At 66.6% G+C, this 48,414-nt stretch carries 41 protein-coding genes; 29 read left to right on the top strand and 12 right to left on the bottom strand.

The window, feature by feature from the left end:
• Window positions 1–407: 407 nt before the first annotated feature.
• The 3 genes from HNR76_RS14520 to HNR76_RS15790 all read left to right on the top strand — a co-directional run bounded on the left by HNR76_RS14520 (window position 408) and on the right by HNR76_RS15790 (window position 5,991).
• Window positions 408–4,847: a DEAD/DEAH box helicase gene (locus tag HNR76_RS14520; RefSeq protein WP_221301509.1), complete on the top strand. Its 4,440-nt coding sequence runs from the start codon at window positions 408–410 to the stop codon at window positions 4,845–4,847.
• Window positions 4,844–5,563, top strand: coding sequence for a type ISP restriction/modification enzyme (locus tag HNR76_RS15625; protein WP_162312183.1), 720 nt, complete (start codon window positions 4,844–4,846; stop codon window positions 5,561–5,563). The genes HNR76_RS14520 and HNR76_RS15625 overlap by 4 nt, the downstream gene beginning before the upstream one ends.
• 113 nt (window positions 5,564–5,676) lie before the next feature.
• A complete protein-coding gene (locus HNR76_RS15790) occupies window positions 5,677–5,991 on the top strand; it encodes a HipA family kinase (protein ID WP_425501834.1) in 315 nt (104 codons plus the stop codon).
• Window positions 5,992–6,153: 162 nt separating this feature from the next.
• Here the strand turns inward: HNR76_RS15790 and HNR76_RS14505 are convergent, their stop codons facing one another.
• On the bottom strand, window positions 6,154–6,369 hold the full coding sequence (locus tag HNR76_RS14505; protein WP_183982321.1) for a hypothetical protein: 216 nt from the start codon (window positions 6,367–6,369) through the stop codon (window positions 6,154–6,156).
• Between the two features lie 184 nt (window positions 6,370–6,553).
• On the opposite strand from HNR76_RS14505, the gene dusA reads away from it, so the two are divergent.
• The 4 genes from dusA (at window position 6,554) to HNR76_RS14485 (ending at window position 10,347) form a co-directional block, all read left to right on the top strand.
• Entirely contained in the window at window positions 6,554–7,561 is a 1,008-nt protein-coding gene (dusA, locus tag HNR76_RS14500) for a tRNA dihydrouridine(20/20a) synthase DusA (protein ID WP_162312184.1), read from the top strand.
• 173 nt (window positions 7,562–7,734) lie between these two features.
• On the top strand, window positions 7,735–8,130 hold the full coding sequence (locus HNR76_RS15785) for a hypothetical protein (protein WP_425501835.1): 396 nt from the start codon (window positions 7,735–7,737) through the stop codon (window positions 8,128–8,130).
• 62 nt (window positions 8,131–8,192) lie between these two features.
• Entirely contained in the window at window positions 8,193–8,876 is a 684-nt protein-coding gene (locus tag HNR76_RS14490; protein ID WP_162312185.1) for a response regulator transcription factor, read from the top strand.
• A gap of 28 nt (window positions 8,877–8,904) precedes the next feature.
• On the top strand, window positions 8,905–10,347 hold the full coding sequence (locus HNR76_RS14485) for an ATP-binding protein (RefSeq protein ID WP_162312206.1): 1,443 nt from the start codon (window positions 8,905–8,907) through the stop codon (window positions 10,345–10,347).
• A 49-nt stretch (window positions 10,348–10,396) separates the two neighbouring features.
• Here HNR76_RS14485 and pdxA read toward each other — a convergent pair whose 3' ends face one another.
• The 6 genes from pdxA to HNR76_RS14455 all read right to left on the bottom strand — a co-directional run bounded on the left by pdxA (window position 10,397) and on the right by HNR76_RS14455 (window position 18,274).
• A complete protein-coding gene (gene pdxA, locus HNR76_RS14480) occupies window positions 10,397–11,386 on the bottom strand; it encodes a 4-hydroxythreonine-4-phosphate dehydrogenase PdxA (protein WP_162312186.1) in 990 nt (329 codons plus the stop codon).
• Window positions 11,387–11,388: 2 nt separating this feature from the next.
• Window positions 11,389–12,726: a peptidylprolyl isomerase gene (locus HNR76_RS14475; RefSeq protein WP_162312187.1), complete on the bottom strand. Its 1,338-nt coding sequence runs from the start codon at window positions 12,724–12,726 to the stop codon at window positions 11,389–11,391.
• 4 nt (window positions 12,727–12,730) lie between these two features.
• On the bottom strand, window positions 12,731–15,031 hold the full coding sequence (gene lptD, locus HNR76_RS14470) for an LPS assembly protein LptD (protein WP_249065718.1): 2,301 nt from the start codon (window positions 15,029–15,031) through the stop codon (window positions 12,731–12,733).
• Window positions 15,032–15,122: 91 nt separating this feature from the next.
• Entirely contained in the window at window positions 15,123–16,031 is a 909-nt protein-coding gene (locus tag HNR76_RS14465; RefSeq protein WP_162312188.1) for a histone deacetylase family protein, read from the bottom strand.
• A 109-nt stretch (window positions 16,032–16,140) separates the two neighbouring features.
• The gene (locus tag HNR76_RS14460) at window positions 16,141–17,004 is read right to left on the bottom strand and encodes a prepilin peptidase (protein ID WP_162312189.1); all 864 of its coding nucleotides are present in this window, start codon (window positions 17,002–17,004) and stop codon (window positions 16,141–16,143) included.
• A gap of 4 nt (window positions 17,005–17,008) precedes the next feature.
• Entirely contained in the window at window positions 17,009–18,274 is a 1,266-nt protein-coding gene (locus tag HNR76_RS14455; RefSeq protein ID WP_162312190.1) for a type II secretion system F family protein, read from the bottom strand.
• Between the two features lie 515 nt (window positions 18,275–18,789).
• Here HNR76_RS14455 and HNR76_RS14450 point away from each other — a divergent pair.
• The 5 genes from HNR76_RS14450 (at window position 18,790) to HNR76_RS14430 (ending at window position 23,897) form a co-directional block, all read left to right on the top strand.
• Window positions 18,790–19,206, top strand: a complete 417-nt coding sequence (locus tag HNR76_RS14450; RefSeq protein WP_162312191.1) for a pilin — start codon at window positions 18,790–18,792, stop codon at window positions 19,204–19,206.
• A gap of 126 nt (window positions 19,207–19,332) precedes the next feature.
• Entirely contained in the window at window positions 19,333–21,087 is a 1,755-nt protein-coding gene (locus HNR76_RS14445; RefSeq protein ID WP_162312192.1) for a tetratricopeptide repeat protein, read from the top strand.
• Between the two features lie 217 nt (window positions 21,088–21,304).
• Window positions 21,305–22,726 carry a hypothetical protein gene (locus HNR76_RS14440; protein WP_162312193.1) on the top strand — a complete coding sequence of 474 codons (1,422 nt, stop codon included), beginning with the start codon at window positions 21,305–21,307 and terminating at the stop codon, window positions 22,724–22,726.
• A gap of 96 nt (window positions 22,727–22,822) precedes the next feature.
• Complete coding sequence (locus tag HNR76_RS14435; protein ID WP_162312194.1) at window positions 22,823–23,524, top strand: class I SAM-dependent methyltransferase; 702 nt, start codon at window positions 22,823–22,825, stop codon at window positions 23,522–23,524.
• 25 nt (window positions 23,525–23,549) lie between these two features.
• On the top strand, window positions 23,550–23,897 hold the full coding sequence (locus HNR76_RS14430) for a GtrA family protein (RefSeq protein ID WP_162312195.1): 348 nt from the start codon (window positions 23,550–23,552) through the stop codon (window positions 23,895–23,897).
• 15 nt (window positions 23,898–23,912) lie between these two features.
• Here HNR76_RS14430 and HNR76_RS14425 read toward each other — a convergent pair whose 3' ends face one another.
• From HNR76_RS14425 to galE, 4 genes are all read right to left on the bottom strand, one after another.
• Window positions 23,913–24,842: a class I SAM-dependent methyltransferase gene (locus HNR76_RS14425; RefSeq protein WP_162312196.1), complete on the bottom strand. Its 930-nt coding sequence runs from the start codon at window positions 24,840–24,842 to the stop codon at window positions 23,913–23,915.
• Window positions 24,832–25,863 carry a fatty acid desaturase gene (locus tag HNR76_RS14420; protein WP_162312197.1) on the bottom strand — a complete coding sequence of 344 codons (1,032 nt, stop codon included), beginning with the start codon at window positions 25,861–25,863 and terminating at the stop codon, window positions 24,832–24,834. Before HNR76_RS14420 ends, HNR76_RS14425 begins: the two co-directional genes overlap by 11 nt.
• A 33-nt stretch (window positions 25,864–25,896) precedes the next feature.
• A complete protein-coding gene (locus HNR76_RS14415) occupies window positions 25,897–26,910 on the bottom strand; it encodes a glycosyltransferase family 2 protein (RefSeq protein ID WP_162312198.1) in 1,014 nt (337 codons plus the stop codon).
• Window positions 26,911–27,011: 101 nt separating this feature from the next.
• Window positions 27,012–27,986, bottom strand: coding sequence for a UDP-glucose 4-epimerase GalE (galE, locus tag HNR76_RS14410; RefSeq protein ID WP_162312199.1), 975 nt, complete (start codon window positions 27,984–27,986; stop codon window positions 27,012–27,014).
• Between the two features lie 379 nt (window positions 27,987–28,365).
• Between galE and HNR76_RS14405 the strand changes: the two genes are divergently transcribed.
• The 4 genes from HNR76_RS14405 (at window position 28,366) to HNR76_RS14390 (ending at window position 32,659) form a co-directional block, all read left to right on the top strand.
• The gene (locus HNR76_RS14405; protein WP_162312208.1) at window positions 28,366–29,763 is read left to right on the top strand and encodes a UbiA family prenyltransferase; all 1,398 of its coding nucleotides are present in this window, start codon (window positions 28,366–28,368) and stop codon (window positions 29,761–29,763) included.
• A gap of 274 nt (window positions 29,764–30,037) precedes the next feature.
• The gene (locus HNR76_RS14400; RefSeq protein WP_162312200.1) at window positions 30,038–31,345 is read left to right on the top strand and encodes an FAD-binding oxidoreductase; all 1,308 of its coding nucleotides are present in this window, start codon (window positions 30,038–30,040) and stop codon (window positions 31,343–31,345) included.
• Between the two features lie 163 nt (window positions 31,346–31,508).
• On the top strand, window positions 31,509–32,249 hold the full coding sequence (locus HNR76_RS14395) for an SDR family oxidoreductase (protein ID WP_162312201.1): 741 nt from the start codon (window positions 31,509–31,511) through the stop codon (window positions 32,247–32,249).
• Window positions 32,246–32,659: a GtrA family protein gene (locus HNR76_RS14390; protein ID WP_162312202.1), complete on the top strand. Its 414-nt coding sequence runs from the start codon at window positions 32,246–32,248 to the stop codon at window positions 32,657–32,659. The genes HNR76_RS14395 and HNR76_RS14390 overlap by 4 nt, the downstream gene beginning before the upstream one ends.
• A gap of 86 nt (window positions 32,660–32,745) precedes the next feature.
• Here the strand turns inward: HNR76_RS14390 and HNR76_RS14385 are convergent, their stop codons facing one another.
• Entirely contained in the window at window positions 32,746–33,435 is a 690-nt protein-coding gene (locus HNR76_RS14385) for a type IV pilin accessory protein (protein ID WP_162312203.1), read from the bottom strand.
• A 259-nt stretch (window positions 33,436–33,694) separates the two neighbouring features.
• Here HNR76_RS14385 and HNR76_RS14380 point away from each other — a divergent pair, with 259 nt between their 5' ends.
• The 13 genes from HNR76_RS14380 (at window position 33,695) to pal (ending at window position 48,178) form a co-directional block, all read left to right on the top strand.
• Window positions 33,695–34,399, top strand: coding sequence for a hypothetical protein (locus HNR76_RS14380; RefSeq protein ID WP_162312204.1), 705 nt, complete (start codon window positions 33,695–33,697; stop codon window positions 34,397–34,399).
• 272 nt (window positions 34,400–34,671) lie between these two features.
• Window positions 34,672–35,658 carry a diaminopimelate dehydrogenase gene (locus tag HNR76_RS14375; protein WP_162312018.1) on the top strand — a complete coding sequence of 329 codons (987 nt, stop codon included), beginning with the start codon at window positions 34,672–34,674 and terminating at the stop codon, window positions 35,656–35,658.
• Window positions 35,659–35,786: 128 nt separating this feature from the next.
• On the top strand, window positions 35,787–36,098 hold the full coding sequence (locus tag HNR76_RS15330; protein ID WP_211373191.1) for a HipA N-terminal domain-containing protein: 312 nt from the start codon (window positions 35,787–35,789) through the stop codon (window positions 36,096–36,098).
• A gap of 124 nt (window positions 36,099–36,222) precedes the next feature.
• Window positions 36,223–36,630, top strand: a complete 408-nt coding sequence (locus HNR76_RS15325) for a HipA domain-containing protein (protein WP_211373192.1) — start codon at window positions 36,223–36,225, stop codon at window positions 36,628–36,630.
• A gap of 275 nt (window positions 36,631–36,905) precedes the next feature.
• Window positions 36,906–39,107, top strand: a complete 2,202-nt coding sequence (locus HNR76_RS14365; protein ID WP_162312019.1) for an EAL domain-containing protein — start codon at window positions 36,906–36,908, stop codon at window positions 39,105–39,107.
• A gap of 2 nt (window positions 39,108–39,109) precedes the next feature.
• The gene (locus HNR76_RS14360) at window positions 39,110–41,041 is read left to right on the top strand and encodes a sensor histidine kinase (RefSeq protein ID WP_162312020.1); all 1,932 of its coding nucleotides are present in this window, start codon (window positions 39,110–39,112) and stop codon (window positions 41,039–41,041) included.
• A gap of 271 nt (window positions 41,042–41,312) precedes the next feature.
• A complete protein-coding gene (gene pilB, locus HNR76_RS14355) occupies window positions 41,313–43,043 on the top strand; it encodes a type IV-A pilus assembly ATPase PilB (protein WP_162312021.1) in 1,731 nt (576 codons plus the stop codon).
• Window positions 43,044–43,271: 228 nt separating this feature from the next.
• Entirely contained in the window at window positions 43,272–43,682 is a 411-nt protein-coding gene (gene ybgC, locus HNR76_RS14350; protein ID WP_162312022.1) for a tol-pal system-associated acyl-CoA thioesterase, read from the top strand.
• Between the two features lie 97 nt (window positions 43,683–43,779).
• Window positions 43,780–44,559 carry a protein TolQ gene (tolQ, locus tag HNR76_RS14345; protein ID WP_162312023.1) on the top strand — a complete coding sequence of 260 codons (780 nt, stop codon included), beginning with the start codon at window positions 43,780–43,782 and terminating at the stop codon, window positions 44,557–44,559.
• 40 nt (window positions 44,560–44,599) lie between these two features.
• Entirely contained in the window at window positions 44,600–45,034 is a 435-nt protein-coding gene (gene tolR, locus HNR76_RS14340; RefSeq protein ID WP_162312024.1) for a protein TolR, read from the top strand.
• Between the two features lie 3 nt (window positions 45,035–45,037).
• A complete protein-coding gene (locus tag HNR76_RS14335; protein WP_162312025.1) occupies window positions 45,038–46,024 on the top strand; it encodes a cell envelope integrity TolA family protein in 987 nt (328 codons plus the stop codon).
• Window positions 46,025–46,277: 253 nt separating this feature from the next.
• Window positions 46,278–47,597: a Tol-Pal system beta propeller repeat protein TolB gene (gene tolB, locus HNR76_RS14330; RefSeq protein WP_162312026.1), complete on the top strand. Its 1,320-nt coding sequence runs from the start codon at window positions 46,278–46,280 to the stop codon at window positions 47,595–47,597.
• Window positions 47,598–47,665: 68 nt separating this feature from the next.
• Window positions 47,666–48,178: a peptidoglycan-associated lipoprotein Pal gene (gene pal / locus HNR76_RS14325; RefSeq protein ID WP_162312027.1), complete on the top strand. Its 513-nt coding sequence runs from the start codon at window positions 47,666–47,668 to the stop codon at window positions 48,176–48,178.
• Window positions 48,179–48,414: the final 236 nt, after the last annotated feature.

The raw sequence follows: 48,414 nt of genomic DNA, 5'->3' as shown, positions 1-48,414 counted from the left end.
GTGCCTGGATCCGGGAGTGCCTGTTGCCGTCGGCGGCTCGCAGCTCAGGTGCGCGCGTCGCAATGGCCTGCTGAAGCGGATACTTCAGGGGTGACGAAATACGATGAAAAAATATTGCCGCTGCGCCGATGATGGACTGGGCCGACAATTAGATAAAGTGGTTTTAATTCAATTATTTGCGGATTGTGTTGGCTCGCGTATTATTCCCACGCTGCCGGTGCACCTCGCTGTCATGCGTGTCAGCGCCTAGAATCGTGGAGGGGGCGTCCTGGTGCGATCTATGCCTTGAAGTACAGGGGCTTACTGGCCGGCTGGACGCCTCCGACCGCTCGTAAGCCTTTGCATTCAGGACCTCTTCCTCTGTGGCAGCCCTTTCCCAACTCCTCGACACCCTCCGCCAGTCCTCAATGACCGAGCGCGAAAAGGGCACCTACTTCGAAGAACTGATCCTCGCCTACCTGCGCAACGAAGCCACCTACCGCGACCTCTACAGCCAGGTCTGGACCTGGGCCGAGTGGGCGCCCGCCCATGGCTTCAGCGCCCGCGACGACGGCATCGACCTGGTCGCCGAGGAAGCCGACACCGGCGCCATCCACGCCATCCAGTGCAAGTTCTACGCCCCCGGCCACCGGCTGCAGAAGAAGGACATCGACAGCTTCTTCACCGCCTCCGGCCGCAAGCCCTTCGCCCACCGCGTCATCGTCAGCAGCACCGATCACTGGTCCGGGCACGCCGAAAACGCCCTCGTCGACCAGCAGCCCCCGGTCAGTAGGATCACCCTGCACGACCTCGAAACCAGCCAGATCGACTGGGCGAAGTACCGGCCCAGCGCCACAATCGCGCTGAAGGCGAAGAAATCGCTCCGCCCACACCAAGAATCCGCCCTCAAAGCCGTCACCGCCGGCCTCAAGGACACCGATCGCGGCAAGCTGATCATGGCCTGCGGCACCGGCAAGACCTTCACCAGCCTCAAGATCGCCGAAGCCATGGTCGGCAAGGGCGGCCGCGTGCTGTTCCTCGCGCCCAGCCTGTCCCTGCTGCAGCAGACCCTCACCGAATGGACGCAGGAAAGCGCCATCCCCCTGCACAGCTTCGCTGTGTGCTCGGATAGCGACGTGGGCAAGAAGAAGGGCCGCAAGGAAGACGACGCCGTCCAGACCCTGGCCCACGAGCTGCGCTACCCCGCCACCACCGATGCGAAAGCGCTGGCGAAGGGCGTCATTTCCCGCCACGGCGCCAGCCACATGACCGTCGTCTTCAGCACCTACCACTCCATCGAGGTCCTGCACGACACACAGCACTCACACGGGCTGGACGACTTCGACCTCATCGTCTGCGACGAAGCCCACCGCACCACCGGCGCCACCTTCGAGGGCGACGACGAGAGCGCCTTCGTCCGCGTCCACGACGCCGCCTACCTGCGCGCAGGCAAGCGCCTGTACATGACCGCCACCCCGCGCATCTACGCGGACAGCGCCAAGGCCGTGGCCGAGCGCGACAACGTCGCCCTGTACTCGATGGACAACGAAGCTTGGTACGGCAGGCAACTGTTCGTTATCACCTTCTCCGAGGCGGTCAAGCGCGGCCTGCTAGTGGACTATAAGGTCATCGTGCTGGCGGTGGAGGAAGGCCACATCAATCGCCGCCTGCAGGCCCTACTCAAGGACGAGAACAACAGCCTACGCGTGGATGACGCAGCCAAGATCGTCGGCTGCTGGAAGGCTCTGGCCAAGCTGGGCATGCATGAGGACGGCGGCGAACGCCCCGCGCCGATGCAGCGCGCCGTCGCCTTCTGCCAGGTCATCGAGCCGGGCAAAGGCGGCAAGACCCACAAGACCAGCTCCAAGGAAATCGCCGGCATGTTCCAAGCGGTAGTCGAGGCGTACCAGGACGCCGAAGACATCGAGGACGCCGCCCGCCTCACCTGTCAGGCCGAGCACATCGACGGCAGCATGAACGCCGGCCAGAAGGAGGCCAAGCTCAACTGGCTCAAGGCTCCCACCCCGCCCGACACCTGCCGCGTGCTGTCCAACGTGCGCTGCCTGTCCGAAGGCGTGGACGTACCCGCGCTTGATGCTGTGCTCTTCCTCACCCCGCGCAACTCGCAGGTGGACGTGGTGCAGTCGGTCGGCCGCGTCATGCGAAACGCGCCAGGCAAGAAGCGCGGTTACGTGGTCCTGCCCGTCGTCATCCCCGCCGGCGTCGAGCCGCACGAAGCGCTCAACGACAACCGCACCTACGCCGTCGTCTGGCAGGTGCTGCAGGCGCTGCGCTCGCACGACGACCGCTTCGACGCCATGGTTAACAAGCTCGACCTCGTCGGCCCCGACCGCAGCCGCATGGAAGTCATCGCCATCGCCGACACCGTCCAGCGCAAGGCCGCGCGCCTGATGGACGGTAATGCCCGCAAGGCCGCTAGGGCCAAGAGCAGCTTCGGCATCGGCGAGGCACAGTCTGGCTACGAGGCGGAAGTGCAGGGCGAGTTCGAATTCGAGATCGGTGAAGTCGAGCGTGCCCTGTACGCGAAGGTGGTGGAGAAGTGTGGCAACCGCCATCACTGGGAAGATTGGGCCAATGACATCGCCCGCATCGCCCAGACCCACATCGACCGCATCCGCGCCCTACTCGAAGACCCATCGCAAGCCCGCACCCGCGAAGCCTTCGACGCCTTTGCCGCCGAACTGCGCGACGACCTCAACGACAAGGTCTCCAACGCCGAGATCGTCGAGATGCTGGCCCAGCACCTGATCACCAGGCCGGTGTTCGACGCCTTGTTCGCCGACTACAGTTTCGCCAGCCACAACCCCATGTCCAGGGCCATGCAGGCCGTGCTGGACGTGCTCGACGAACTGCATCTTGAAAAGGAAGCAGACACCCTGCAGGAGTTCTACGACAGCGTGAAGCTTCGCGCCGAAGACATCGACAGCGCGGCGGGCAAGCAGAAGATCGTGGTCGAGCTGTACGACAAGTTCTTCCGCAACGCCTTTCCGAAGATGACCGAGCGGCTAGGCATCGTCTATACCCCGGTCGAAGTGGTGGACTTCATCCTGCACAGCGTCGACCACCTGCTACGGCAGGAATTCGGGCAGACCCTCGGCAGCAAGGGCGTACACATCCTCGACCCCTTCACCGGTACCGGCACCTTCATCACCCGGCTGCTGCAATCGGGCCTGATCAAGCCTGAGGAGCTGGAGCACAAGTATCGGCATGAAATCCACGCCAACGAGCTGGTGCTGCTGGCCTACTACATCGCCGCCATCAACATCGAGGCGACCTACCACGGCATCGTTGGTGGTGATTACGTGCCCTTTGAAGGTATCTGCCTGACCGATACCTTCCAGATGTACGAGAAGGAGGATTTGGTTGACCAACTTCTGGTGGACAACAGCAAGCGGCGCAGGCGGCAGAAGAAGCTGGACATTCGCGTGATCGTCGGGAATCCACCATATTCAGTTGGACAGAAAAGTGAGAACGACAATAACGACAACGTCGAGTATCTCGCCCTCGATGCGCGTATTCGTTCCACCTATGCAGCGCGCTCCAATGCCACTTTGTCCAAGGGGTTATACGACAGCTACATCCGTGCCATCCGCTGGGCCAGCGACCGTGTTGGAAATGCGGGGGTTGTGGGCTTTGTCACCAATGCCGGCTGGCTGGAAGCCAACACTGCGGATGGTCTGCGCAAGTGTCTCGCTGAGGAATTTTCCAACGTCTACGTCTTTCACCTGCGTGGGAATCAACGTACTTCCGGAGAGCTTTCTCGCAAGGAAGGAGGGAAGATTTTCGGCAGTGGAAGCCGGGCGCCCATCGCTATCTCGCTGCTGGTCAAGAACCCGGACGTGAGTCAGCACGGGAAGATTCAATTTCGCGACATCGGTGACTACCTCAGTCGTGAAGACAAGTTGGAAAAAATTACCAAATACGCAAGTGTGGCTGGCATCCCTGATTGGCAAGCCATCACGCCGGATGAGCATGGTGATTGGCTGAGGCAGCGCGAGGACAGCTTCGGCAAGTTCATTGCCTTGGGCGACAAGAAGGGCGGTGGCGTGAAGTTGTTCGACAACTTCTCACAGGGTGTACTGACGGCGCGAGATGCCTGGGCCTACAACGCCAGCTTCGACAGATTAGGCGAAAGCATCTCCAGCATGATTGGGTTCTATAACGCAGAAGTAATGCGCTTCGATCAGGAATTTTATGGCCAGTCGAAGATAACCCGCGATCAATCGGTGGACGGATTCATCGATACGGATGCCACGCGGATCAGTTGGACTGCGAACCTCAAACAGGAGCTGGGGAAAGGCCGTACATTCGAGTACGAAACGGCTTGTCGGGCGCCTAGCCTCTACCGGCCTTTCACTAAGCAGTGGGTGTATTTCAGTCGGCGTTTCAACGAAAGAGTCTATCAGATGCCGAAAGTGTTCCCTGTCACGGGTGAACACAATCTGGCGATCTGTGCCATGGGTAGCGGTAGCAAGAAGGACTTTACCGTCCTGATGGCAGATGCCTTGCCGAATTATGATGCGATGGAGAAGGGACAGTGTTTCCCACAATCGCTGTATGAGGACGGAAATGCAGCAATAGCAGCGAGCAGCGAGCAGCGAGCAGCGAGCAGCGAGCAGCGAGCAGCGAGCAGCGAGCAGCGAGCAGCGAGCAGCGAGCAGCGAGCAGCGAGCATACCGGATGGCGGCCTGAAAGCGAAGCCGCGGAATCTAGCTATATGCCTGACGCTCAGCGGCACCAAGGGCTTCTCAGTGCTAATGACAGATATGTTGCCGGACAATCACATGGTGGGCGACACGCAGTGCTTCCCGATGTTCCTCTACGAGGAGCAGGAGGACGAGACATGAGCGGCGCAGCACAGTCTGACATGTTCGTCGCCGACAAATCCGAGAACGGGAAGCTTGTCCGCCGCGATGCCATCACCGACGCCGGCCTCGCCCACTTCCAGTCTGCCTACCCGAGTGAGACGATCACCAAGGAAGACCTCTTCTACTATGTCTACGGCCTCCTGCATTCGCCCGACTACCGCGAGCGCTACGCCGACAACCTGAGCAAGGAGCTGCCGCGCATCCCGCGCGTGCGCAAGCCGGAAGACTTCCGCGCCTTCAGCCAGGCTGGCCGCAACCTCGCCGCCCTGCATCTGAACTACGAGACGGTGGACAAGTACCCGCTCGCCATCGAGGCCAGGGGGCAACTTACCGACGCCGACTACCGCGTCGAGAAGATGAAGTTCGCCAAGAAGAAGGACCCGGACACCGGCAAGTCGGTCAACGACCGCGGTACCGTGATCTACAACAGCAAGATCACCCTCACCGGCATTCCCGAAGCCGCGTGGGACTACGTGGTCAACGGCAAGGCCGCGCTGGACTGGGTGATGGAGCGCCAGGCCGTGCGCGTGGACAAGACCAGCGGCATCGTCAACGACGCCAACGACTGGGCCATTGAAACCATGGGCAACCCGAAGTATCCGCTTGAACTGTTCCAGCGGGTCGTGACCGTCAGCCTGGAAACCCAGAAGATCGTCGCCAGCCTGCCGCACCTGGATATCAGGGAAGATGGTTGAGTGATTGACGACGACGAGTTCCACGCTACAGCGGGCAGGGCTTCGTGCGCGCGCACCGATCAGTCTTGCTTGACTTCTACCGAAAACTTGAGACAAGTCGTTAGAGTACGACAATGTCCGATCCCCTTCCTATTGTTGAAATCCTTGAGCGCAGCGAACAGGGGCGGACGCGGCCGTTCCTGTGTCGTTGCGGCGATGACCGGCTCTACTTTTTGATGGGCGGGGTGCCGGCCAACGCAGTCTCTTGTGCGAATGGCTGGCCGGGCATTTGGCGCGGGCGTTCGGGCTACCCGTGTAGTACCACGTCGGGCGGCTCTGTCGGACTACCTCGCAGGCTCGGCGCACGCCAATGCGGGCGAAGCGCACGATGCGGCCCATCGGGATGCTCAGGCGGCGGTTGCCGTCGAAGTGGTCGAGCAGGCGCTTGATCTCGTCCGCGGTCGGGCGCCGGTCGCGCTGGCGTGACTTGCCGATCAGGCCCGGGCGCTTGAGGGCGACGCGTGCCAGATCCACGGGCTCGACCTTGACGTCGATGCCGTGCACGGTGGCGGTGTGCGTGAGGACCAGCTTGAGGTAGCCGAAGTCCGCGCTCAGCGTGACGGGCCGGCGCCTTCCTTCGCCCGATCCTTGCCGAACTGGATCAGTCGCTCGCGGGTCAGGTCCTTGAGCTTGAGCTTGCCGAGCTTGTCCTTGAGTGCGTTGAGGGTGAACTGCTTGGAGCGGCGGGGCGCCTTGCCGACCTCGCACATGTCATTGACGTGCAGGTCGACCAAGTGGGCGAAGGTCGTCGAGCGTGGATTCGCCAAGATCGATCCGGCGTAAGGTCTGGCTGACATACGATTGTTTGCGTCGGACCTGGACCCGCCAGTGGCCCGACCGCAGCCGGATGATCGTCGCCATGTTTCGTGTGCGCTATGTGTGCACTGAGCCGTCGTAGAGGGGCGAACCGGGGCGAAATCCAGTGCACACGGGAGTGCACACGCCCGATTTATGCACATGATTTTATTGGATAAGCAATTGAATTACAATGGAAAAATGATTGCCGTGGCCCCGATGATGGACTGGACCGACCGCCACTGCCGGTTCTTCCATCGGCTGCTGGCGCCGCATGCGCGGCTGTATACCGAAATGGTCCATGCCAACGCCGTGGTCCTGGGCGACCGCGAACGCCTGCTCGGCTTCGATCCGGTCGAGCACCCCGTCGCGCTGCAACTGGGCGGCAGCGAGCCGGCACTGCTGGCGCGGGCGGCGCGGATCGGGGCGGAGTGGGGCTACGACGAGATCAACCTCAACTGCGGCTGCCCTTCCGACCGCGTGCAGGCTGGCCGGTTCGGCGCCTGCCTGATGAAGGAACCCGCGCTGGTGGCCGATTGCGTGGCGGCGATGGCTGCGGCGGTGCGCGTGCCGGTCACGGTGAAGTGCCGCCTGGGCGTGGACGAGGAGCACGACTACGATCGCTTCCGCACCTTCGTCGACACCGTGGCCGCGGCCGGCTGCGGCAGCTTCGTCGTCCATGCGCGCAACGCCTGGCTGCAAGGGCTGTCGCCGAAGGAGAACCGCGAGGTTCCGCCGCTGCGCTACGAGTGGGCCTGGCGATTGAAGTCCGAGCGCCCGGACCTGCAGGTGCTGGTCAACGGCGGCATCGCCAGCCTCGAGCAGGTGCAGGCGCAACTGGCGCGGGTGGACGGGGCGATGCTCGGCCGTGCGGCGTATCACGATCCCTACCTGCTGCACCGGCTGGACGTGGCGCTGTACGGTGGCGAGCTGCGCGAACGCGCGCAACTGCTGCAAGCGCTGCGTCCCTACGCGGAGGCGCGCATGGCCGAGGGCGGCGCGTTGAAGCACATCGTCCGCCACGTGCTGGGTCTGTTCCATGGCCAGCCCGGCGGACGTGCGTTCCGGCAGGTGCTGAGCGAAGGCGCGCACCGGCCCGATGCCGGGTGGGCGCTGGTGGAGCGGGCTTTGCAAGCGGCCACCGGGCAGCGCCGCGCTGCGTGACCGCGGGCCTTGCCGCGACGGCCGTCCGTCCGTCTCTGAACCGCCACAAGCCGCATGTGGATAAGTTCAGACCGGATTCACCGCTTCATAACGAACATCCCCTGCATCCAATGCCCGTGTCCCGGCCTGCGCACCTTGCCGGGAGGCACCGCCAATCCGTTAGGATGTGATCGATGTCCCGTTCGCTTTGCCGTCTCGTCGTCGTCGTGTTGTCGCTCGTGCTGCCCGTCGTGGCGGGCGCGCAGTCGCCTGCCCGCAACGCGATGCCGGCCCAGCCGCCCGTCGCCGAGCCGCCGCCGGCGCCCCGCCCGGCGCCCTCGTTCCGCAATCCCCCGGCCGAGGCGCGAGCGATGGAATCGCGGCCGCAGCAGCCTCGCTCGATGTCCGAGGCGGTGCGCCGGGTGCAGCGAAGCACGGGCGGCCAGATCCTGGGTGCCGAGCAGGTCCCGTTCGAGGGCCGCAGCATCACCCGCATCAAATACATGGACGATCACGGCCGGGTCCGCTATATGGACGATCCAGGCCCCGTGCGCGCCGCCCCGCGACGCGGCGATCACGGCGATCCGTAGACGATGGTCCGCCGGCTCGGCCGGGCCCGGGTTCCCCAACCACCGCAACTCAGGGAGAGTGCATGCGTATCCTTCTGGTCGAAGACGAAGCGCCATTGCGCGAGACGCTCGCTGCGCGGCTGAAGCGCGAAGGCTTCGCGGTCGATGCTGCGCAGGATGGCGAGGAGGGCCTGTACATGGGCCGCGAGGTGCCGTTCGACGTGGCCATCATCGACCTGGGCCTGCCGAAGATGTCGGGCATGGAACTGGTCAAGGCGCTGCGCGACGAGGGCAAGAACTTCCCGGTGCTCATCCTCACCGCGCGCTCGAGCTGGCAGGACAAGGTCGAGGGCCTCAAGCAGGGCGCCGACGACTACCTGGTCAAGCCATTCCACGTCGAGGAGCTGCTGGCGCGTTTGAACGCGCTGGTGCGCCGTGCCGCCGGCTGGAGCAAGCCGGTGCTCGAATGCGGCCCGGTGGCGCTGGACCTGGCCGCGCAGACGGTCAGCGTCAACGGCAGCAACGTCGACCTCACCAGCTACGAGTACAAGGTGCTGGAGTACCTGATGATGCATGCCGGCGAACTGGTCTCCAAGGCCGACCTGACCGAGCACATCTACCAGCAGGACTTCGACCGCGACTCCAACGTGCTGGAGGTCTTCATCGGCCGCCTGCGCAAGAAGCTGGACCCGGAAGGCGAGTTGAAGCCGATCGAGACCGTGCGCGGCCGCGGCTACCGCTTCGCGATTCCGCGCACCGACGGCTGAGCCGGCGGCAGCACGGAGCCGCCGCATGATGGACAAGGTGGCAGGGGAAGGCAGCGGATTCAGGCCGTGGCGGCCGCGTTCGCTCAAGGCGCGGCAACTCATGGCCGCCAGCCTCGGGCTGATCGCGTTCCTGATGCTGGCCGGCTACGCCCTGGACCGCGCCTTCGCCGAGACCGCCCAGAACAACCTGCGCCAGCGGCTGAAGAGCTACGCCATGGCGTACGCGGACAACATCGACTTCGGCCGCGACGGCTCGCTGTACACGCCCGAGCTGGGCCCCGACCCGCGCTTCCACCGGCCCGGCAGCGGCCTGTACGCCGAGGTGGTGCTGCCCAACGGGCACTGGGCGTCGCTGTCGGCCGAGGGGCCGCTGCTGCCGGAGGTGAGCGGGGTGCTGCCGGCGCGCGAGGAACGTTTCGAAGGCCCGCTGGCGATCACCCAGATCGACGGCAGCCAGGGCGAGGTCTACCGCTACGGCATCGGCCTGATCTGGGCCGAGCGCGAGCCGGAAGCCGAGTTCCCCTACACCATCTACGTGATGGAGGACGCGCAGACGCTGGCCGCGCAGGTGCGCGTGTTCCGCGGCGCGCTGTGGATCTACCTGGGCGGCGCCGGCCTGATCCTGCTGCTGCTGCAGACGGTGATCCTGCAGTGGAGCCTGCGCCCGCTCAAGCGGGTGATCGCGGAACTGACCCGCGTCCAGCGCGGCCAGTTGCAGCGCATGAGCGCGCGCCACCCGCGCGAGCTGGAGCCGCTGACCGAAAGCATCAACGCGCTGATCGACAGCGAGCGCGAGCACCTGGAGCGCCAGCGCAACACCCTGGCCGACCTGGCCCACAGCCTGAAGACGCCGCTGGCGGTGCTGCGCACCCAGCTCGATGCCGGCAGTGGCGAGGACAGCCCGGCCGAGGCCGTGCTGCGCCAGGAACTGGACGCGCAGCTCAAGCGCATGAACGACCTGGTGTCCTACCAGTTGGCGCGTGCGGCCTCCGGCGGCCACAAGCTGTTCTCCGCGCCGGTGCCGCTGGAATCCACCGCCGAGGAAATCGTGCGCGGGCTGGAGAAGGTGTACGCGGCCAAGGGCGTGCTGTGCGAGTTCGACATCGCTCCGGGCGTGCAGTTCTACGGCGAGGCCGGCGACCTGCAGGAACTGCTGGGCAACCTGCTGGAGAATGCCTTCAAGTGGGCCAACCGGCGCGTGCTGCTGACCGCCCGGCCGGGGCCGGCGGCACCGAACCGCCGTGCCGGCCTGCTGATGGCGGTGGATGACGACGGCCCCGGCATCGCCCCGGAGGACGTGGCCAAGGTGCTGCAGCGCGGCGTGCGGGGCGACGAGAGGGTACAGGGCCACGGCATCGGCCTGTCGATCGTGCAGGACCTGGTGCGCGATTACCGCGGCGAGCTGCAGGTGACCCGCGCGCCCGAACTGGGCGGTGCGCGTTTCGAGGTGACGTTGCCGCCCGGATTGTGATCCGGGCATCCAGGCCCGCCGGTTGCCGGTTGCCGGCCGTACCCGGCTCCTACAGCGGCGCGGGAGCGGGGCGCTGGGCGGCCATGCGGGCACAGGTGGCCACGGCCGCTTCCAGGCTGGACGGATCGGCCAGGCCCCGGCCGGCCAGGTCCAGGGCGGTGCCATGGTCCACCGCCACGCGCGGGTAGGGCAGGCCCAGGGTCAGGTTCACCGCGCGCTCGAAACCGCTGTACTTGAGCACCGGCAGGCCCTGGTCGTGGTACATCGCCAGCACCGCGTCGAAGCCGCGCAGCTTGGCCGGCAGGAATGCGGTGTCGGCCGGCAGCGGGCCGACCAGGTCAAGGCCCTGCCCGCGCAGTTCGTCCAGCACCGGGACGATCGTGTCGATCTCCTCGCGGCCCAGGTGGCCGTCCTCGCCGGCGTGCGGGTTCAGGCCCAGCACCGCGATCACCGGCGCGGCGATGCCGAAGTCGGTCCGCAGCGCCGCGTGGGTGGTGTGCAGCACGTGGCGCAGCAGGCCGGCGTCGATCGCGTCGGGCACCTGGCGCAGCGGCAGGTGGGTGGTGGCCAGCGCCACCCGGACGATGTCGTTGGCCAGCATCATCACCACCTTGCGGCCGGCGTGCTCGGCCAGCAGCTCGGTGGTGCCGGTGTAGGCGATGCCGCCCTGGTTGATGGTGGCCTTGTGCACCGGCCCGGTGACCATCCCCGCGAATGCGCCGCCCAGGCAGCCGGTGGCGGCCTGGCGCAGGGCGTCGATCACCGCCCCGGCGTTGCGCGGGTCCGGCTGGCCGAAAGCCACCGCGTTGACATTGGGGAACATGCGCAGCGGCAGGTCGCCGGGCGCATGCGCCGGGTGGTCCTCGTGCAGCAGGTTCAGCGGCAGGCCCAGGGCCTGCGCGGCCGCTTCCAGGGTGGCCGGGTCGGCGAAGGCGACCAGCGAGCAGTCGTTGCGCGGGCGCTGGGCCAGCCGCACGCACAGCTCCGGCCCGACCCCGGCCGGTTCACCTGGAACCAGCGCGAGCCGGGGCATGGCCATGGTCAGCCGCCGGGCACCGAGGCGCCGCCCACGCTCTCGGCGCGGTCGCCGACGCGGAACACGACGTAGGCCTCGCCCCGCATTTCCTGCAGGTAGCGCTCGTATTCCTCTTCCAGCTTGCGGCGGCCGATGGTCTCGCGGACCTGGCCGCGGCGGTTGAGGTCGGTCACGTCGCTCTGGCGCTCGCCCACGCGCTGCAGCAGGTGCCAGCCGGCCTCGCTGCGGAACGGCTGGGAGATGTCGCCGTCGGCCAGTGCGGTCACCTGCCGGCCGAAGTCTTCGCCGTAGGCGTCGGCCGGGAACCAGCCCAGGTCGCCGCCCTGGCCGCGGGTGCCGTTGTCCTCGGAAGATTCGCGCGCCACTTCCTGGAAGTCGGCGCCGCCGTCGATGCGTGCGCGCAGGGTGTCGATCTTGGCGCGCGCGGCGGCCTCGTCCTGGCGGTCGTTGACCCGGACCAGGATGTGACGGATGTGGTATTCGGTGATGCTCTGCGCGGAGGTGTCGTTGGTGTCGCGCACCTCGGCCAGGCGCAGCAACTGGAAGCCGCTGGCGCCGCGTACCGGGCCGAAGATCTCGCCCGGCTGCAGTTGCCGGATCTGCTGGGCGAACGCCGGCGGGATCTCGTCCAGCGTGCGCCAGCCCAGGTCGCCGCCCTCCAGCGCGTTGGGGCTGTCGGAGTAGCGCACCGCGGCCGCGGCGAAGTCCATCTCGCCCTTCTCGATGACGCCCTTGATGCCGTCGATCTTGCTCTGGCCGGTGGCGATCTGCTCGGCGGTGGCGCCGTCGGGCAGGGCCACCAGGATGTGCGACAGGCGGTACTGGTGGCCGCCGGAGGCCTGCTGGGCCAGGGCCGCGTCCACCTCGCCCTCGCTCACGTTCACCCGCTGGGCGAAGCTCTGGCGCATATGCTGCACGGTGATCTCGTCGGCCAGCGAGCGACGGAACTCCTCGAAGTTCAGGCCGTCGTCGACCAGGCGCTGGCGCAGGCCGTCGACGGTCAGGCCGTTCTGCTGGGCGATGGCGGCCACCGTCTGGTTGATCTCCTGGTCGCCGATGCGGATGCCGTTGGAATGGGCGCGGGCGACCTGCAGCTTGACCAGCACCAGGCGCTCCAGCACCTGCCGCTCCAGCACCGCGCGCGGCGGGAGCTGGTTCTCGCGCCCGGCGTACTGGGCCACCACGTTGCGCAGGGCCAGGTTCAGCTCGCTTTGCAGGATCACGTCCTCGTCGACGATCGCGGCGATGCCCTCCAGCGGCTGCGCCTGTTGGGCGACAACGGCGAAGGGGACGGACAGCAGGGCGGCAACCGCCAGCAAGATCGCAGGAAGGCGTCGGCTCATGGGCTCACGGAATCAGGTTCGGATCGTAGTCGTCGCGATCTGGCGTGGTGTTGCTGGGAGGCACCAGGTACAGGTCGTCGCGGTGGTAGCCGAGAATAGCACGGCGCAGGGTGCGCTCCGTGTCCTGGCCGGCCGAGCCCAGGCCCTTGAGCACGAACTCGACCTGGATGGCGTTGTCCAGCTCGCCCTCGCGGTTGTGCACGTAGCGCCGGGCCAGGGCGCGCACCGCCATGCAGCAACTGTCCCACTGCACGCCGGCGATGGCCTCCAGCAGCTTGTCGTCCTTGATGGAATGGTAGTAGCGGCCGACGATGCTCCAGGTCGGGCTGACCGGGTACAGGAAGGAGAAGTCGGCCTGCTCCAGCAGGTCGCGGCGGTAGCGGTAGCTCAGGTTGGCCACGCCGTCGTCCGGCCACAGGTAGCGGGCGCGGATGCTGGCCAGGTCCTCGCGGCGGAACTTGGGGTCCCACTGGTAGGAGGCGCCCAGGTTCCAGCGGTCGTTGATGACGTAGTTGGCGTCGGCCACCCAGGCCGACTTGCCCTTTTCCACCGGGATCTCGCCCGGCGCCACCACCCGCGAGTCCTCGAAGTAGCGGATCTGGCCGATGCTGGCCGACAGCTTCTCGCGCCCGTCGGACTGGCGGATCAGGCGCGTGCTCAAGGCCACGGTGAGCTGGTTGGCGTCGGTCTGGCGGTCGGCGCCGGAATAGCGGTTGTCGCGGAACAACTGGCCCCAACTGAACGTGAACGGACGGGTATCGAACAGCGGCAGGCCGCTCTGGTCGCGGTAGGGCGCGTAGAGGTAGAACAGCCGCGGTTCCAGGGTGTGCAGGTAGGCGGCGTCGCCCAGGGTGGTGGCCCGGTCGAAGTACACCCCCGCGTCGAAACTGGCCACCGGCAGGCTGCGCGAGGGCGAGGCGTCGCCGCCCAGGCGCTGCGCCAGTTGCTGTTCCAGCCGGTAGGCGGTGTGGCGCCAGGCCAGGGTCGGGGTCACGTACCAGGAGGGGCCGGCCAGGCGCGCCGAGACGTAGGGCTTCAGGTCCAGGCGGCTGCCGCCGGGGCGTTCGCTGTGCTCGAAGCGCACCGCCTCGGCCCATACGCCCGCGTCCAGCCAGTGGTTCAGCGGCCGCTCCCAGTTGGCGAACACGCGCGGCAGCCGGCTGTAGGGCAGGTTGGCGTCGCTCAGGGTGTAGTCGGTGAGCTGGAAGTGCTCGGCCATCGCCCCGGCGTTCCAGTACTGCCCGCTGCCGTACACCCCGGCGGTGCTGCGCAGGTAGGAGGCCGACACCCCGGCCAGGCGGTTGGCGAAGTCCTCCACGTAGCGGGTGTCGCTCACCCAGCCCAGGCTGGCGCGCGCCTGCCAGTGCCGGTCGATGTTGTGGTAGCCGGTGAAGGTCAGGCGCCCGCGGTCGCGGTCGCGCAGTTCGTCGCTGGGCATGTACGCGGCGGTGACGATGCCGCGGCCGCCCTCGTAGAGGTAGCGGAACTCGCTGTCCAGCATGAGGCCGCGCTTGCTCATCCAGCGCGGGGTCAGGGTGGCGTCGTAGTTCGGCGCCAGGTTCAGGTAGATGGGCTGGCGGTAGTCGAAGCCGTTGCGCCCGGAGGTGCTCACCGACGGATACAGCAGGCCGGTGTGGCGGCGGTCGTCGATGGGGAACTTGACCCACGGCACGTACAGCACCGGGAAGCGTCCCATCCGCAGCACCGCGTTGCGGGCCACGCCGAAGCCCTCGTCGCTGTCCACGTCGATCTGCTGCGCGCGCAGTTCCCAGGCCTGCTGCGAAGGGTCGCAGGTGCTGTAGGTGGAATGGCGCAACTGCCCCAGCGGCCCCTGCAGCTCGATCGAGTCGGCGCCGCCGTTGCCGCGCCGATCCACCAACTGGTAGCGGATGTTGCGGATGACGTGGGTGTCGGTGTCCTGGTCGCCCTCGGCGCGGTCGGCCACGATGCGGATGCCCGAATCCTGGTAGCGCACGTTGCCCTCGGCCACGTAGGTACCGGCCTCGGTGTCGAAACGCATGTGGTCGGTGCCCAGGAACTGGTCGCCGCGGATCAGCGACACGTTGCCCTGGTATTGCGGCTGCGACTCGGTGCCGCTGAGCAGGTCGCCCTCGATGTCGGTGGGCTGTTCGTTGCGCGCCGGCGCGCCGGGCAGGGCGGCGGCCGGCGCGCCCTCGAACGACGGCAGCACGTCGCCGGCCGGGCACAGGGACCAGCTCAACGGTTTCTCGTCGGCCAGCGCGGGGGCGGGCAGACAGACGGCAATGCTCAGGGACAGCGGCAGCAGGCGCGGGAGGAGTCGCACGGGCGGGGGGCATCCGGGCCAAAATCGCCGGTAGCTTGCCGGATGGAGGTGCATGCGGGCAATGAAGCCGTGTCCGCCGCGCAGGCGAGGTTCAGCGCAGGGCACCCACGTGCGCCACCGCGCATTCGGCCAGGGCGCCGACGTTGTAGCCGCCCTCCAGCATCGACACCACCCGCCCGCTGGCGTGGCGCAGCGCCAGCGCCCGCAGTTCCGTGGTGAGCCAGGCGAAGTCTTCCGCGTCCAGCATCAGGTCGGCCAGCGGGTCGGACATGTGCGCGTCGAACCCGGCCGAGACCAGCAGCAACTGCGGGCCGAAGCCGTCCAGCGCCGGCAGCAGCGTGTCCAGCCAGACGTTGCGGAAGCGGAAGCCCCCGCTGCCCGGCGGCAGCAGCACGTTGTGCATGTTGCCCATGCCGCGCTCGTGGGGGCTGCCGGTGTTGGGGTACAGCCCGGACTGGTGGCTGCTGAAGTAGGCCACGGCCGGGTCGTGCTGGAAGATGGCCTGGGTGCCGTTGCCGTGGTGCACGTCGAAATCGACGATGGCGATGCGCTCCAGCCCGTGCCGGTCGCGGGCGTGGGCCGCGGCCACGGCGATGTTGTTGAACAGGCAAAAGCCCATGGCCGTATCGGCGGTGGCGTGGTGGCCGGGCGGGCGTACCGCGCAGAACGCGGTGGCGTCCTCGCCGGCCATCACCGCATCCACCGCCGCCAGGCCGGCCCCGGCCGCGTGCAGTGCCGCCTGCGCCGAGCCGGGCGACAGCACCGTGTCCGCGTCCAGCGGCCGCAGCCCGGACGGCAGCGGTTCCAGCACCTGGTCCACCAGTTCGGCGTCGTGCACCCGGCACAGGTCGCCGCGCTGGGCCACCGGCGCCTCCCGCCAGGTCTGGTCCGGGTAGGCCCGGTCCAGCGCATCGAGCACCGCGCGCAGCCGCGCCGGCTGCTCCGGGTGCCCCGGGCCGGGGTCGTGGGCAAGGCAGGCGGGATGGGTATAGGCAAGCATGTGTCCACCGTAGCCCGCCGTCGTCGCCCGCGCCATCCACGGGCGCCGGTCCGCCTGCCTCTATCCGTAGTTCTTGTGGGCGCCGGCTTCAGGCGGCGTCAGGGTTCCGTCAGCCCAGGCCGCTCAGGCGCAGGTACGCCTCCAGCATCGCCTCGCCCCAGAAGAAGAACAGCCACCCGGCGATCGCCAGGTACGGCCCGAACGGGATGGGGGTGGTGCGGTCGCGGCCGCGCGAGTACAGCCAGATCGAGCCGACGACGGCGCCCACCAGCGAGGACAGCAGGATGATCGGCAGGATGCCCTTCAGCCCGCACCAGGCGCCCAGCGCGGCCAGCAGCTTGAAGTCGCCGTGGCCCATGCCCTCCTTGCCGGTGAGCTGCTTGAACAGCCACCACACGCTCCACAGCGACACGTAGCCGGCAATGGCGCCCAGCAGCGCAGGCTTGGCCGGCATGTACAGGTTGTCCAGGCTGGCGATCAGGCCCAGCCACATCAACGGCAGGGTCAACTGGTCCGGCAGCAGCCGCGTGCGCAGGTCGATGCCCGACAGCGCCACCAGGAACCAGGTCAGCACCATCGCCCCGAAACCCTGCCAGCCGAAGCCGAAGCGCCACACGCAGGCCACCGTCAGCAGGCCGGTCAGCAGTTCCACCAGTGGGTATTGCAGCGAGATGCGCTGGCCGCTGTAGCGCGAACGCCCGCGCAGCGCCAGCCAGCTCAATACCGGGATGTTCTCCCACCACTTCAGCCGGTCGCCGGTGACCGGGTCGTGGGACGGCTCCACCACGATGCCCGGCGGCGGCGGCTCGTACAGCTCCGGCTCCTCCAGGATGTCGCGCGCGTCCCGCCGCCACTCCCACTCCAGGCGCCGCGGCAGGCGCAGGATCACCACGTTGAGGAAGCTGCCCACCATCAGGCCGAGGCCGGCCGCCAGCGGGTAGCCCAGGGCGGGCTGGGTGTCGAGGAACGCCATTCGGTCAGATCGTCGCGGCCAGCTTGAAGATGGGCAGGTACATGCCGATCACCATCGAGCCGACCACGCCGCCGATGAAGATCATGATCATCGGTTCCAGCAGGCTGCTCAGCGCGTCCACCGCGTTGTTCACCTCCTGCTCGTAGTACTCGGCCACCTTGAACAGCATGGTGTCCAGCGCGCCGGCCTCCTCGCCGATGGCCGCCATCTGGATGACCATGTGCGGGAACAGGTTGGTCTGCTTCATGGCCATGTTGACCGGGTAGCCCACCGCCACGTCGTCGCGGATACGGTACACCGCCTTCTCGTAGACCATGTTGCCGGTGGCGCCGGCCACCGACTCCAGCGCCTCCACCAGCGGCACGCCGGCCTTGAAGGTCACCGCCGTGGTGCGGGCGAAGCGGGCGATGGCGCTGTTGTGCATGATCTGGCCGATCACCGGCACCCGCAGGATCAGCCGGTCGAACCCGTGCTGCATCGAGGGCGAGCGCTTGTAGGCGAACAGCAGGGCGAAGGCGCCGCCGCCGATCACGATGAGAAACGCCCACCACCAAGCCACCATGAAGCGCGAGGCGCCCACGATCAACTGGGTGAAGGCCGGCAAGTCCGCGCCGAAACTCTGGAAGGTGGCCTCGAACTGCGGCACCACGAAGATCAACAGGATGGCGCTGACCAGTATCGCCACGACGATGACCACCGCCGGGTAGAACAGCGCCTTCTTGATCTTGCCCTTCAGCGTCTCGATGTTTTCCTTGTAGTTGGCGATGGTATCGAGCACCGTTTCCAGCACGCCCGCGCTCTCGCCGGCGCGCACCAGGTTGCGGTACAGCTCGTCGAACTGCACCGGGTGCTTGGCAATGGATTCGTACAGCGAGGAGCCGCCCTCGATGTCGGTGCGGATCTGGTCGACCATCGCCTTCATGCGCGGGTTCTTCTGCCCGCCGCCGATGATCTCCAGCGAGGCCACGATGGGCACGCCGGACTTCATCATGGTGGCCATCTGCCGGCTGAAGAAGGCGATGTCCTTCGGGGTGATGGTCGAACCCGCCTGGCCGAACAAAGGCTTGGGCTTGGGCTTGACCGTTCCCGGGGTGATGCCCTGGCGTCGTAACTCGGCCTTGAGCAGGTTGGCGTTCTTGGCCAACTGCTCGCCCTTCATCTTCACACCGCGCTTGTCGGTGCCCTCCCAGACGAAGGGTTGCATCTGGCTGGTGGCCCGGTCCACGGGAGTGGGAGCGGGCTTCCTGGCGGCGCTGCGAGTCGCGGACATGCTGTGGTCTCCCCGCCGGTATCCCCTCGCCGGCACGACCACCGCATGGTAGCCGGTTATTTGACACCTGACACGCCACCCCCATCACGCTTCCGCCGCCCTTCCCAAGCGCACTCCCTCTCCTTGGACGCCATGACCCCGGCCCTGTACAGCCCCTTCTTGCCGTCCTTCGGTTATAGAGCCGACTTCAGTGGGCGACCCCCTCCCAGAGTCATTCTCACCATCCTATGAGACATGAGACTTCCAAGGGTTCCTGCCATCAAGCGTCATAAACTGCCCCAAAAAGTCACTTCCAAGCCTGTGCCCACGATCACACCCTGAATGTGCCCGCCAGCCGGCCGTCGCTCGCCGATGACTGGTAGGATGAACGCGCCGTCACGTACCAGAACTTGGCACATAATCTGCGTACCTTCCGGCACGTGGCCTCCGCCGCGCGAAACCCGGGTTCCGGCAAGGGGACACGGGTCCAGGAAAGGCAAGTGTCCCTACCACCACCGCTTTGAGGGGAAACATCCATGAAGAAGAACATGCAGGGCTTCACCCTGATCGAACTGATGATCGTCATCGCGATCATCGCCATCCTGGTGGCCATCGCGTTGCCGGCGTATCAGGACTACACCATCCGTACCAAGGCCGGTGAAGGCCTGAGTGTCGCTGCCGGTGCCAAGCTGGCCGTCGCCGAGACCGCCCAGTCCCTGGGCAACCTGTCGTCGGTCACGCAGTCCAACTCGGGCTACAGCTTCAGCGCGTCGAAGTATGTGGCGAGCGTCACGATTGCCAACGGCGGCACGATCAGCGTGTCCACCCAAAGCACCGGCGCGGATACTGCCATCACCTACACCATCGCTCCGACGGCTAACGATGGCCGTATCGACTGGACCTGCGTGGGTAGCGCATCGAAGACCTCGCAGTTGCCCGCGAGCTGCCGCTGATTCTTCAGAGTTAGTCGGTAGAGTCACGCGTCACCTGGGCCCCGGCATAAGCCGGGGCCTTTTTTTTCCGTACCATCAAAGCGCGGGGATTCGATGATGGCTGGGTTAATACAGCGCATGCGTGCGATGGCGCCGTTCCTGTTGCTGGCGGGCTTGGTCGCGCTTGCCTATGGGGCGGCCATCGACAACGAATACGTCTGGGACGATCGCTATTTCCTCGTCGACTTCGCCTGGATGGACTCGCTCGCGTCGGCTTGGCGCACTGCTTTCTCGCCGCTGTTCATGGCCGAGGCTTACGTGCGCCCGCTGCCGCTGCTGACCCTGTATGCGGACAACTTGTTCGGCGTACACCGCGCTGCAGTGTCCCACGGAGTGAACATCGCGCTGCATTTTGCGACCGCGAGCCTGGTATTCCTGCTGGCGCGTGATGCGGTAAGGCAGATGGCGCATGAATCCCAGGGCGGAAGCAAGCCGGCGCTCGCCGCCGCGGCGTTGTTTGCGGTTCATCCGGCGCTGACCGAGGCGGTGGTGTGGGTATCCTCGCGTTTCGATTTGCTTGCAACGCTATTCATGATGGCGGGTTTCTGGCTATCCACTCGCGACCGGTTACGCGATGGAGCGCTCGCTTCCGGCGTTGGGGCTCTATTCCTACTGGCTGCTTTTTCGAAAGAGCTGGCCGCAGTGTTTCCGGTAATTCTGGTCGCTTTTATCGTCCTGCGGGAGGCCGCCCGGCGGGGTGGTCCTCCTAGCCTCAAGGTGCTCTTGCATCGCCGCTGGAAACTGACCTTCGGGGTGCTGTTCTTTGCGGGCTTGGCCTATCTTGCAGTTCGCTTCCATGTGCTCGCCGGATCGGCTGGCATCAGTCGTCCTTCGTACGATCTTGAGCAGTGGGTCCGCACCTGCGCTGCCATCGCGCGCTATGTGCAGTTGACTTTCCTTCCGTTTGCCGGCAACTCGCCGCAGCATACGTTTATCTGGAATGCACAGCGCACATTGATTGACTACTTGCCCCACATCGCGATATCCGTGCTGTTCGCGCTCTCGGTGGCATGGCTGCTGATGCGCCGGACACGATCCGGATGGGTCTTGGCGGCGTGGTCGGTCGGTTATCTGCTGGTGATTCACCTGGTGCCTATCAGTATCGGTAACAACGTGGTGCAGCAACGCTTCATGTACCTGCCAACGGCAGTTTTGTTTTCGCTTGCTCCATATATGCTCGCAGGCATCAAGCTCTCGCACGCGGCGAAGCGTGCGGTGCCGGCCTTCCTGCTGGTATTGCTGTTGGCAGCGCTGGTGGTGGTGCGCTCCATCGTGCCGGCATGGAAGGCCGACCTCAGTTTATGGGCATGGGCCAGGAAGATGGACCCCGCCTCTGGAATGGCGCGCGAGAACCTTATCTGGGCCTATTTGGACCGCGGCATGTATGAAGAACTGGATCGCGAGGTAGAGCTGCTGAGTAAGGATGGAATATCGACCTCCATCAATGCGCCGATCAATGTAGGCGTGAGTCATCATAATCGCGGCGATATGGAGCTTGCGCTCAGTTACTACGAGATGGCCAAAGCCAAAAGTGATACCGCTACGCAGGCACAGCGTTCTGCGCTGTTGAACAACATGGCGGGAGCTTATGCCCGCCTGGGTCGGGATCAGGAGGCCGTGGATGCGATCCGGAAAGCCATCGCATTGGACCGGAATAACCATATGGCACTCGCTAACCTGCTGGCGTTCTGTGACGGCTATACGGTCAATCTGGCCGGGTACGACGAAGTCGTTCTGCGGCGCGCGGCAGAGAGGAGGGCGACAATCCTTCGCACGCTGAAGGAGTATCGTCCTGGCTCCAGCCTGGCTGGCCTGTGTCCTGTCGAGCTACAGAAAAAGTAGTCGATGCAGAGGCCGCATATGCGGGTCATCTTGCCTTGCAATTTTTGCGCATGCGGATCGGGTGTATCGATTGCGATTCCGGCAGGCGTCTAGGGCAAGGAGATATCGCAATACTCCCTCTTTAGGGTTTTGTACTTGTTGAGGAGTTGAATTCATCGTGATCCCTGGGGCAAGATCCACCTCGTATCTATATCTATGGGCATGCCTGATTTGCGTGGTGCCTGTGCTGCTGCCCATTTATCCGCCTATGGTGGATATACCTCAGCATGCGGCCCAAATTTCAGCGATAAAATCCATCCTGGTGGAGGGTGACTGGCCTTTCAGTCACATGTTCGTACTCAAGCCTTTCACGCCATACTGGTTGGGGTACGGGCTGGTTCTGCTGATTTCTTTGGTAACCGAAGTAGTTTGGGCGATCAAATTGGCGGTAGCTGCAGCCGTATTCTTGTTCGTCTGGTCGGCTGCTCGTTTCTGTACCCGTATGGGTACAGACCCGGCATGGAACTGGATGCTGCTGATACTGCCGTTTGGATTCGCATATCAGTGGGGGTTCCTTAATTTCCTCGTTGCAGCCCCATTCGGCTTCCTCTTCCTATGTCGCCTACTCGACATGAATGGCCGCAGCGACTGGCGCGCATGCATGCGAATCGCCTTGTGGCTCCACTTCCTTTTCTTCGCCCATGTCCTGACCACGGCATTCTTCTGCGCGATTGGCATGTTGCTAATGGCCAATCCATGGCGTGGCTTTCGTGAATGGTTCCGCAGATGCTTGCCCATCTTCACCATTCTTCCACTGGCTGGACTATGGCTCTGGGTCAGCCTTAACAATTCACCCGAGGCAAGTGGCCCTACCGAGTGGTCCGTTGGAGCGCATCGACTTACCTCGCTTTTGCCCTCGCTTGTATCGTCGCCACCATCTTCGTCTTGGTCCGGGCAGTTGATCGGCCTGTTTGTCCTGATCGTGCCTTTCCTGTCTGGCGCTACTCCAAAGCGCTCATGGCTGGCTTGGAGCCCTTTCGCACTTTACGTTGCCTGGATGCTGTTTTTCCCCAACTGGCTTGGTGGAACTGCTTTTGTCTACCAGCGTTTTGGGATCTTTGGTCTTCCCCTTTATCTTATTTGCTTTGAGGGAAGGCGGGGGGCGCCGCTCCTGAGCCATGCGGCTACGCTGCGTGTGGGCTTGATGACGATGGCCTTGGCTGTATTGAGTTGGCAATCGCTTCGTGCAATTTCCTTCAATTCCGAAGTAACCCAGTACCGGGAGGTCATCGCTTACGCTGAACCTGGCAAGCGCATGTTGATGCTGGCGTTCGATCCGGTGAGCAAAACAGCGGCTGGCGCGCAAATGGTCCATTTCGGTTCTTGGTACCAAGCCGAGCATGGTGGGTTAACGGAATTCAACTTTGCTCGGAATTGGGTGCAGCCGTTACAGTATCGCGATGGTGCTGACTCGGCGATCAGGCAAGGTTTCGAGTGGTTTCCCGGCACCTTCGACTGGGATGCTCATCACGGCAGCCTCTATGACTACTTTCTCGTCAGGCACCCGGCCGATGCATCGCAGTGGCTGGATGAGGAGTCCAAGGGGGCTGTTCGTGAGGTTGCCAGGCGCGGAGAATGGCAACTCTATGGGAGGAAATGAGATACGGTTCCTGGAATTCGATAACGCAGTCTGGCGACTGGACACGCTGGGTTCTGTACACGGCCTCGATCGGTATCTCTCACGGAGCCATGCAGTATGAGTCAAGAAGAGAAGCCGCAGTTTGACGCCTATGCGGGAAGCTATGACGCACTGCATAAGGGCAGCATCAAGACGAGTGGGGAAGAGCCGGCATATTTTGCAGAATACAAGATCAAGTACATCGCCGACTCCCTGGGCGCGAACGCCACGAAGAAGCGTTTATCGGTCTTGGACTTCGGTTGTGGCATCGGAAATTCGCTTCCGCACTTGGCCCGGGTATTCCCGAACGCGGAGCTGCGTGGTGCCGACGTGTCAAGCGAGAGCCTGCAGGTCGCCCGGCAAAGCAATCCTCAGGTTGAATTCTCCCTTCTGACGGATGGGAGGATACCCCTGCCGGATCAGTCACAGGACCTAGTAATGGCCGCCTGCGTCTATCACCACATCCCGCCGGGTGAGCGCCAGCTCTGGACGAAAGAGATCCGCCGTGTATTGAAGCCCGGGGCCACCTTCTTTATCTTCGAGCACAATCCCTTAAATCCACTTACACGACATGCGGTCAGGAGTTGCGAATTTGATGAGGATGCAATTCTTCTGTCCCGTAAAGAGTCGCTTTCACTGTTGTCGCAGGCGGGTATGAAGGACGCTTCGATCGACTACATAGTGTTTTTCCCAAGATTCCTTTCCCTTATGCGTCCTTTCGAGCGGCACTTGGGGTGGCTTCCACTGGGCGCCCAGTACGTAGCGTATGCGCGTGCGTAGTCGGCGATTAACAATATTTGCGCTAGTGGGGTTGCTCGTCACTCTAGTCGGGGCGGCGATAGTCGTGGTGGTTACCGCAACCATCGGCAATCCGATCGTTGCCAACGCAGTCGGCTATGCCTTTGGTTTGCTTTTGAGCTATGCACTGAATAGCCGATATACATTCGGCCAATCGCAAACGCCTAGGAACGCACTCAGATTCATCACCTGTTTTGCTATCGCGTTCGCCGCTAATCTCATCGTCGTGTATCTAGTGGTCTATCAATTCAGCATCCAAAAGATCATAGGCAGTCTTGCTGGACTGCCGATCTACACCATCACCTTCTATTTTCTCTGCGAAAAATGGGCGTTTGTTGAACGGGCCCGAGATTGACCAAAGGCGGATGACTTATGGCTTGCCAAGATGAACGATCATCTGGGAGAGGGGGAAAAACGGCTTCCGCGCGAAGTCGAGCGCAGCGCCTGCCGCCTGCAGCAGGGGCATGATGGGGTGGTATACCGCGGGCCTTTCTGCAGACACCGTGGCTATCCCCGCACGCCGCAGAGCATCCAGCATGGAAACGCTCCAGAAGGGGGCTCCTTGCGTGTAGGAAAAATCGATGACATCCAGCCCCGCCATTTGGGCGGCAGTACGGAAGCTTTTGCGCGAGAAGAGTACGAAATGTCGTGGGCAATGATATCCACCCCAGCTACCGTGCCTAAAAATGCGTGCATCCCATGCGCGGAAGTTCGGCGTTTTGATATATATCCGCCCGCCAGGAGCCAGCAGGCCAGCCGCTTTCCGCAGTACCCCGACTGGGTCGTCGACATGCTCTATCAGATTAAGTAGCAAAATAACGTTGTAGCGATCAGAGGTTTCGAATTCCTCTATGCGCCCACAAAAATAGTCATGTCCATGCCTTTCGGCGACAGCTTGAGCACCTGGATCTAGATCTACGATCTGGGTCTTCGAAACCCGTGAGTCAATGCCGCGGATCAGGTCGGAAAGCCAGCCACTGCCGCCACCTACATCGAGGACATTCAGGCGAGGTCCTGGAATTCCGGACAGGAATCCACGAAAGCTTCGCTTGTCCAGCCACTCCTTAAATTTAGTGACCAAATTTTTCCCGGATTCGTTTGCAACGAAGGAATAATAATTATCCGGATAGATTTCATTCAGCCTGTCGGCCGGAACGGGGTCGATAAATAGCAGGTCGCAAGTGCTGCACAGGCGATAATCGAATGCTTCGGGAGTGGAGAAATATTCAATGTCGCGCGCTTGTGCGTAGAGGGTGCCTTCACTGCCGCAAATCGGGCAGGTCCCGCTTTTAGTGGACATGGAACAGCTTCCGAAATGCGCGAAAATATGTGGTCCTTCGGCTTTCGATTATGGATTTCAAGGAAGTGCCAAGGAGGAAATTTTCGAGATCGCCCAGGCGCGTATAAGAAATCATGGGCAGCCAATGATGCAGCAAGTGGCGATTGAAGCCTGCCCCGCCGAATGTCCTATCGAACCAGTTGTCGCTGAACATCCGTGTGTGGGGGCCATGGTCCGTGGAGGTGTAGTCGATGGCGGAACTCGCCAGATCGGAGCGATGCTCCAGCAGTTGCCGCATTGCTCCAAAGAATGGGAAGAACGCGCCAACTCCCATGACCCAGCCTATGGCGACTCCCCAGAGGCCGAGATAAAGCATTGTGCTCACGATGGTGGCGTGTATAGCGACACCTGCCGCGATTACACAAGCACGGATGGATAAGCCGCCTGCCGATTGCTTTTCGCGGGCCTGGACTTTTGTGTCGACGATGGATCTACGGGTCGTGAATACCGCCAGAACCAGCAGTCCTGATATCCCTTTCATGATGAAAGCAGGATTGAGGGGGGAGAAATAGGTGCGTTCAGAATCATCGGTCTTTCCCAGTGAGCGATGATGCTGGAAGTGGATCTTGCGATACGCATTGATCTCTTGGCCGGCCCACCAGGCGATCAGCAAGTTGGCGAGAAGATCGCTCCTTGCGCGATCTTCGGCCAGATTCCAGTGGGCTCCTTCGTGAATGAATAGCTGGAGGTATGCTATCCAGTAGCCAATGGTCAGGCCGGAAATCAAAGCAACGGCGGCGATCGGCATTCCGCCTTGCTCGGCAATCGCCGCAAGAATGACGGTTGCCAATATCAGAACATACCCTGCGCCAATGTCGCGGTAAACAACCCAATAACGAGGGGCAAGGGTCTTGATGAAATCATCCAGCGCAATATTTTCCCCGTTTCTGATTTCCCTTCTGATCCTGCCGAAATTGGCCGAGAAATCCTCCTCCGTGCTCCGCACCGAAAGGCGTTCCGGGGGATCGGTAGCTGAGTTCATGCCTGCGCTCCAAGGGTGCTCATCTACACGGCCTCACTTGTTCTTCGTGGCTATTCCGCATGCTGCGGATGTTTTGCCAACCTTGATTTCATCGATTAGAAAAAGTGGACGTCGCTTGGATTCGGTGAATAGGCGTCCAAGGTATTCTCCGAAGATTCCAAGGCACAGGAAATTTGCGGCCGAGAAAATCGAGATGGCGATTAACAGACTGGCCCAGCCCTTTACCGTGTCGAACAGCAGCCAAGACACGAACGTGTAGACGATGAGCGCGAGGGATGCCGTCAACGCCGCCATCGCGAACCAGATGCTGATTCGCAGCGGCCTTACGGAGAATCCCGTAATCGCATCGATGGCCAGCCTGACCATCTTTCGCAATGGGTATTTCGTAGTGCCGGCGAAGCGCTTCTGCCTGACGTAAGGGAAGGCATATTGCTGGAAGCCGAGCCAGGCAACCATGCCGCGCACGAAACGATGGTGCTCAGGCAGCGAAAGCAGGGCATCCAGCACCTTCCGGTTGACGATGCGAAAGTCGCCGGTGTCCTGGGGGATATCCACCTCGGTCAGCTTGCTCAGCACACGGTAGAAGACGCTGGCGCTGGCCTTCTTGAACCGGGTTTCGCCTTCTCGTTCGATCCGCTTCCCATAGACCACGTCGAACCCTTCGTCCATCTTGGCCAGCATGCCCCCGAGCAACTCGGGAGGGTCCTGCAGGTCGGCATCGATCATCATTACCCGATCGGCACGCGCCAATTGGAGCCCGGCGGTCAGGGCCGCTTGGTGCCCGAAGTTCCTCGACAGCTTGAGGGCGACGATCCGCGGGTCGGCGTGTGCGATGTCCTCCAGCTTGGTCCATGTCGAATCGTTCGAGCCGTCGTCGACGAAGACGATTTCGTAGTCCTCTCCGCAAATTTCCCGGCACACGCCGGTCAAGCGCAAGTAGGTTTCGCCGATGACATCTTCTTCGTTGAAGCAGGGGGTCACGACCGACAGCCGCAGGTGGGAACCCGGAACGTCAGTGGTCCGTACCGATTCCTCGAGGATAGCCATCGTACCCATCCTGCTCCCCGCAATCATTCGCCAAACCTTACCCAGATGGGCCGTTCTGCCCCACTCGATCACATCGTCCCTTAATCACCGAAAGCCTGCAATCAATAGCTCCGGTTGAGGTGCCATCGCCATGCGCTGGAAACTATCTGGTCGATATCGGAGAGGGCGGGGGCCCAGCCCAAGGCCGTGCGTGCCTTCTGGCTGGATGCAACCAGTATAGGTGGATCACCTGCGCGCCTGGGAGCCGATTCCCATCGAACCGGACGGCCCGTGACGCGTTCCGCGGCTTGGATCACTTCCATGACGCTGAAGCCGGTGCCATTGCCGAGGTTGAACGCGTGGGCGCCTTCGGCGTTTTGCAGGAATTCCAGGGCGCCTAGATGGGCGTCGGCCAGGTCCAGCGTATGTACGTAGTCCCGGATGCAGGTTCCATCTGGGGTCCGGTAGTCGAGTCCGTAGAGCCTCAGCGGCTTGTCTGGTTCCGTAATCGAAAGAAGTACGTTGGGGATTAGGTGGGTCTCTGGGCTGTGGCTTTCGCCTATTCCCTGGTCATGCGCCGATCCTGCTGCGTTGAAGTAGCGCAGGCTCACGGACCGCAGGCCGTAGGCGTGCGCTGCGTCGGCAAGGATGCGTTCGACCATGAGCTTCGATGCGCCGTACGGGTTGATGGGCGATTTCGGGTGGTCCTCGCCGATGACATCGGTTTCAGGTTGGCCGTAGACAGCGGCCGTAGAGGAGAACACGATCTTGTCCACGCCATGACGGCGCATGGTTCTGAGCAGGTTCAAGGTGCCTTGGACGTTGTTCTCGTAGTAGGCGTATGGATCCGTACTCGACTCGGCGACCAGGGAACGGGCACAAAGATGCAGGACCGCATCGAATCGGCGGGAAGCGAAGGCCTGGTCCAACTGCGTCATATCGAGCAGGTCGGCCTTGAACAGCGGTCCCCAGCGCACGGCCTCGCGATGCCCGGTACTGAGGTTGTCCAGGACCGTCGCCGAATGGCCTCGCCTGTGCAGGGCGAGGGCAACATGGGCGCCGACGTAACCAGCGCCGCCACAAACCAGCAGGTGCATGAATCGTCCCCAATGCCGAAGGCTGCTTCCGGAAGTATGGCTGGATTCTTTGGGTGAGAGGCGGTGACGTCGATGGCGTGCGTGCGCCTAGTGCCGGCTTGAGAGTGGCCCCCGGCGGACTGTGGGTTGCGGACCTCGCCGGGCTGGTAAATCATCTGCTTGCTGTGGCTTGGGGGCTATTGGGCCTAATCGGTGGGATCGTGACCCGGTGCCCAGCTTGCGCGTGCGGCCCGGATATGTTGGATAGACATCGCGCTGCCCTCTTGGAGGGCAGGACAACCCTGCTCGGAGTGCTCGATTCTTGAAGCCCTTCAATGCTGTTAAGCCAGGCTCTGACACCGCTGAAGCCGAGGGCATCCAGCTTGGCGGTGGGCGAGTGCTGTGTGTCGACCTGGACGGTACCCTCCTGCACGGCGACATGCTGTACGAAACGGTGTTCGCCCTCCTGAAGAGGAACCCGCTGCTGGTATGCCTTTTCCCGTTCTGGCTGCTCAGGGGCAAGGCCTATTTCAAGGCGGCCATCGCCAGCAGGGTATCGCTGGATGTCGCGCTGATGAGCTATGACGGCCGTGTTCTGGACCACCTTCGAGCGACGCAGGCATGCCGCCGGGTGCTGTGCACCGCATCGGACGTGCGGGTGGCGACCGCAGTGGCCGAGCATCTGGGGGTTTTCGATGAAGTCCTGGCAAGCGATGGGGTGACCAATCTGGGCGGGCGGGCCAAGGCAAGGGCATTGGTCGAGCGCTTTGGTGAGGGAGGCTTTGACTATTTCGGCAACCACCGGTTCGATCTGCACGTCTGGCGGCATGCGCGTCGGGCCTGGGTGGTCAACGGTTCCCGTTCCCTGCTGGATGCCGCTGCCCGGGTTTCGGAAATCGGGGGGCATCTGCCAAGGGAGCCAGTAGGCGCGCTGGTGTGGGCCAAGGCCCTGCGGTTGCACCAGTGGCTGAAGAATCTTCTTGTTTTCGTGCCGCTGTTGGCGGCGCACCAGTTCCTCGACGCCGCCTCGGCGCTCAAGTCGACGCTAGCCTTTCTTGCCTTTGGCCTGTGCGCCTCGGGCGTGTATGTGCTCAACGACTTGCTGGATTTGCAGGCCGATCGCCAGCATCCGCGCAAGCGCAACCGGGCCTTCGCCTCGGGTCGGATCCCGATCCTGCATGGGATGCTGATCGCACCGTTGTCGACGGTGGCCGGTTTTGCCTTGGCCTGGTGGGTGGCACCGAATTTCGCTGCAGTGCTTGGGGTCTACTGGCTCACCACGGTGGCCTACTCGCTGTGGCTCAAGCGCGTGGAGATGCTGGACGTGATGGTGCTGGCCGGGCTGTACACGCTGCGGATCATCGGGGGCGCGGTCGCCATTTCGGTACCGCTGTCGTTCTGGCTGCTGGCGTTCTCCATGTTCGTGTTCCTCAGCCTGGCCATCCTCAAGCGCTATACGGAACTGGCGGCGCTGGCGGCCGATGGGCGCGACCAAGCCAGTGGCCGTGGCTATGCCACCACCGACCTGCCGCTGCTGCAGTCGCTGGGCGGGGCGTCGGGCTATATCGCCGTGCTGGTGCTGGCGCTGTACATCAACAGTCCGGACAGTGTGGCGCTGTATGCCCGGCCCAAGTTCCTGTGGTTGCTGTGCCCGCTGCTGCTGTATTGGGTCAGCCGTGCCTGGTCGGTGGCCCATCGCGGGAAGATGCATGACGACCCGGTGGTCTTTGCCGTGACCGATCCGGTCAGCCAGGCGGTGGCCGGGCTATGCGCGCTGGCGGTATTGGGGGCGATCTGAGGCAGGCTGCGGCCGTTGCGAGGGACGCGGGTCCGATCGAGAAGAGGCCCGCCCGTACCCGGCGTGTAGGTACGGTGGGAGCGGCCTCAGCCGGACGGATGGCATCGCCGCAGAAGGCATGCGCCCGAGAACGCCCTACAGGTAGCATGGCGGATGCTGCGTGGGGGCGAAATCCGGTGGGAATGGCGACGGGAAATATGCAGGTCGTGGGCCCGCCGGCAAACGCAGGGGTGGTGTTCCGGCCCGCCAGCCGGTTAGGCCGGGGAGTGCACTGATGCCCGCTGCCGGCACTTCCTGGGGCCGTTATCCGCTGCCTGCGCCCGGCACGCAGCGGATCGCGCCGCTGCAGGATCGCAATGGGCCCTTGCCGGGGTTCGAGAGGCATGCGCTGCCCTACGGCAACGGCCGCAGCTATGGCGACAGTTGCCTCGACCCTGGCGGCGTGCTGCTGCATGCACGTGGGCTGGACCGCTTCATCGGCTTCGATGCCGAAACCGGGGTGCTGGAATGCGAGGCAGGGGCATTGCTGGCCGAGATCACCGACCTCGTGCTGCCCAAGGGCTGGTTCCTGCCGGTGTCCCCGGGGACGTGCCTGGTCACCGTGGGCGGGGCGGTCGCCAACGACGTGCATGGCAAGAACCATGCGACCGCCGGCAGCTTCGGCGACCACGTGCTGGAGCTGGAGTTGCTGCGCAGCGACGGCACGCGCCATGTCTGCGGTCCGGCGGTGGAGCCGGGCCTGTTCCGGGCCACGGTGGGCGGCCTGGGATTGACCGGTGCGATCGTGCGCGCCCGGTTGCAGTTGCGGCGGGTACACGGGCCGGCGATGGAGGTGGAGACGCGGCGGTTCGGGCGTTTGCCGGAGTTCTTCGCGCTGTCGCGGGAAACGGCCGCCAGCGAGTACCGGGTGGCGTGGGTGGATTGCCTGGCGCGCGATGCGGCGCTGGGCCGGGGGGTGTACTCGCATGGGTCGCATGCGGCCAGCGGAGTGCGGGCGCCCGCACCGCCGCGGCGCGTGCCGGGCATGCCCTTCGTGCCGCCGTTCTCCCTGGTCAACGGGATCAGCCTGCGCGTCTTCAATACGCTCTACTACCGCCGCGCACCCTCCGAGCCGCGCCGGCGGGTGCAGCATTACCGGCCGTTCTTCTATCCGCTGGATGGCATCGGCCACTGGAATCGCATGTACGGGCCGCATGGCTTCCTGCAGTACCAGTGCGTGGTGCCGCCGGCCGCCGAAGAAGCGGCCATCGCCGAGATCCTCGACCGCATCGCAGCCAGCGGGCAGGGCTCGTTCCTGGGCGTGCTCAAGCAGTTCGGCCACCGGGTGGCGCCGGGACTGATGTCGTTCCCGCGCCCGGGCACGACCCTGGCGCTGGACTTCCCGTTCCGCGGCCGGCCCACCCTGGATCTGCTCGATGCGCTGGACGGGGTGGTGATGGCCGCCGGGGGCGCCGTCTACCCGGCCAAGGACGCGCGGATGTCGCCGGCGATGTTCCAGGCTTCCTTTCCCAACCTGGGCCGTTTTCGCGAGCATCTGGACCCGAGGTTTTCCTCCGGCTTCTGGCGCCGGGTCACGGGGTAGGCGAGAGTCGCAATTTGTATCCCATCGTTGATATTCCCCAGGAAGCACTCATGATGAGCAACAGTCCCCCGTCCCGCCGACAAGCCCGCCCATGCGCTCCGCCGGTGGCATCGCGCCAGCGCTTGCGGCGGCTGCGCAGGCGACTCGAATCGGTGGAGCAGGCATGAAGAGGATTCTCATCGTCGGCGCGGCCTCGGCCATCGCCGAGCATTACGCGCGGCGGGAGGCGGCGGCTGGCAGTGCGCTGCTGCTGGCCGGGCGGTCGGCGCAGCGGCTGGAGGCCATCGCCGCGGATCTACGCGTGCGCGGTGCCGGGCAGGTGGCCACCTTCGTGCTGGACGTGAACGCGCTGGAGCGGCACGAGGCGTTGCTGGACGCGGCCTGGTCGCAGTTGGGCGGCAGCGTGGACGTGGTACTGCTGGCGCACGGCACGTTGCCGGACAACGCGGCTTGCGCGGAGGATCCGGCGCTGGCGCTGCGTGAATTCGCCACCAACGGCACCTCGACCCTCGCCCTGATGGCGGCGGCCGCGCGGCGCCTGGAAGCACAGGGGCAGGGCACCCTGGCCGTGATTTCCTCGGTGGCCGGGGATCGCGGGCGCGCAAGCAACTACCTGTACGGCAGCGCCAAGGCGGCGGTAACGGCCTATGCCAGCGGGCTGCGCCAGCGCCTGCGCGGCAGCGGGGTGAACGTGCTGACGGTCAAGCCGGGTTTCGTGGATACGCCGATGACCCGGGAGTTCCGCAAGGGGCTGTTGTGGGCCAGCCCGCAGGCGGTGGCGCGCGGGATTGCGCGGGCCATCGCGCGGCGGCGCGCGGTGGCGTACCTGCCGTGGTTCTGGTGGGGGATCATGCGGGTCATCACCCACATCCCCGAACCGGTGTTCCGGCGGCTGCGGCTGTGAGCGCGGCGTGGCGCATCGCCGGGCTGTACGCGCTGTTCGCGGCGTTGTCGATCGCGGTCAACATCGGCACCCAGGCGGCATGCATGGCCGTGTACGGCGGGCCGGGCGCGGTGCTGCTGTCCCTCCTCGGCGGCACGGCCACCGGGCTGGTGGCCAAGTACGTGCTCGACAAGCGCTGGATCTTCCGCCACGTCTCCCGCGACCGGGTGCACGAGGCGCGCACGTTCGTGCTCTACACGGTCATGGGGCTGGCGACCACGGCGGTGTTCTGGGGCACCGAGCTGGCGTTCCACCTGGCCTTCGCCAGCGACGCGATGCGCTACCTGGGCGGTGTGCTGGGGCTGGTGGTCGGCTACGTGCTCAAGTACCGGCTGGACCGCCGCTGGGTATTCGCCCCTGGCACGACGTAGGAGCGCCCTTGGGCGCGATGGGCTTGCCGGGTATGCCTCGCGAAGGCATCGCGGCCAAGGCCGTTCCTATAGTGGGGTGCCGCTGCTCAAGGCCGCACCACCTTGCCCGGCTCGCCGGTCTTCGGGTCGATCGACATCCAGGCGTCGTCGTCGCGCGAATAGATCGGCAGGCCGCGCGCATCGGGGCCGATGCGCGCGGCTTCCTGGCCTTCCAGCGGCTGGGCCTTGCCCAGGATCACCGGTGCCACTTCCGCGTAGGGGCGGTACTGGTCGGGCAGTTGCTCCTGGTCGCGGCCGGTTTTCATGAAGGTCTTCAGCAGGGCCTCGCGCTGTTCCGGGTCGGCGGGCGGCAGCACGCCCACCAGGTGCGGGCCGTTCCACGGCAGGCGCCGCCATTCCGGCCGCGCGGCCTTGGCCAGGTCCTCGGGATCGATGTCGGCGGCCGACACCAGGGTGAAGCGCACGTCGGTGCCCACCAGGAACACCGGCCGCGACTGCCACAGCGTGTGCAGGCCGTAGGCCAGGAAGGCCGCCTGCACCAGGGCGATGACCTTCAGGTCGAAACGCAGGCCCCACTTGCCGGGCTTGTAGATCATCAGGGTCAACAGCGGCCCGGCGGTGACGTCGATGCACAGCATTACCAGCATCAGCCGGTCCAGGCCGGAGATGCGGTACAGGCCGTGCGGGTACCAGATCAGCAGCGCGGCCAGGGCGATGCCGGAGATCAGGATCAGGCTGAGCAGCAGGTGCAGTGCGAAGGCTTTCCAGCGGTTCATGGAGGTTCAAGACGGTGGGTTCGGGGCGGACTACCGGGCTCGGGTCCCGGCGGCAGATACTGCCATGCTGCCGGCCGGGGTTGCACTATTCTCGGGCCGTGTGTTCGCGGTGCCGCATAAGCTGCGGATTCCGGGCGCAATGGGCGCGTGATAATCCGATGGCGGCTGCGACCGTGCTCCGCCCAATGGTCGGTTATATGCGCTGGCGGTAACGCGGTTGACCCAACTTAAGCTGCAGTGTGGCTGGGGGAAGGTACATATGGTCGGTCTGGACCGGATGCGTGCGCGGTTGCGTCGCTGGCGCGAAGCCTGGGACGAGGCCGAGTTCGACGGCCTGGCCTGGATCGCAGGTGCGCTGGTGGTCATGGCGGTCCTGGTGGTCATGGGCGTGGCGATTCCCTATTGGTGGTTCGTCGGCGGGCGTATCAGCGGCAACGCCACGGATTGGGCCCAGTTCGGCGACTACTTCGGCGGCGTGGCCGGGCCGTTGCTGGCGGTGTTCAGCGTAGTGGGCCTGGTCTTGGCCCTGCTGCTGCAAGGCCGGCAGATCCGGCAGGCGGAGGAACGGTCCATTGCCGAGCAGCACCTGCGCAGCCTGCAGGCGCTCTCGCGCGAGATGGAGCTGTTGGAGGCGCGGCTGCTGACGGTGCCGGCTACCGGAGAAGGGAACCCCGCCCTGCCTGTGCCGCAATCGATGGCCGACGTCCTGGACGGGCTGGCGCCGCTGCATCCGGCGCACCGGCCAATGTTCCGGCGGCTGGCAACCTTGTATGCCCAGGTCCTGGGCGAGTACGCCGCTACCGTGGCGATGTACCGCGAGAACGTGCTGCCTTACTGGGACGTCCGCACGTTCGAGCGGCGAGGCCGCGGCTGGCTGGCCCGGCTGCAGCCGCACGCCGGCAGCCTGGAGGGCATGGGGGTCGTGGCGCTCGCGGTGATCGAACACCACTTGCGGGGAGAGTAGGGGGCGGGTGCCCGGGGTGGGAGCGGCCTTGGCGATGCGGTTGGTGGGTCGGGGGCGTCGCGTACGAGGGCGCTCCTGCGGGGAGGTGCGCGTGCGTGGCGGCTTTCCGCGTGCGGCGGCACTGGGCAAGCCTGTCGCGGCCAAGGCCGCTCCTACGATAGGGTTGGGCGACAATGCACGGCTCGACCCGGCGCCAGTGGGCGCTGGGGCGCCGCGGCTGCGTTCGTGCAGGGCGCCCGCCGGGCTCTGTCCTTGGAGAATCAGGAAACATCATGAGTGGTGCCATTCGTATCGCAATCGCCGGCTACGGCAACCTGGGGCGCGGGGTGGAGGCGGCCGTCGGCAAGAACCCGGACATGTCGCTGGTCGGCATCTTCACCCGGCGCTCGCCGCAGGACGTGGTGCCGCTGCAGCCGGGCACGCCGGTCTTCGGCATCGATGCGCTGGACGGGCGCGATGGCGATATCGATGTGCTCATCTTGTGCGGCGGCTCCAAGGACGACCTGCCGGTGCAGGGCCCGGCCTTCGCGGCCAGGTTCAACACCGTCGACAGCTTCGACACGCATGCGCGCATCCCGGAGTACTTCGACGCCGTCGATGCGCAGGCGCGCGCGGGTGGCCGGACCGCGCTGATCGCCTGCGGCTGGGACCCGGGCCTGTTCTCGATCAACCGTGTCTTCGGCGAAGCGTTGCTCCCGGACGGCGCCACCTATACGTTCTGGGGACGTGGGCTGAGCCAGGGGCATTCGGACGCGGTCCGGCGCGTCCCCGGCGTGGCCGGCGGGGTGCAGTACACGATCCCGTCCGAGGAGGCCATCGCCCGGGTCCGTGGCGGGGCACGTCCCGAGCTGTCCGTGCGCGAGCGGCACGTGCGCGAATGCTACGTGGTGCTGGCGCAGGATGCGGATGCCGAGCAGGTGCGCCAGGCCATCGTGTCCATGCCGCACTACTTCGACCAGTACGACACCACGGTGCATTTCATTTCCGCCGAGGAACTGGCGCGCGACCATGGCGCCATGCCGCACGGCGGGTTCGTCATCCGCAGCGGCAATACCAGTGCCGACCAGGCCCAGGTGATCGAGTACGGCCTCGCCCTGGGCAGCAACCCGCAATTCACCGCCAGCGTACTCGTGGCCTACGCGCGTGCCGTGCACCGGATGGGCCTGGCCGGCCAGGCCGGTGCAAAGACGGTGTTCGACGTGCCCCCGGGATGGCTGTCGCCGAAGTCGGCGGCGGAGTTGCGCAGGGAGTTGCTCTGAAGGGGTGGGACGACACGGCGGAGCGCGTGGATATCCCCCCCTCGGTGCGTGCTGAAGCGGATCGATGCCAGGGCCGCGGCGGCAGGCGAGCCGCGTTCGCGCCACATCGCCAACATGGCGGATGGCGCATGACTGAGAGTGCTGCCGGCGACGTGGCAAGGCCGGCCGGCTTCGCTGGACGAACTCAAGCGCGGCACGCGTCTGCGGGGACGGCGATGAAACCGGTCGTCCACCTGCGCGTGGCCTTGGCGGGCCGGTACGTGGGCGAGCTGGTGATGGCGCCGCGCCGGGGCCTGTTCTTCGCCTACGCCCCGGCGTGGCTGGCGGATGGCTTCGCCTTGTCGCCGTTGAACATGCGCTTCGACGCCGCTCCGCAGATTTCCAGGGCTTGCATGGCGCATTCGCCGATTCGCTCCCCGATGGCGGGGGCCTGCTGCTGATGGACAGGTCTTCCGGGAACGGGGGATCGAACGTCCTGCGGTTTCGCCCCTGGATCGGCCGGCCTACCTGGGCGACCGCGCGATGGGGCCCTGGAGTACCGGCCGGCGCACGAGGCGCCGCTGGTTGGCCGCTTGGACCTGGCGCGCCTGTATCAGGCGGCCCAGGACGTGTATCGCGACGCTACGGCGCGGGTGCTCGACTCGCTGCGCATGGGACGACCATGCGAAGAACTTCGCGTTCCTGCACGACGAAGGACGATGGCGCCTGGCCCCGGCCTACGACCTGACGTTCTCGCACTTCCAGGGAGCGGCCAGCGAGCACACGACCGCCTTCGCGGGTGCGGGTACCCCCTCGCGCGCGGCCTTGCGCAAGGTCTGCCAGCCCTTCGCCTTCCTCGACGTGGACGGCTACATCGAGCGCACGCTGGAGGCACTGTCCGGCTGGGACGGGCAGTGCCGCGAACTGGAGATCGCGCCGCGGGAGGCCAGGGAGGTGGCCGATGCGCAGGCGCGGGTCCGTCGGGGCCCGTAGGCGGGCGTCGAGCGGGCCGGTTCGCCGCTTCCGTTGCAGGCGCCCCCCGAGGCTGGTGAGGGGGCCGCAACGGGTCGTGCCGGTGTACGGCTGCGCCGGCATCCACGGAGTGCGCAAGCCGCAGGCCAGGGGTGCGGCAGGGGCCATGCGTCCGGCCTGGCTCCCGGGTCGCCCACGACGCATACATGGGTTAGGCTGCGCGGGCACGTGTCGACCCGGCCAATCGCCGAAGGGGGTAGGACATGAGCGGTAACGCCCCACCGGGCGGTGACAGGATGTTCGATTTCCGGCCCGAGCCGGTCGACCGTGAGGGCGCCCCGTCGTCCGCACCGCTCACCGTGTTGAGCGTGGACGACGATCCCGCGTTCCAGCAGTCCCTGCGCCTGGCGCTTTCCGATTTCCGTTTCGACGACAGCCCGCTGCGGCTGCTCACCGCTTCCTCCGCCGCCGAGGCCGAGGAGTTGCTGGCGCGCACGCCCGATGTCTCGGCGATCCTGCTGGACGTGGTGATGGAGAGCGACGACGCCGGCCTTCGCCTGGTGCGCAGCGTGCGCGAGCACCTGGGCAACGCCGAGGTGCGCATCGTCCTGGTCACCGGGCAGCCCGGCATGGCGCCGATGAAGCAGACGCTGCAGCAACTGGACATCAGCGACTACTGGCTCAAGACCGACCTGTACCGCGAGCGCCTGCAGGGCATCGTCACCGGCACCTTGCGCACCTGGCGCGAGATCCGCGCGCTGGGCCGGGCCAAGCGCGGCCTGCAGCAGATCGTGCAGGCCGGGCGCCAGTTGGCCGGGCTGCACGACCTGGGCGAGTTCTCCGGGCACATGCTGCACGAGCTGGCCGAACTGCTCGAAGTGCCGCCGGACGGGGTGGTGTGTGTGCGCACCGAGCGCCGCGACGCGCCCCTGTCCAGCGCGCGCGTGGTCGGCGCCGCCGGCCGCTTCGCCGGGCTGCGGACCCGCCCGCTGGAAGACATCGACGACCCGCAGATCCGCGGCCTGTTGCTGGAGGCGCTGGGTACGCGCGCCTCGATCGAGACGCCCACCGGGCAGGTGCTGTTCTTCGACGGCGGCGAACTGGCGCCGCAGGCGGCGGTGTACCTGGCCACGCGGCGCCTGCTGGACGAGGAGGAACGCGAGCTGCTGCGGGTGTTCGCCACCCATGCCAACGCCGGCCTGGTCAACGTGGACCTGGCCGCGCGGCTGGACCAGGTCGCCTACTGCGACGCGCTGCTGGGCATCCCCAACGGCAACGCGCTGCAGCGCGAACTGGAGCGGATGCTGGCCATGCCGGTGCCGCGCGGCTGCGGCCTGCTGGTGGTGGATCTGGACCAGTACATCCACAGCAGCCTGGCGCTGGGACCGGAGCAGGGCGACCTGCTGCTGGAGCGCATGGCCGGGCGCCTGCGCCAGTTGTATCCGCCGCCGTGCATGGTGGCGCGGCTGCACGAAGGCACCTTCGCCGTGCTCGGCCCCAGCGCCAGCCTGGTCACCGACCCGGTCGCCGAGCTGGAACAGGGCGAGGACGACCATGCCCTGCCGTTCCTCGGCGTGGACGCGGCCCGGGTGGACCTGGATGCCTATCGCGGCGCGGCGAGCGGCGCGGTTGCCACCGGCCTGCTGCTGCTGCGCCGCGCCCGCGCCGGCGGCCACCACGAGGTGGCCGAGTACCGCGCCGAGGGCGAGGCCGAGAACCGCGCGCGCTTCCTGGAGTCGCGCGCGCTCTACCGCGCGGTGCGCGAAGGCCGCATCCACATCGCGCTGCAGCCGCAGGTGTGCCTGGAGGACGGGCGCATCGTCGGCGCCGAGGTGCTGGCGCGCTGGTCCGAGGGCGGCGTGCCGGTGCCGCCGGCGCGGTTCATTCCCATCGCCGAGGCCAGCGGCCTGATTGTGCCGCTGGGGCGGCAGGTGATCGAGCAGGCCTGCCAGGCGTTGCAGGCGATGGAGCGGGCGGGGTTCCCGGACATCCCGCTGTCGGTCAACGTCTCGCCGCTGCAGTTGCGCCGCCGCGAGTTCGACGAGGAACTGGTGGAATTGGTGGCGCGCTACCGGATCGAGCCACGGCGGCTGGAGCTGGAGATCACCGAGGGCGCGGTGATGAGCGACTACCAGGCCGGCCGCGAGATGCTGGCGCGGCTGCGCCGGCTCGGCTTCCCGCTGGCGGTGGACGATTTCGGCACGGGCTACTCCTCGCTGCGCTACGTGCACTCGCTGCCGGTGAGCCGGCTCAAGCTGGACCGGCATTTCACCGCCGAGATCGACGAGGAGGGCGCGGGGAACAGCGTGGCCGACATGATCATCGCGCTCGGCCGCCGGCTCGGCCTGGACGTGGTGGCCGAGGGCGTGGAGACGCAGGCGCAGGCGCGCTGGCTGCAGCGGCATGGCTGCCCGTGCGCGCAGGGCTACCTGTACGCGTGGCCCGAGCCGCTGGACGCCTTTCTCCTGCGCCTGCGCGGGCAGGGCCGGAGCGGCTGAACATGGACCCGGGACGGGGCGCGCTGCGCCGATACCTGGGCGAGTCCTGGGCCGCCGTGCATGCCCACCCGCGGCGGGTGGCGATGGTCGCCGCGCCGTGGCTGCTGGGGCTGCTGGTCGGGTTGCCGCTGCTCTGGTACGAGGTGGACCGCGCGGTCAGCGCGCCGGAGCGGCGGGCCGGGCAGGATGCGGTGGACTACGCGGCACGGTCGGTGCTGCGCTGGGCCATGCGGCTGCGCGACGATACCCGCTTCCTGGCCAACCTCACCCCGCGCCTGGTGGAAGCGGGCTCGGCGTCCGATTCGCCGCTGGTGGATACCTACACCAGCTTCCTGTCGGCCGGCGGCGAGTACCACAAGGTGCGCTGGATCGACGAGCGCGGATTCGAGCGGCTGCGGATCGACCAGGAGCGAGGCCGGGTGCGGCAGGTGCCGCCGGACTCGCTGCAGGACAAGCGCGGGCGCCCGTTCTTCGAGAACGGCCTGAACCTGCGGCCCGGCCAGGTCCACCTGTCGCCGCTGGACTTGAACGTGGAGAACGGCCGCATCGAGCGCCCGCTGCGTCCCACCCTGCGCGCGTCCTCGCCGTTCGCGCTGGCCGGCGGCGGCAGCGGCGTGGCCGTGGTCAACGTCCATGGCGAGGTGCTGCTGCAGCGGCTGCGCGACCAGGCGCGGCAGGGCGGCTTCGATCTGTACCTGGTGCATCCACAGGGCTACTGGCTGATCGGCCCCGAGCCCGGCGACGCCTGGGGCTGGCAACTGGGCCATCCCGAGCGCACCGTGGAGCGTACCCGGCCCCGGCTGTGGCAGGCGATGCTGCGCCGCCCGGCCGGCCATTGGCAGGCGTGGACCTTCTCCACCCTCCAGGCCGCCTGGGGCGGCAGCGAGGGCGACCTGCTGGCCCATGCCGACCCCACGCTCGCCCAGTTGCGGGTGCTGGTGCGCCGGCAGGCACCGGCGCAGGCGCGCTGGAAGGCGACCCTGGTCGGGCTGGCCGCGGTCGGCACCGCGCTGGTCCTGCTGGTGGTGCTGGGCCAGGCGCGCGGCCTGGCCCGCGAGGCGGCCTACGTGCAGCGCCTGCGCCAGGCCAACGACGCCCTGGCCCTGGCGAACGAGCGCCTGCACGCCGCGCAGGAGGAACTGGCGCGCGCCGAGCGGCTGTCCTCGCTGGGCCTGATGGTGGCCGGTGTGGCCCACGAGATGAACACGCCGCTGGCCAGCGCACGCTTGGCGCTGAGTACGGTGAGCACCGGCGTGGCGGCGCTGGAGCGGCAGGTCGGCGCGGGCCTGCGCCGCTCCGAGCTGGACGGCTTCCTGGCCTCGGCGCGCGATGCCTGCGCGCTGGCGGACGGCGAGCTGCAGCGCACCTCGACCCTGGTGCAGCGCTTCAAGCAGGTGGCGGTGGACCGCGGCAGCCTGGAGAAGCGCAGTTTCGACCTGGCCGAGGTGGTGCTCGATGCCGACCCTCGCCTGCGCCGCGGCGGGCCGGTCGATGGCGTGGAGCTGCTGCTGGACCTGGAGCCGGGCGTGGGCATGCACACCTATCCCGGCCCGTTGGAACAGGTGATCGCCAACCTGCTGGCCAACGCCCTGCTGCACGGGTACCCGGACGGCGGGCCGGGCCGCATCCGCGTGACCGCGCATGGCGAAGGGCCGCAGCACGCGCGCATCGAGATCGGCGACGACGGGCGCGGCATCGCCGCCGGCGACCTGGCGCGCATCTTCGAACCGTTCTTCACCACCCGGCGCAACCGTGGCGGCACCGGCCTGGGGCTGCACATCGTCCACCAGATCGTCACCGAGGTCCTGGGCGGGCGGATCGACGTGAACAGCGTCGCCCCCGGCGAAGGGCGCGCGGGCGCGAGGGGCACCGTGTTCACCGTGCGCATCCCGCGCGACGGCCCCGAACGCCCCGCCGACCCCGCCTGGCCGTAGAGCCGGGCATGGCCGGCGACCGCCCCGTTGGCGGGCCGATCGTGGCTGGCTCCCCGGCCTTGTCGCCGACTGAAGACGGCTCCTGCATGAGGGGGCGGGGCGGTGGCCCGGCTACGCTACAGCCGGCGGCCGCCATGCCGATGTATTGACCACCGCCGTCCCCCTCCGGCGGGGCGGGCCGGCCCCGCCGCGCCGGTCCGCCCCCCGGGAATGGCCTCGCCGCGCGCGGTTTGCGTTATCTTTTGCCTCGCAACCCTTGGGGAAACACCGAATGAACGCAGTGGTATCCGCCAACCTGGTTGGCATCACCGGCATTGCCCGTCGCCTGGTGATGGACGGGGCGATGGACGAGGCCGCCGCCCGCGCCGCGATGGCCGCCGCCGCCGAAGCCAAGGTGCCGCTGGCCCAGTGGCTGGCCGATAAGAAGCTGGTCGCCCCGTCGCACCTGGCCGCGGCCAACGCGATCGAGTTCGGCATGCCGCTGCTCGATGCCACGGCCTTCGACTCCAGCCACAACGCGATGAAGCTGGTCAGCGAGGAGTTGCTGCAGAAGCACCATGTGCTGCCGCTGTTCAAGCGCGGCGGCAAGCTGTTCGTCGGCACCAGCAACCCCACCCAGACCGCGGCCCTGGCCGAGCTGCAGTTCCACACCAACCTGGCGGTGGAGCCGATCCTCGTGGACGAGGACCAGATCCGCCGCACCCTGGAGCTGTGGCACAGCGCGGGCGACCAGTTGTCCGGCGCACTGGGCGACGACGACGAAGAGGGCCTGGATTCGCTGGAGGTCGGCAGCGACGACGAGGGCGCCTCGGATTCGGGCGTGGACGCCAAGGGCGACGACACCCCGGTGGTGAAGTTCGTCAACAAGGTGCTGGTGGATGCGATCCGCCGCGGCGCCTCGGACATCCACTTCGAACCCTACGAGACCGACTACCGCGTGCGCCTGCGCATCGACGGCCTGCTCAAGAGCGTGGCCCGCGCGCCGGTCAAGCTCAGCCCGCGCATCGCCGCGCGCCTGAAGGTGATGGCGCAACTGGACATCGCCGAGAAGCGCGTGCCGCAGGACGGCCGCATCAAGCTCAACCTGTCCAAGACCAAGCAGATCGACTTCCGCGTCAGCACCCTGCCGACCCTGTTCGGCGAGAAGGTGGTGCTGCGCATCCTGGACGGCAGCGCGGCCAAGCTGGGCATCGAGAAGCTCGGCTACGAGCCCGACCAGCAGAAGCTGTTCCTGGATGCCATCCAGAAGCCCTACGGCATGGTCCTGGTGACCGGCCCGACCGGCTCGGGCAAGACGGTGTCGCTGTACACCGCGCTGGGCATCCTCAACGACGACACCCGCAACATCTCCACCGCCGAGGACCCGGTGGAAATCCGCCTGCCCGGCGTCAACCAGGTGCAGCAGAACAACAAGCGCGGCATGACCTTCGCCGCGGCCCTGCGCTCGTTCCTGCGCCAGGACCCGGACATCATCATGGTCGGCGAAATCCGCGACCTGGAAACGGCCGAGATCGCCATCAAGGCCGCGCAGACCGGCCACATGGTGCTGTCCACCCTGCACACCAACGACGCGCCGCAGACCATCGCCCGCCTGATGAACATGGGCATCGCCCCGTACAACATCACCTCGTCGGTCACCCTGGTCATCGCCCAGCGCCTGGCCCGGCGCCTGTGCGGCAAGTGCAAGCGCCCGGTGGAGCTGCCCGAGCACGCGCTGCTGGCCGAAGGCTTCACCGAGGCCGAGATCAGGGCCGGCTTCACCGTGTACGAGGGAGTGGGCTGCGACGAGTGCACCGAAGGCTACAAGGGCCGCACCGGCATCTACCAGGTGATGCCGATGAGCGAGGACATCCAGGCCATCGTTCTGGCCGGCGGCAACGCGATGCAGATCGCCGAGGTGGCCGCGAAGGCGGGCATCCACGACCTGCGCCATTCCGCGTTGTTGAAGGTTCGCCAGGGCGTCACCAGCCTGGCCGAGATCAACCGCGTCACCAAGGACTGAAGCCGCCGCCGTGCTCTTGCAGGAGCGGCCTCGGCCGCGATGCCGTCCGGCCAGGCCGCGGCGATACTCCATCGCGCCCGAGGGCGCTCCCACAGAGGCGCCGCCGCTTCCGTAGGAGTGCCTTCGGGCGTGCGCTCCTGGGCGCGGCCCGCCCGCCTGGCGCGCCCACTGGCCCGTCACGCCCACAACGGTCATGCTTTGCGGGTTTCCCCTGCCTGCGGCCAGCCGATGTTCAGCATCCCGATACGCGTCTACTGGGAAGATACCGATGCCGGGGGCGTGGTCTACCACGCCCGCTACGTGGCCTTCCTGGAACGGGCGCGCAGCGATGCGCTCCGGGCCATGGGCCGCGGGCAGCAGGCGTTGCAGCAGTCCGGGCTGGTGTTCGCGGTGCATTCGATGCGGTTGGACTTCCTGCGCCCGGCGCGGCTGGACGACCTGCTGCAGGTGACCGCGGAGGTGGCCCAGGTCCGGCGGGCCAGCGTGGTGTTTTCCCAGCGCATCCTGCGCGGGGAGGAACTGTTGCTGGCCGCCGAGGTCAAGGTCGCATCGCTGCGCGCGGCGGATTTCCGCCCGTGTCCGATCGAGGCCGCGTTGCACCAGGAACTCGAATCGCTGCTGGCCGGTCCCACGGCATGACTTTCGCCCACGGGCGCCGCCGGTTCCGGCCACGGCGCCCGCGGCGGCAGGCGGCGACCCACCGACAACACGAAAACGCGACAGAAGGAATCGAAGGATGATCGGACCGACCCTGGCCCTGGTGGCCGCCGTGGTGGAGGCGCTGCCCGAGGACGCGGCCGCCGTCGCGGTCGATGCGGCCGCCACGGCCGCCGCCCATGGCGGCATCAACTACCTGGACCTGATGCTGCGGGCCAGCCTGCCGGTCAAGCTGATCGTGCTGCTGCTGCTGGCCGGGTCGCTGATCAGTTGGGTGATCATTTTCCGCAAGCTGGGCAACTTCAAGCGCGCCGACCAGACGGCCGACGAGTTCGAGAACCGGTTCTGGTCGGGCGCAGAGCTGGGCAAGCTGTACGCGGCGGCGGCCGACCGCAACCGGGTGGTCGGCGGGCTGGAGGCGATCTTCGAGGCCGGCTTCCGCGAGTTCTCCCGGCTGCGCGACAAGCGCCGCCATGACGGCCGCGCCCAGCTCGAAGGCGCCCAGCGCGCCATGCGCGTGGCCTACACCCGCGAGGTGGGGCTGCTGGAGGGCAACCTGGAACTGCTGGCCAACATCGGCGCCAACGCGCCGTACGTGGGCCTGGTCGGCACCGTGTTCGGGATCATGGTGACCATGCACGACATGGTCAACCAGGGCCAGCAGATGGGTATCGCCGCGGTGGCGCCGGGCATTTCCGAGGCCCTGTTCGCCACCGCCATCGGCCTGTTCGTGGCGATCCCGGCCTCGTGGGCCTACAACCGCTACACCGCCCGCGTGGAGCGGCTGGCGCAGCGCTACGAGAGCTTCGCCGACGAGTTCAGCTCGATCCTGCAGCGCCAGGCCGGCGGCGAAGAGTGATGGCGCCGCACCGACCCTGCCGCACCGAGGGGAGCTTCCCATGAACCCGACCATCGTCCGCAAGCGCCGCAAGCTCAAGGCCGACATCAACGTCGTGCCCTACATCGACGTGATGCTGGTGCTGCTGATCATCTTCATGGTCACCGCGCCGCTGCTGAGCCTGAGCGTGGACGTGGACCTGCCGCAGTCCAAGGCCCGTGCGGTGGACAGCAAGAAGGACCCGGTGATCGTCACCGTCGACGCCGACGGCCGCTATTTCCTCACCCTGCAGGACGGCAAGGCGCAGGCGATAGACGCCACCGAGCTGAGCGCGCGCCTGGGTGCGTTCGTGGCCCAGAACAAGGACGTGCCGGTCTTCGTCGCCGCGCCCGGCGTGACCGAGTACCAGAAGGTCATGGACACCATGGTGCTGGTGCAGGCCGCCGGCGTGCCGCGGGTGAGCCTGATGAGCCAGCCGGGCGGGGACGCGCGCTGAGCGATGCACGCGGACGCCCTCCACCATCGTTCCCAGGATCGCGAGGGCGGGCTGTTCGGCCCGCTGGCGCTGGCCGTGGGCCTGCACGTGGCGGTGGCACTGCTGTTCTGGCTGGCCTGGTGGTGGTCGCCGCAGCGGCACGTGGAGCCGGCCGCCGGCGTGCCGGTGATCGAGGCCTCGCTGGTGATGTCCCCGGCCGACCTGCGTGCCGCACAGCAGCGGGCGCAGGATGCGCCCAAGCCCGAGCCGTTGCCGCCCCCGGTGCCCGAGCCGGCGCCCGAGGAGACGGTGCCGCCGCCGCAGCCGCTGCCCGAATCGCGCCCGCAGGACGCGGTGGTCGCCCCGCAGCAGAAGGCGCAGGACTTCATCCCCGAGCCGGATACCGCCGACCAGGACGCGGCCCGGCGCGACGCGATCGCCCGCGAGAAGGCCGAGCGCGAGCAGGAGGAGCGCCGCCGCCAGGAGCAGATCGACCTGACCGAGCGCGAGCGCCAGAAGGAGGCGGAGAACCAGCGCCGCCTCGCCGCCCAGGCCGAGGAAGCCGAGCGGCAGAAGAAGCTGGCCGAGATCCGCCGCCAGCGCGAGCAGGCCGCGCGCCAGGCCGAGCTGGCCGAGCAGAAGCTGCGCCAGTTGCAGCAGGCGCAGCAGCGGCCGGCGCCGCCGGCCGCGTCCAGCCAGGGGTCGCCGGGGCAGGGCGGCACCAGCGAGGACCTCACCGCCAAGTACGCCGCGGCGATCCAGCAGGCCGTGCTCAACCAGTGGATCCGCCCGGACACGGTGCCGCTGGGCCAGCGGTGTTCGCTGCTGATCCGGCAGTTGCCCGGCGGCGAGGTGATCGACGCCAAGGTGCAGCCGGGCTGTCCCTTCGACGAGGCCGGCAAGCGCTCGCTGGAGGCCGCGGTGCTGCGCGCGCAGCCGTTGCCCTATCGCGGCTTCGAGTCGGTGTTCAACCGCAACCTCACCCTCAACTTCGAGGCCCGGGACCGCTGATCCCGGCCGGGCGGCGGGCCAGCCCCGCCCCTGCCGTCCCCCGTGCGGGAGCCGGCTTCTTCGGTCGGCGACTCCCCGGCACCGGCCGTGGCCCCGTCCACGGCCCCAGGCGGTGGTGCCCCCAGCCCCGCCGCCGCCCCGTTCCGAAACCGCGTGCAGTCGGCGTTCACCCTACTTTCGTTCATGATTGCGAAAATGTTCACGCGTCGGCTGGTATCCCTGTAAGTCCCCCAAGTTCCCTATGGCCTCGCCCATGAAAGCATCGCTGCGCTGGTTCTGCCTGTTCGTCTGCCTGCTGGTCCCGGCCTTGGCCATGGCCCAGCAGCAGGCGCTGGAGATCGACATCATCGGAGGCAACGCCTCGGCGCTGCCGATCGCCGTGGTGCCGATGCCGTACCAGGGCAGCGCCGCCGCGCCGGAGACCGACGTGGCCAAGGTGGTCCGCGACGACCTGGCCCGCTCCGGCCAGTTCCGCACCCTGCCCGAGGCGCAGTTGGTGGAGCGGCCGACCCGCGGGGGCGAGATCAACTACCCCACCTGGCGCCAGCTCAAGCAGGACTACATCGTGGTGGGCCGGGTGCTGGACGCCGGCGACGGCGGCTACCGGGTGGAGTACGAGCTGTTCGACGTGGCCCGCTCCGAGCGCCTGCTGGGCCTGGCCATGACCGCCCGCGCCAGCGCCATGCGCGACGTGGCCCACCAGATCGCCGACGCGGTCTACGAGAAGATCACCGGCGTGCGCGGCGCGTTCTGGACCCGCATCGCCTACGTCACCGCCAACGGCGCCGGCAACGCCATGCGCTATGCGCTGATCGTGGCCGACTCGGACGGCTGGAACCCGCAGACGGTGGTGCGCTCGGCCGAGCCGCTGCTGTCGCCGGCCTGGAGCCCGGACGGCCGCAAGCTGGCCTACGTCAGCTTCGAGCGCGGCAATTCCTCGATCTACGTCCAGGACATCGCCACCGGCGCGCGCGAGCTGGTGTCCGCCTTCCGCGGCATCAATGGCGCCCCGGCGTTCTCGCCCGACGGCCGCCGTCTGGCCCTGGCCCTGTCGCGCAGCGGCAACCCCGAAATCTACGTGATGGACCTGGGCAGCAAGCAACTGACCCAGTTGACCAACCACTTCGGCATCGACACCGAGCCGACCTGGAGCGCGGACGGCGGCACGATCTACTTCACCTCCGACCGCGGCGGGCGCCCGCAGATCTACCAGGTGCCGGCCAGCGGCGGCAGCGCCAGCCGGGTCACGTTCCAGGGCAATTACAACGCCACCGCGTCGGTCTCCTTCGACGGCAAGAAGATCGCGGTGGCGCAGGGGGCCGGCAACACCTACCGGGTCGCGGTCATGGACACCAGCCTGGGGTCGCCGCGCTGGAGCACCGTGTCCACCGGCTCCCTGGACGAATCCCCCAGTTTCGCCCCCAACGCCGGCATGTTGCTGTACGCCGCGCGCGAGGGCGGGCGCGGGGTGCTGTACGCGGTATCGGCCGACGCCCGGGTGCGCCAGCGCCTGGTTCTGGCAGACGGCGACGTCCGCGAGCCGGCCTGGTCGCCCTACCGCAGTACCCGTTGAAAATAGGTAATATTCACAGCGTTGCACCACCCGTAAACCACCCCGAGTGCATCTTCAAGGAAATGATCATGAACAGCTCCACCCGCGTCCTGCTGGTTTCCCTGCTTTCTGCCGTTGCCCTCATCGGTTGCTCCAAGAAGGTCAAGGAGCAGCCGGCCGCCGAGCCGGCTCCGCAGACCACCCCGACCGCGCCGGCCACCAGCAGCGGCCTGTACGGTCCGGAAGACCTGGACACCGATGCCTGCCTGCGCCAGCGCGTCGTCTACTTCGATTTCGACCAGGATGCGCTGAAGCCCGAGTTCCAGGCCATCATCGGCTGCCACGCCAAGTACCTGCGCGACCGTCCGTCCTCGCGCATCACCCTGGAAGGCCATGCCGACGAGCGCGGCAGCCGCGAGTACAACCTGGGCCTGGGCGAGCGCCGCGGCAACGCCGTGAACTCGGCCCTGCAGGCTTCCGGCGGCTCGGCCAGCCAGCTTGAGGTGGTCAGCTACGGCGAGGAGCGTCCTGTCGCCACCGGCTCCAACGAGGAAGCCTGGGCGCAGAACCGTCGCGTCGAGATCGTCTACACCGCGCGCTGATCCATGCTGCATCGCCGTTCCATCGGCATGACCCTGGTCGTGGGGGGGGGGGGGGGGGGGCCCCCCCCCCCCCCCCCCCCCCCCCCCCCGCCCCCCCCCCCGGGCCCCCCCCCCCCCCCCCCCCCCGCCCCCCCCCCCCGCCCCCCCCCCCCCCCCCCCCCCCCCATAAAAAACCACCCCCCCCCCGCAGGGTTTAAACCCAACCGAAACGCGAGCGGGCCCCCCCGCGGCGGGGC

It is taken from the genome of Pseudoxanthomonas broegbernensis, from assembly GCF_014202435.1.
Taxonomy (GTDB): domain Bacteria; phylum Pseudomonadota; class Gammaproteobacteria; order Xanthomonadales; family Xanthomonadaceae; genus Pseudoxanthomonas; species Pseudoxanthomonas broegbernensis.
This window is presented reverse-complemented; position numbering and strand designations above follow the sequence as displayed.

Excerpts from the sequence above, each read along its gene's own strand:
- HNR76_RS14520 (WP_221301509.1), top strand. The coding sequence starts at position 408 with ATGACCGAGCGCGAAAAGGGCACCTACTTCGAAGAACTGATCCTCGCC.
- HNR76_RS15625 (WP_162312183.1), top strand. The coding sequence starts at position 4,844 with ATGAGCGGCGCAGCACAGTCTGACATGTTCGTCGCCGACAAATCCGAG.
- HNR76_RS15790 (WP_425501834.1), top strand. The coding sequence starts at position 5,677 with ATGTCCGATCCCCTTCCTATTGTTGAAATCCTTGAGCGCAGCGAACAG.
- dusA (WP_162312184.1), top strand. The coding sequence starts at position 6,554 with ATGCACATGATTTTATTGGATAAGCAATTGAATTACAATGGAAAAATG.
- HNR76_RS15785 (WP_425501835.1), top strand. The coding sequence starts at position 7,735 with ATGTCCCGTTCGCTTTGCCGTCTCGTCGTCGTCGTGTTGTCGCTCGTG.
- HNR76_RS14490 (WP_162312185.1), top strand. The coding sequence starts at position 8,193 with ATGCGTATCCTTCTGGTCGAAGACGAAGCGCCATTGCGCGAGACGCTC.
- HNR76_RS14485 (WP_162312206.1), top strand. The coding sequence starts at position 8,905 with ATGGACAAGGTGGCAGGGGAAGGCAGCGGATTCAGGCCGTGGCGGCCG.
- pdxA (WP_162312186.1), bottom strand. The coding sequence starts at position 11,386 with ATGGCCATGCCCCGGCTCGCGCTGGTTCCAGGTGAACCGGCCGGGGTC.
- HNR76_RS14475 (WP_162312187.1), bottom strand. The coding sequence starts at position 12,726 with ATGAGCCGACGCCTTCCTGCGATCTTGCTGGCGGTTGCCGCCCTGCTG.
- HNR76_RS14465 (WP_162312188.1), bottom strand. The coding sequence starts at position 16,031 with ATGCTTGCCTATACCCATCCCGCCTGCCTTGCCCACGACCCCGGCCCG.
- HNR76_RS14460 (WP_162312189.1), bottom strand. The coding sequence starts at position 17,004 with ATGGCGTTCCTCGACACCCAGCCCGCCCTGGGCTACCCGCTGGCGGCC.
- HNR76_RS14455 (WP_162312190.1), bottom strand. The coding sequence starts at position 18,274 with ATGTCCGCGACTCGCAGCGCCGCCAGGAAGCCCGCTCCCACTCCCGTG.
- HNR76_RS14450 (WP_162312191.1), top strand. The coding sequence starts at position 18,790 with ATGAAGAAGAACATGCAGGGCTTCACCCTGATCGAACTGATGATCGTC.
- HNR76_RS14445 (WP_162312192.1), top strand. The coding sequence starts at position 19,333 with ATGGCGCCGTTCCTGTTGCTGGCGGGCTTGGTCGCGCTTGCCTATGGG.
- HNR76_RS14435 (WP_162312194.1), top strand. The coding sequence starts at position 22,823 with ATGAGTCAAGAAGAGAAGCCGCAGTTTGACGCCTATGCGGGAAGCTAT.
- HNR76_RS14425 (WP_162312196.1), bottom strand. The coding sequence starts at position 24,842 with ATGTCCACTAAAAGCGGGACCTGCCCGATTTGCGGCAGTGAAGGCACC.
- HNR76_RS14420 (WP_162312197.1), bottom strand. The coding sequence starts at position 25,863 with ATGAACTCAGCTACCGATCCCCCGGAACGCCTTTCGGTGCGGAGCACG.
- HNR76_RS14415 (WP_162312198.1), bottom strand. The coding sequence starts at position 26,910 with ATGGCTATCCTCGAGGAATCGGTACGGACCACTGACGTTCCGGGTTCC.
- galE (WP_162312199.1), bottom strand. The coding sequence starts at position 27,986 with ATGCACCTGCTGGTTTGTGGCGGCGCTGGTTACGTCGGCGCCCATGTT.
- HNR76_RS14400 (WP_162312200.1), top strand. The coding sequence starts at position 30,038 with ATGCCCGCTGCCGGCACTTCCTGGGGCCGTTATCCGCTGCCTGCGCCC.
- HNR76_RS14395 (WP_162312201.1), top strand. The coding sequence starts at position 31,509 with ATGAAGAGGATTCTCATCGTCGGCGCGGCCTCGGCCATCGCCGAGCAT.
- HNR76_RS14385 (WP_162312203.1), bottom strand. The coding sequence starts at position 33,435 with ATGAACCGCTGGAAAGCCTTCGCACTGCACCTGCTGCTCAGCCTGATC.
- HNR76_RS14380 (WP_162312204.1), top strand. The coding sequence starts at position 33,695 with ATGGTCGGTCTGGACCGGATGCGTGCGCGGTTGCGTCGCTGGCGCGAA.
- HNR76_RS14375 (WP_162312018.1), top strand. The coding sequence starts at position 34,672 with ATGAGTGGTGCCATTCGTATCGCAATCGCCGGCTACGGCAACCTGGGG.
- HNR76_RS15330 (WP_211373191.1), top strand. The coding sequence starts at position 35,787 with ATGACTGAGAGTGCTGCCGGCGACGTGGCAAGGCCGGCCGGCTTCGCT.
- HNR76_RS14365 (WP_162312019.1), top strand. The coding sequence starts at position 36,906 with ATGTTCGATTTCCGGCCCGAGCCGGTCGACCGTGAGGGCGCCCCGTCG.
- HNR76_RS14360 (WP_162312020.1), top strand. The coding sequence starts at position 39,110 with ATGGACCCGGGACGGGGCGCGCTGCGCCGATACCTGGGCGAGTCCTGG.
- pilB (WP_162312021.1), top strand. The coding sequence starts at position 41,313 with ATGAACGCAGTGGTATCCGCCAACCTGGTTGGCATCACCGGCATTGCC.
- ybgC (WP_162312022.1), top strand. The coding sequence starts at position 43,272 with ATGTTCAGCATCCCGATACGCGTCTACTGGGAAGATACCGATGCCGGG.
- tolQ (WP_162312023.1), top strand. The coding sequence starts at position 43,780 with ATGATCGGACCGACCCTGGCCCTGGTGGCCGCCGTGGTGGAGGCGCTG.
- tolR (WP_162312024.1), top strand. The coding sequence starts at position 44,600 with ATGAACCCGACCATCGTCCGCAAGCGCCGCAAGCTCAAGGCCGACATC.
- HNR76_RS14335 (WP_162312025.1), top strand. The coding sequence starts at position 45,038 with ATGCACGCGGACGCCCTCCACCATCGTTCCCAGGATCGCGAGGGCGGG.
- tolB (WP_162312026.1), top strand. The coding sequence starts at position 46,278 with ATGAAAGCATCGCTGCGCTGGTTCTGCCTGTTCGTCTGCCTGCTGGTC.
- pal (WP_162312027.1), top strand. The coding sequence starts at position 47,666 with ATGAACAGCTCCACCCGCGTCCTGCTGGTTTCCCTGCTTTCTGCCGTT.